Below are 45,164 nucleotides of genomic sequence, written 5' to 3' on the forward strand. Positions count from 1 at the left end.
CGACAACAAAATTCAATTGTTTAGACCCGACCGTAACGCATCACGTTTAAAGAATTCAGCTGAAAGACTACTTATGCCAGTATTCCCCGAAGATAAGTTTGTCGATGCTGTCAAAGAAGTTGTTAAAGCTAATGCTGACTTCGTTCCACCATATGGTACAGGTGGAACACTGTATATCCGTCCACTTCTTATTGGATCAGGTTCTACAATCGGCGTTCATGCAGCACCAGAATACACCTTTACAATCTTTGCAATGCCAGTTGGTAGTTACTTCAAAGGTGGCATGACACCAGTCAACTTCACTACATCACAATACGATCGTGCTGCTCACAAGGGTACTGGCCAATCCAAAGTTGGTGGTAACTACGCTGCATCTCTATTGCCAGGTGAAAAAGCTCATAAAGATGGATTCGCCGACTGTGTCTATCTTGACCCAGTCAACCATAAGAAAATTGAAGAAGTTGGATCTGCTAACTTCTTTGGTATTACTAAGGACAACGTCTTCGTAACACCTAAGTCACCATCGATCCTCCCATCAATCACTAAGTATTCATTACTATGGCTCGCTGAACATCGTCTTGGATTAGGAACAGAAGAAGGCGACGTTTATATCGATCAACTTGACCGCTTCAAAGAAGCTGGAGCTTGTGGTACAGCTGCCGTTATCTCTCCCATAGGTGGTCTGGAACACAATGGCGACCTCCACGTCTTCTATAGTGAAACAGAAGTCGGACCCGTTACTAAGAAACTTTACGATGAACTAACAGGCATTCAATTTGGTACTGTTGAGGCGCCTGAAGGTTGGATTCAAGTCGTAGAATAGAGCATGATAACTAGTTTAAGATAATATCTTTAACTTCCACAAACACATAAAATTAAATAAAAAGGAATCAATAAAATGAGAAAATTTGGAATCATCGGTGTCGGACACGTTGGTGTTACCGTCGCCTACACCCTAGTAACCAAAGGAATTGCAGACGAACTAGTTTTGATCGACAAAAAAGAAGACAAGGCCATCTCTGAGCAACTCGACTTACAAGATGCTCAAGCCCGGTTGGATACCAGCACAGTCATCAAGATTCAGGATTACTCCGAACTAAAGGACGCCGACATTCTATTCTTAACTGCTGGGAAAGTTGATGCTGCCAAAGAAACCGGCAATCGTTGGGCAGAATTTGAATATACCAACGCTATCGTCAAAGAGGTTGCTCCTAAGATCAAAGCTTCTGGTTTCAATGGTATCGTGATCGACACAACTAACCCTTGTGATGCCATCACGCAATATCTCCAGAAGTCAGCTGGTCTAACAACTACTCAAGTTATGGGTACAGGTACATTTCTTGATACAGCTAGAATGCAACGTGTTGTCGCTGAACAATTTGGTGCCAATTCTAAGAATGTTACTGGTTATACTCTTGGTGAACATGGTGATTCTCAATTCGTAGCTTGGTCAGGTGTTCGCGTCAACAACCATTCCCTAGTTGAATTTGCTAAGCAACAAGGCAAAGATCTCAACTATGATGATCTTGAAGAAGAAATCAGAAAAGGTGGCTGGGCCGTTTATCAAGGTAAAGGTTATACAAGTTTTGGTATCGCAACTTGTGCTGTTAAATTAGCTCAAGCTGTTCTATCCGATGCTCAATTTGAATGTCCCGTATCCTGTTACAACGAAGAATTCGATACATACATCGGTCAACCTGCCGTCATTGGTAAGCATGGTGTAGAATTTGTTAACGAAATCAAATTAACTGATGAAGAAAAAACTAAATTCAAGAATTCAGCTGAAACCATTAAAGAAAAATTTGCAACAATGTAATATTAGATAATTAATGAGCCAAAAAAAGCGTTGATGAAAAAAATTCATCAACGCTTTTTACTATGCAATTTTTACTTTGCTTGTAATCTTAGCTTTATTCAACAGCATCGAACTAGTTACAACCGACAATGAACTGAATGCCATTGCCAAGCCAGCTAATTCAGGGCTTAGACTCAAGCCGATACCGTAGAATATTCCGGCAGCGACTGGAATTCCTAGAACATTGTAGACGAAGGCCCAGAATAAGTTCAGCTTAATTCGATTGAATGTCTTCTTGCTCAAGGCAAGTGCACGATCAACATCCCTCAGGTCATTCTTAACCAAGACAATACCACCAGATTCAATAGCAATGTCTGTACCTGAACCCATAGCAATTCCGACATCAGCAACCGTCAAAGCTGGAGCATCATTGATTCCATCTCCAACAAAAGCAACCTTACCATCTTGTTGCAATGCCTTGACGTGATCAGCTTTGTCACTAGGCAAAACATCTGCAATAACTGAATCAATCCCAACTTGTGAAGCAATCGCTTCAGCAACAAGCTGATTATCACCAGTCAACATCACAGTCTTTAACCCACGAGCCTTGAGATCTGCAATAGCTTCTTTAGAGGTTTCCTTAGGAGCGTCTTGGATAGCAATTAATCCGATAACTTTGTTTTCAACTCCAACAAAAACTACTGTCTTAGTTTCTTGTTGAAGTTTAACAACTTGTCGCTGTAATGAATCGTCAATCTTAACGTCTGCTAATAATTTGTCATTACCAACAAAGGCGCGTTGACCGTCAATCAAGGCTTCTACACCCTTACCTTCGATAGCTTTGAATTCACTAACTTTTGGTACAGTAATATTTTCCTTGTCAGCCTTCTTAACAATAGCTGAAGCCAGAGGATGTTCAGAAGATTGTTCCAACCCTGTTGCAAATGACAATACAGTTTTTTCATCACCAACAATATCAGTAACTTCAGGTTTACCAACTGTAATCGTACCAGTCTTATCGAAGACAACTGTCTTAACGTCATTAACTGCTTCCAAAACTTCACCATTCTTAATCAAAATACCCATTCTTGCGGAACGACCAGTACCAACCATTAAAGCAGTCGGTGTTGCTAATCCTAAGGCACAAGGACAAGCAATAACCATCACCGACACTGCGAAAATCAAGGAACTAGCTATTGAAGCACCAAGGAATACGTACCAAACTATAAACGTTAAGATAGAAATAATCATAACTGCAGGAACAAAAATGTCCGAGACTTTATCAGTTAAATTTTGAATTGGAGCATGACTGTTTTGAGCTTTTTTAACTAATTCAACAATTTGTGACAACATCGTATCATCACCGACTTTTTCAGCTCTAAACATAAAAGTACCATTACTATTGATTGTCGAACCAATAACTTTGTCACCAGTTTTCTTATCAACTGGCATGCTTTCACCGGTAACCATGGATTCATCGATAGTTGATGTTCCTTCTGTAATAGTTCCATCGACTGCCACTTTTTGTCCAGGTTTTACACGAACGATATCTCCGACAACAACTTCAGATAATGGAATTTTGACAAGTTGACCGTCACGCATAACTTCAGCGTCTTTAGCTTGTAAATCAACTAACTTCTCAACAGCATTTGAAGCATTATTTCTCATTCGCTCTTCAAATACTTGTCCTAATAGAACAAATGTTGTAACAAAAGCAGCACTCTCGAAGAATACCGCTTGTCCAGTCATCATGGCGTAGATACTGTAAACATATGCTGTTACCGTTCCAATAGCGACTAGAGTATCCATATTGGAATGATGCTTAGTAAAAGATGCCCAAGCACTCTGCCAGAATGGACGTGCTGAAACTAGCATTACAACGGTTGTTAAAATCAATTGGGTCCAATTACCACCTGGAAGCATCCAACCAAATGGCATCAAAATCATATTGGCTAACATTGGAAGTGAAAAAATTAATGAGATCCAAAAACGTTTTGTGATAGTCATTAGGAAACAACCACCTTCCCAAACATCATGTCCATACCGCAGCTGAAGTCATATTCACCAGCTTTGTCAGTTGATACCTCAACTGTCTTAGTCACATTAATAGGAAGATCTTCCTCAAAACCTAATTCTTTTGAATGAACAACGTCCAAACAACCTTGTTCATTAGTTCTAGTAAATGAGATTTTAGCTGGAACGCCTTGTTTCAAATTAACAACATTTGGCTTGTATCCTCCAGCAACTTCTACTTTAACTTCTTGTGTATTTTCATTCATAATATTCATCCTCATCCTTCATAAACGAGTTAAAAAGTCAGATTTCTGTGCTTGCTAAGATTAGTGATAATAGTACTACGTGGCACTCTCTCTAATCTAGCCGATGCTCTCCCAACTTTTTTCACTCTCTCTTTTTTTATTTAACAATAACTTTTCCATGAAACATGTCCATACCACAAGCCCACTGATATTCACCGGGATTGGTGGTATCTATTTTAATTTGTTGCTCTTCATTAATTGGCAATGCTTGATTGATACCGAAATCTGAGAAGACTACTCGGTCCAAACAACTTGATTTATCTTTTCTAGTAAAGTTGAGAATTGCTGGAACACCTTGCTTCAAGACAACCGTTTCAGGTGAATAACCACCATTGACCTCTACATTAATACTTTGTGAATCATTCGCTACATCGGCTGATACTTCAGCTACTTCATGCTTGCCGAAGAACCACCAAACAATAAATCCTATAATCGCTAAACCGCCTATTAGAACTATGATCTTTGTCAAAATAATCCCCTCGTCTTTCTTGTTTACAATTGTAATCATTAGTTACATTTTATTCTTGGTGTCTACATTTGTCAACAAGAATATTCTACAAAATAAAATAGCCACATCCTATTAGGGATATGACTAAGTTTTTCTAAATTATTTGTTTCAAAATATCGTTCTTGTATTTCATATATTCAGCATCGATCTCAGCTGAATCAATATTGAAATATGGATTATCAATTACTTTGATCGGTATACCTTTGTCTGGAGTCATGATAGCGATACGATTACCCAATTTAATTGCCTCGTCGATATCATGAGTGATGATAAAGAACGTCAAATGCAATGATTTCCACAAATCCAACACAACATTATGAATATCATTGCGAGTAAACTCATCCAAAGCACCAAACGATTCATCGAACATAACCACTTGTGGTTGATTTGCCAAGGCACGAGCGATTGCCACACGTTGGCGCATCCCTCCAGATAAAGAAAAGACATACTCATTCTTCTTGTCAGCTAATTGCACCTGATCCAGTAAAGTACTTACCCGAGATTCGATCTTCAATTTATCGAAATGTCGCATCTTTAAACCAAAGCCAATATTATCCGCTACGTTTAACCACGGATAAAGTGCGTTATTTTGAAACACAACTCCAAGTTTCCAATTAGGACCAGTGACTGGTTCGTCATTTAATAGCACTTCACCAGAAGTCGGCTGGAGATACCCAGCAATTGTATTGAGCAATGTGCTTTTACCGCATCCAGATTTACCAATGACGGTCATGATTTCCCCACGATTGATGTCCAGATTGAGGGCATCCAAAGTCGATTCATCAGCCCCCGGATAAGTGAGTGTCAGATTTTTTACTTCGATTATTTTTTCCACTTATTTATCCCCCAATTCATTTACATAATTCGTAGCGACAAAATCACTGATTTCTTTTTTAGTTGGTAAATGATCGATTGTCTGCTGATCCGCCATGAACTTACCTGTGATATATAGCTGTGTCTGAAAAGTTTCAGTTAAAAAGTTCTGATCAACCATTTGTTTAGCAGTTAACCACTCTGACGTTCCAATTTGTGATTTTGCTTCACTGTATCCTAAGTCATTTTGCTTTGAAGCAGCGGTAATAACTTTTTTAGAATCAGTCTGAATCTCCTGATGAGTACGATTCAACTGTCGTAATAACCCCTTGACTAATTCCGGATGACTGCGTTCAAATCCGCCACGCACCAATGTTATATTGGCTGTAACTCGATTCTGATTACGTAGATTTTCACTAGTGATCAAGAAATGTCCATTCTTCAACATTGGTGTCAAAGTTGGTTGCCACGTGTATGCAGCAGAAATATCGCCACGATTCCATGCGGCAACAATATCCTGTGTATCCATATCTAATAAGGAAACTTTGTCCAACAAATTATACTTTTTGAGTACCATCATCAAACTATAGTGTGAAGTTGAAACAAATGGTGTCGCAATCTTTTGACCAGACAAATCTTGAAAGCTCTTGATACCACTGCCATTGCGAACTACCAAACCCTCATTATTACCTAGAACATCATTAACCCAAATCAACTTAGCGTCGATTTTTGAAGACATTGCTACAACTCCATTAGTGTCACCCATTGTCGCAAAATCAATATCACCTGAAATCAAGGCTTTGTTAGCGTCGACTCCTGAATCAAAAATAATATATTTTGTTTTAATATTTTTTTTATCGAAATAATCACTTAAATAGTTCAACTGTCGAGCGGCAGCAACGTCATTAGGAACCTGCAATATGCCAATTCTAACTTCACTAACTTTTTGGGGTTCGTTTTTGTGTTGAGCACATCCTGTCATTATCAGTAAAAGACTAAATACAACTGTCAAAACTCCGATTGTTTTTCTCATGATTTACCACTCCAAAAGACAATCTTTTTTTCGATAACTTTTAATAATTGATCTAAAGCCACGCCGGTAATTCCGAGAATAATAATGCCAACGAACATAACGTCACTCTTCAAATATTTCGAAGCATTGATGATCATCCAACCAATTCCGTACGTCGCTGCAACCATTTCAGCCGCGACAACCGTTGTATAAGCCATACCGACAGCCGTTCTTATTCCAGTAAAAATATCTGGTAACGCGGAGGGAAAAATAACATGGAAGAACACTTGTCTGGGGGTAGCACCTAGAGATTCAGCACTTTTGATATAGTCATCATTAACCTTTTGCACACCGGAAATACAGGCTAAGTAAATTGGTGCAAAAGCTGCCAAATATAAAAGAACAACTTTTGATGTTTCACCAATACCGACCCACAAAATCAGCAAAGTGTAATATGCCAGTGGTGGAATCGGTCTAATAAATTGAATTATAGAATCAAACATTGAATAAATAATTTTAATTCTGCCACTTATCAATCCCAAAGGTACAGCTGTAATGATAGCCAACAAAACTGCACTTAATAATCTGATCATAGTGATCATAAAGTGATACCATAGCGGAATGCCGTTATAACCGTATTTACTCAAGTTGACGAATGTTGAAATAACCTTCTCTGGACTTGGCAAAAGTATTTCTGGTGTGATTTTTAACGATGTCACAAGTTGCCAAATAACTAGCAAAACTAACCATGTAGCGACTGTTATACCCCAATAGTGCTTCTTTCTTGTCTTCATATTTCCCTCCGAAAAAAACTAGACGTGATACGAATACCACGTCTAGTTGTGTTTCATTCTTATACGTTTTCTACATTAGATCAAAGCGATATCCATCAATAATAGGTTCTCTATCATCAACTGTGTCGTGATAATATTCATATTCTGATAATCCTAAGAATGATCCTACAATATTATAAATATTTGTATACCCTAAGTTACCTAAAGCACGTACCATGTTATAACTACGTTGACTTGATAGACAGTGAACATAAACTGGCACATTGTGAGGAATTTCATCCAATCTATCTCTGAATTCACTCAATGGAATATTGATTGCGCCCTTGATATGACCGTCTTTATATTCTTTAGGCTCACGTGCGTCAACAATCATTGCTCCACTTTCGACCAATCCTCTAACCTCTGACATTCTAACCTGTTTGAACTCGCCATTAAGAAGATTTGTCGCAACTAAGCCAGCCATATTAACAGCATTCTTAGCGGTACTAAACATTGGTTGGTAGCACAATTCGAGATTTTGTAAATCTTCAACGTGTCCATACATCGAGATCATTGTTGCGATCACATCGACTTGTTTATCGACACCACTTTCACCAACAGCTTGGGCACCAAGGATTTCACCTGACGGTACGCCGAAGATCAGCTTAAAGTATAGTGGTTTGGCATTTGGCATCAAAGCTACTTTATCCTTAGGAATAATCATCGCAACATTATAGTCAATACCATTCTCTAGACACTGTTTCTCTGTTAATCCAGTTGAAGCTGCGTTCATCTTGAATAATTTGATTACTTGAGAACCGATGACGCCACGTTGTGTAACATTTCTGCCATACATATGGTCAGCAGCAGCACGGGCCTCCATTTGAGCTGGGAAAGCTAGATCAAGACGTTGTTTCTTTCTAGTGATCATGTTGGTAACTTCGATGGCATCCCCAACCGCATAGATGTGAGGAAGATTAGTTTGATAGCTTTGGTTGACAGCAATCGCACCTGTATCTCCTAGTTTAACACCAATTTTTTCCGCTAAAGTTACATCTGGTTTAACACCAATTGCCATCACAACAACGTCAGTAGAAATTGTTTTACCAGAAGCTAATGTAACTTTTGTATCTGAAATTTCAGATACTCCATCGTCGACAATCAAGTTAACATCATTGTCGAGAATTTCTTTATGAAGGATTTGTGCCATATCGTCATCAATCGGTGCCATAACATGATGTGCTGCCTCAACTAACGCAACATTCTTTCCACCTTCGACCAAGTTCTCCATAACTTCAAGTCCGATGAAACCTCCACCAACAACTGTAATATTCTCAGCGTTATTGCTTTCGATGTATCCAGCCAGAGCCTTGATGTCTTCAACATTACGAACCGTGAAGACGTTCTCGTTGTGAACACCTTTGATCGATTCTAGCAAAATTGGAACGGCACCCGGTGAAAGAAATAGTTCATCATAGTCTCTGGTACTTGTTTCGCCAGTAATCGTATTCTTAATAGTAACTGTCATGTCCTTGTAATCCGCATCAATAACTTCAGTATTAACTTCAGCATCAATATTATATTGCATCTTGAATTGTTGCGGAGTCATCAAGACAATGTCATCAGCATCCTCAATTGTTCCGCTCAAGTGATATGGCAAAGCACAATTTGAAAACGAAACATTTGGTCCCTTTTCAAACATTGTGATCTCAGTATTTTCATCCAAACGTCTAACTCTAGCGGCAACTGATGCACCACCAGCAACCCCACCTACTACTAATACTTTTTTACTCATTACAATTCCTCCTTAAATAGTTGCAACATTCATATTTGGTAATTCATATTTTGGTAAGATATCAACTTTGCCTTCGAACATCTTAATTCCAACCATGCCACCTAATACTAAGAAAGCCATAAATACGTATCCGTGGATTGAAAAGTTGCAGATTGAAGAATACAAGGCACCAATGTTACATCCACGTGCACATCTACTTCCGAATCCCATCAATAATCCACCAGTGGCATAAACCATGAATGATCTAGCATTAAATTTAAACTTAAATGAAAATCTACCGGCCATTAAAAATGCAATAAAAGCACCTAATACCAAACCAATATTTCTAATAGTTCCTCCGTCGACTAACAAGCTGCCTTGCATAGCCTTGGCAGTTTCATCAAAAGCTGGAGAAGTAAATTTCATTCCAAACAATCCTAAGAACTTCTGATCTAATGAAACAAATGGTGTTGTAACGCCCCATGCTTTGCCAGTTGTAACTAATACAAAAATTGCACCAATAGAAATTCCAATTGCTCCAATTAAAAAGCTCCATCTTTCAACAAAGAACTTATGATACGTTTCCCATGATGTTAAACTAAATTCTTTTTCATTTGTATTGATGGGCTTTTCATATTCTAAATAATCTGATTTTGGATCAGAATACATGCCCATTTGCTTTTTATGATTCTCATACATCTTAGCAACTACATACAATCCAAAGAAAATCAGCAAGGTAACAAAGATTGCTCCACCGTACCCAATATATTGTGGCATCCAACCTTGAATACCAATTTTTCCGATTGCTGATTGATCAAGTTGATAACCAACCCATTGGCCAGGTGCTGCAGCAAGAACAAAGAATGGTAATGCTACCCATGAGTGTCCTTCTCCTTCGCCAAAATCTGATAGTGTACCACTGGCACAACCACCAGCCATCAACATTCCCATACCGAACAGAAATCCACCAAGTGCAGTAGAAATATTTCCCATTCTGACATTTTGTGTTCCAGGAATAATTGCCTGGCTATCACTTGTCGCCAGCCAAGCTGGAATTGCTCCACCACTTGCAGCAGCCCATTGAATACCGATATTAACAATTGCAGTAAGTGAAAACATAACAAGCAATGCAACGGTCAAACTAGATTCTCCACGATAAAATACTCGTTTGATCCCGCCAGCAAAACCAAACCTGGACCTTGTTAAAACATACCCAATCATTAATCCTGCAAATAAAAACATTGGTAATTTATTAACTTGACTATATAAATAAAATGCCCAAATAACTGTAAGTATGAACAATCCCAACCCAATAACGGGTTGTTTCGGATTCAATCCATAACTTTTCATTTTCTGTGAAATCATTATATCTCCCCCTAAGTTCAATGTGATTTTATTAACAATCTATATTTGAAGTATACATCCATTGATATACCTAATGAAATTCCATTTATTGTGATTACTTATGACTAAATAGGAATAGGGGGTGATATTCAATATTTATAATTACGCGTAAACTCTCTTAGCAACCATATTTCCAAGAATTCCACCTGCAACTAAGACAACTAAGAATATCCATCCTGACAATGAGAAGGTTGCGATTGGACTGTACAAAGCACCAACGTTACAACCATTTGAAAGGCGTGTACCAAATCCCATTGAAAAACCACCAATTGCATACAACGTGCTACTTTTAACAGTCAGTGATGGAACAGAATGAATCGTTTCACTCATTAACCCTGCAGTTGAGAAGTAAACAAAAGTTCCAAGTAAGATACCAAAGTTTTGTACAGTAACGCCATTAGCTAGCCAAGGTCCTGCAAATACTGCTGCTGGTTGATTGGTAAAACTTGAAAGTGACCCAGCAGAAACACCAAATGAAGTTAGAACTTTACCAAACCAGAATCCATAAGGAGTTGAAGCTCCCCAACCTGATTTTGTTAGGCCCATTAATAATACAAATAAAAATGCTAATCCGATAGCTCCTTGTTTCAAAGTCAAGGGACGCTTAAACATAACATCGTAATTGGTTTGACTTGTTAATGAATAGTCAGCGATACCTTCGTCAGATAAAGGTTTATCCTGCATTCTTTCTGATAATACACCCGAATATGTTGATTCATTACGACGTTTCTTTTCATATAGATATGATAGATAGACACCAATTCCGGCGAAAACGGCTGTTAAAACAATGGCACCTAAATAGCCATTTAAGCCATCCCATTTGAACCAATCTGGCATGTAGACACCGTTTGAAAATTTAGATCCTGTTTCTGAAGTAAACCATGATTTTTGAACCCATGATTGAGTTGTTTGTACTGGAAATCCCATAAATACTCCAACACAGAAAAAAATCAACGTAATTCCAGCTCTTGGCAAATCAGTTACCAAGTCGGTCAATGTACCCGTGGCACAGCATGATGAAAATGACATACCAAATCCAAAAAGTAATCCACCTAGCAATAAGCCTAGATTGATTGGATTAATCCACAAGTCGTAATCTGTAATATCCTTGGCAGAGAATAAGAATGACACATTCGCAATTGCTGTTATAAGAAACATAAACATCAATGTACGCATTAACTTTGTTGAGCCCGTGTTATAGGCTCTATTAACACTCCCTGCAAACCCCGTATAAGATCTAGATAATATATAACCCATTGCCAAACCAATAAGTAATCTAATGTAATGCATATTGGTCGGCAAGATAAATGGTGCTCCAAAAATAAGCACCGCTAACAATATGAAGCCGAATATTTTATCCCAGTTTTTCATATAAACACTCCCCAGATATTTCTATGTGATGTTATTAACAATTACATTTATAGTATACAGCCCTTGATATACCTAATGAAATTCCATTTATTGTGATAAGCTATAACCATATTGGAATAGGAGTGTCTACATGAATAATTACGATGAATTACTGAATTATTTCAACGCCATTTTAAACTTTGGAAGTTTTTCTGCAGCTTCAGATCAGTTATTTATTTCACAATCATATTTAAGCAAAGTTGTACTAAAAGCCGAAAAAGAATTAGGTGCAACTCTTTTGAATCGTTCACATCATCCGATAACCTTGACATATGCTGGTGAAAAATTTATGTCGGGATTAGAAACAATTGCTTTTGAGAAACGAAACCTTTATCAAGAAGTACACGATATTGCAAATAATAAAAACGGTCATATTAGTTTAGGAATAAATCAGTCAATTGCTTCGACCTTCTTACCAAATGTTTTACCAGTATTCCACGATAAATATCCCAACATCCATATAACCTTGTCCGAAAATCCTTCGGCTGAATTAGAATCACAACTACTCCATCAAGATTTAGATTTTCAGATTCGCATGTTACCTATATATACCAATACGATTCAATTCACTCATTTAAAATACGAACCGATTTACTTGATCCTAGCTAAGAATTCGCCCTACTTCACTCCTGAAAAATCCAAAATCGATATCCTAGAAGATAAATTTGAATGTCTGAAACAACAAGATTTCATCAGCTTATACTCAGGTTCCGGTTTCTCTCGCCTATTGGAGACCTTCTTGAATCGACAAGAAATAAACTTGAATACTGTGCTAAAAGTTAAATCTATTCAAACCTCAGCTTCTCTAGCTTACAAAGGACTGGCTTCAACTTTTGTGCCAGAATCTTTTTTGGACAAGCAATTTAACTCCTCGTTATGTAACATCTACAAAGTAAGTCCTAATGTTTTAAAAATGAACGTAGTCCTAGCATCTCTCAAAGATAGAGAATTTACTCGGGAAATGGAACTATTCCAAAAAAGTGTCATCAGAAGTTTTTCTTGTTACAATTAGTCACCTATCACAAGTTAAATAATGCTAATATTAAATTACCAATATAATGAAAGAAGGATTTTTTAATGAAGATTTATTTTGCTAATGGTTTATTCTCTGAAGCTGATCGTCTATACAATGACATGGTGGTTAAAAAAATTCGTGCAATGTCCAGTGACATTGAGATCTACTTACCTCAAGAAAATGGTGACATCAATGACAAGATGAATTACGCCGACTCAATTAAGATTGCACAAGAGGATAATAAAGAACTTCTTTCATCTGACCTAGTTGTAGCTGTTCTGGACGGCGATACTATGGACGACGGTGTGGCTACTGAGATCGGTCTAGCATTTGGTAAAGAAATTCCAATCGTTGGTCTTTGGACTGACCTACGTCAACATGGTTTCAACAATCCTGCCAAACTTGAGGCCGTTAAAACTATCGGTGAAAATCCATTTGGCTACATCAATAACTACACTATCGGCTTGATTAAGATGAATGGTGTTGTTATCAGTACCGTTGACCAACTACTAGTTGAAGTTAAAAAATACCTCTAATGTTTCAGTTATGTTACACACACTTTACAGTTGGATTATACCTAATTTACGTTTAGGTTATATCCAACTTTTTTAGTTCTATACGTTATATGATATTTCTCGGTTAGAAAAATTCAATTAAACAAATATGTTTTTACTTATCTAAGGGGATATATCTTTTATGAAAATCAAAAGTTTCGCTGCTTCACTATTAACTGTTGCTTCACTTGCACTTGTAACATTAGGCTCAACATCAAATGTCCAAGCTGCTACGGTTGCTACACAAGCTACATCAGGTGTTCTTTATATCAATAATGCATCTGGTGCACAAATCTACGGAACACCTACTACAGAAAGTGGAATCGCTACTACTGGTGCCAGCCTCGTTAACGATTCTGCATGGCAATACACTAAGGCCGCTAGCGTTAACGGTGAATTGTTCTATGCTGTTGGTAAAAATCAATGGATCAAGGCTTCAGATACAAGCTCAAAGCCTGCTACACAGGCTTCAACACAAATGAACAAGATCATGTATGTTAAAGCTAACGGTAACGTAAATCTTTACAGTGCAGCTAATGGTGGTTACTTCACAGGTAACACAGTTATTGGTGGTTACGGTTATACAGTTTATGAATCAACAACTGATGACAATGGTCAAATCTGGTACAATGTTGGTCAAAACCAATGGGTGAACGGTCAATACATGTCAGATGACAACGTTACACAAACACTTACAATGAACGCTACTGCTTATGATCCAGCTGTTCTTGGTTCAAATATGGGTTATAGTGGTGTCGCTGCTAACTTATCAAAATTCCCTAAGGGCACTCACTTAAGAATTACAGACGGTAACGGTACAGTTTACGATCGTGTCGTTAATGATACAGGCCTATTCGCATACAGCAATCCTAATCAATTAGATATTGCTATGCCTAATTCACAAGCATTATCATTTGGTCGTCAAAACGTTACAGTTGAAGTTTTAGGTTAATTAGAGCATTAACTAAAAAAACAAATTACACAAAAAGGCATTTCTACAGTATTATGTTGTAGAAATGCCTTTTTGTTGTACCCTAATCTTGGAGGAAACATTTTGAAAAAAACCATACTGTTCGTTGAAGATGAAGAAAGCTTAGTTTCATACCTAGAACCTGAACTACAATTTGAAAACTATAATGTCATCACGGCTCGTGACGGTGAACAAGCTTGGAACTTATATAAAGAAAATAAAAGCATCATCAATTTAATCATCTTAGACTGGATGTTACCTAAGTTAGACGGTCTTGAAGTTCTCCGCCGTATTCGTAGACATTCCAAGGTTCCGGTCATCATGATGACTGCGAGAGATTACATTGGTGACAAAGTAGCCGGATTAGACAGTGGTGCCGATGACTACATCACTAAACCATTTGATATCGAAGAATTACTTGCAAGAATTCGAGTCATCATAAGACATCAAGATGATCAAAAAGACACCTCTGCTGTCTATCAAATTGGTGATCTATCACTTGATACTAAATCACGACAAGTAATCAAAAATGATGAAATCATCCAACTCACTCAACGCGAGTATGATTTACTTCTAATTCTCCTGCAGAATATTAATGATACCCTGACGCGTGAAGAACTATTAGATAAAGTCTGGGGTATCAATTTTGACGGTCAACCAAACATAGTCGATGTTTACATTAGATATCTAAGAAATAAAATCGACTCTCCTCATCATGAATCATTGATTCAAACAGTCCGTGGAGTCGGATATGTACTGAGGTATGAAAATCATGATTAAAAAATTCATGAATAGAAGTAACTCGAGCGCTGGTCAAATAACCAAGGCATATACTCTGATACTGTCATTGATAATCATTCTAATTGGATTGTCGTTGACGGTAACTGTTGGATATCAGCTTGTGCGATCACGGATTGAGGATTCCCATACTTTGATGGATAATCTGCAAAAATCATTTATTGATGATAAGCCTGATTGGAATCGTTGGCGAAAAATTAGTGATGTGGATGAAACTAATACTTACGTCAAAGTGTATTTTTATCGAAATGGTAAAAAACACGTCTTCTATTCTGAGGGTGCTGGTAAATTTGAAAATGAATCACCAAAACCCAAAACACTTTATAAATCATTCCAATACAAAGACGGTCAAAAATTTTTCTATCACGAGACTAGTTACAATCGTGGAATACATTATGAGATCTGGACTAGTTTCCATAATGTATTACATATTTTTCATTTGATATTTGATATTTTATTATTTGTGATGATTTTCGGCTTGATAATCGGTATCTGGTTAATTTCTATTTTAGCCAAAAAGCTTAACAAGCCACTTGAAGATTTAACCGCTGCAACTCATGAAGTTAATCAAGCCAATAAATTGTCATACAACACACAACTGCCTATTCCCAGAAGTCCTCAGGAAGTTCACGACTTAAGCAAAGAATTCAATCAATTATTGACACAATTAAATACCCAAGCTATCCGTGATCATCAATTCGTATCAGACGCCTCCCATGAATTACGAACCCCTCTAACAGCTGTCAGAGGGCATGTCCAATTCATCGAACGGCATGGAACGGACCATCCTGAGATAATTCCTAAATCACTCAAATTTATCGATAGCGAATCTCTGAGAATGCAGGATATGATTGAGAGTCTGCTGCAACTATCACGAATGGATCACGCAAAAGTCCAAAGGGACTATGTGGAACTATCAGAACTTATCAACGATACACTTGATAATTATGAAAGTGAGATCCCTCAAAAAATCCATCGAGAAACTAGTAATAAAGTAGTGGCATTTGTTAATAATGAGAATATTAAGCAAGTTATTATTGCCCTGCTAAATAATGCTAGTAAATATTCAGACAGTAGCAGTACAATATCTGTCGAATTAACTTCCGATAATAATAAAGCTGAAATAAAGATTGCAGATAATGGAATGGGAATCCCTGACAATGAAAAATCCGAAGTATTTGAACGATTCTACCGCGTGGACAAAGCTCGTTCGCAAGACATTCCCGGAACAGGATTAGGCTTATCAATCGTCAAAAAAATCGTTGAATTAAACGATGGAAAAGTTTTTATAAAAAATAATCATCCCATTGGCAGTATCTTCGTTATTGAATTACCAACTAAAAAAATATAATTCTGAGAATTTTTCAGAATTAATTTATTTTTCATAGATAGAACCTCCTTTCATTTCTGACTAAACTAGGGTCAGAAATCAAGGAGGCTCTTTTTATTATGATAACAACAATTATTGCATCAATCCTTCATATGGATACACTCATACCACAAATAATGGCACAATCTGGATTACTAGTTTACATCTTTATCTTTCTAATTATCTTCATCGAAACCGGTGTAGTAATTCTGCCATTTCTACCTGGGGACTCACTTCTATTCCTAGTCGGATCATTAGCTGCACTCTCACAAAAAACTTTGAATCCAATATTGTTAGTTGCCACTTTGGGAATTGCCGCCACTTTAGGCGATGGATTAAACTTTGAAATCGGCAAAAGATTCGGCAAACACTTAAGTACAAGTCCTCGCTGGCAAAAAATCATTAAGCCAAAACATTTAAAACAAGCAGAAGTATTTTTTAAAGAAAAAGGAAATTTCGCCATTTTTCTAGGTAGATTCATGCCTATCATTAGAACTTTAGTACCATTCACAGCTGGCGGAAGTCGGATGCCATATCGTAACTTCATGATCTATAACATTCTGGGTGGCTTCTCATGGGTTATTCTGTGCATTGGCTCTGGTTATTTCTTCGGTAATGTTCCCATTGTCAAAGCTCATTTCACTCTGATCATGTTAGCAATTGTTCTGATTTCATTAATTCCAATTGGAATTATAACTTTACGCAACTATGTAATTCAAAAGAAGGCATTATAAAATGAAAAAAATTTCGATAATCGTTCCCTGCTACAACGAACAGGAATCAATCCCACTATTCTACCCCGTAGTTGAGAACGTACTTAAAGATTTAGAAGAGAAATGGTTGGGAATAGAACAAATCAATCATGAATATTGGTTCATCAACGATGGCTCGAGTGATGGAACATTGGAACAATTAAAAATATTACAGGCTGCCGATTCAAACAAAGTTCATTACGTTTCTTTTTCTAGAAATTTTGGCAAAGAATCCGCACTATATGCTGGTTTGACTCATGCTACTGGTGATTACGTAGCAGTAATGGATGTAGATCTCCAAGATCCACCAGAATTATTACCTGAAATGCTATCAGGAATTATTGATGAAGGATACGACATTGTTGGAACCAGGAGATCTGATAGAAAAGGCGAACCGCCAATTCGTTCGTTTTTTTCTAATATGTTTTACCGTTTTATCAACAAGATTTCTCAAACTCAAATCGTAAATGGTGCCCGTGATTACCGTCTAATGACTAGACAAGTCGTAAATAGTATTTTATCGATGACGGAATATAATCGTTTTTCTAAAGGGATATTTAGTTGGATCGGATTCAATACCAAATATATCCCCTTCGAAAACAAAGATAGGGTTGCTGGCTCAACACATTGGTCATTCTGGCAATTATTCAACTATTCCTTGGAAGGTATCATAGACTTCTCTGATGCCCCGCTTTCCTTCGCTTCATTCACTGGCATTATCTCATGTATAACAGCAATAATTGCTATGATTTTCATAGTCATTAGAGCCGCTATCTTCGGAGATCCAACGACTGGATGGCCTTCACTTGTTTCCATCATTCTATTCTTAGGTGGTTTGCAATTATTCTGTATCGGAATCGTAGGTAAATACATTGGAAAAATCTATCTAGAATCTAAGCACCGTCCCATTTATATCGAAAAAGAGGAAAAATAATGGCATCGAGAACAAAAAATATTAGTTATTATTTATCCTCATTCTTATTGCCATTTATAATCGTTATTTCTGTATTCGCCTTCCTAAAAATCACTCCGTTCGGAAATCAAAATTTTTTATTGAGTGATATTGGTGCACAATACATTCCTTTTCTAACGAACTTCAGACACGATTTATTGACTGGAAACTTTTCTTTCTATTCGTTCAACCTCTCACTCGGTGATAATATTTTTCCACTGATGGCATATTATCTGCTCAGTCCATTCAATCTAATATTGTTATTATTTCCCGCAAATAGTGTTCCAACGGCCTTAACCTGGATTATCATTCTAAAAATAGCAACGATTGGACTCACAACCGCTTGGTTCTTCAAACAGACTTACAAAAACAATGATTTGATCAACCTAGTTTTTTCTACCTCGTTTGCATTATGTGGATTCGTCGCAATGTATTTTTACGATCTCATGTGGCTCGATGCATTAATATTATTACCACTTGTTACTATCGGCATTCGTAGATTGTTCTACGAACAAAAAACATTGTTGTACACTTTCAGTTTATTGGCTGCTATTATCACAAATTACTACTTAGGATATATGACTTGCCTGTATTCAGTTTTTTATTTTATCTACCTATTAATTCTGAATAAACAATTCAAATCTAAGAAACATTCAATTATTCAATTCGCAGTTTCTTCTATTCTCAGTGGTGCGATGAGTTCCGTCATTCTATTACCCACAGCTTTGGGAATGATGCAAACTGCTAAACAAACTCTGAGAGTTAAAAATTTTCTTCCACTACCTAGTTTTGGAGCATCAGTCTTTGCTCAGTTTGGTGTTATTGGAAGTAACTTCACTCAACGAATCTCACATGATCCTAGTATCTTTATGAGTTCGATTTTATTAATACTTTTCATTAGTTTCTTTCTTAATTCAAAAATATCTAAACAGAAAAAAATTGCATCGTCATTCTTAGTTGTTTCTTTAATTCTTGGTATGTATGTGACGACCTTCAATACTATCTGGCATATGTTCCAACATCCCGCTGGCTTCCCATTTAGGAATGTTTTCTTCTTTACATTCATTGCCATCAACTTAGCATACGAATCTTGGAGTAATAAACCGAGTAAATCTAACTTAATTATCTCTAGTCTAATTGCTGCAATTTTAATCACTATTGGGTATATTTTTGCCGCTAGAAACGGCGATTTTGTTAGTTCCAAATACTACCTTTATGATCTATTATTTTTAATTCTAAGTATCTGTGGATTGCTCTTAACAGAAGTAATTCCTAACGGAAAAATTTTAATTTTGGCAATTGTCTCAATGGAATTAGGATTCAACTTCATCGGTAGTCTTTCCGGAGCTCCTTTAGGAGATCAAAATTCATATGCCAAAAATTATAATATCGAAAATAAATGGTTTAAAAAGACCAATGCATCATCGAATGATTTTTATCGAGTAGATAACAGTCAGTCATTAATAAACAAAGCCTATGATCTTCCATATAATAATTACAATGATTCACTATTGTTCAATGTTCATTCAACGGATTTATACAGTTCAACTTTGAATAATAACACTAGATTAATGTTGAAAAATCTTGGTTATTACAGTAAGAATGTTCGCCGTATTGGCGCCGTTGGTAACACTGAAATAACTGATGTGCTATTCAATATGAAATACAAGTTATCCATGACCACACATGATTACGACTTGACCAAACTCAAGACAATGGGAATCGGATTCTCAGCTAATAAAGCCATTAACAATGTTAAACTTCAGAACAATCATCCCATCGTAAATCAAACTAAGATTTGGAATGCAATAACTGATCAAAAAGCAAAATACTTCGGAGATGTTTCTATGAAATCAAGTTCAATTGATTCAACGCATTACTCACTAAAGATCAATAAAAGTCGTTATCCGCTCTATATTGTTCCGACAAAAAAAGAAACTTTATCTGTCAATGACAATATAGTCACTGTTCATCCACACACGATTGTCAATCTTGGGAAAAATAAAGATTTTGAGATTGATCTAAAAAAATCTTCCAGCTTAAAAACACTGGAAGGTCAATTCAAATTCTTGAATACTGACAAGGTTAGCCAATCTATGAATGGTTTGACAGAATTTAAATTAAACAAGAATTGGAATTCGTACCACATATCTGGCATCATCGATATCAAGAATAATAGCTCGGTTGCATATATTAGCATCCCTTACGATGGTGGTTGGCAGGCAACTGTGAATGGTAAACAAGTTCATGTCAACAAAGTCGCAGGCAATATGATCAGTCTTCCGGTAACCAAAGGTACCAACAAGATAAACATGACCTATCATGTACCCGGATTAGCCAAAGGATTGCAATTGAGTCTTTTGAGCTTTGTAGTTTATGCAATGTTATTTTTCATTAATCGTTTCACTGAAAGAAGGAACCAAAAATGATATTCTCAAAAAATAGTTATAGGCATTGGCTAGCCATTGCCTATATGGCAATATTTTTAGGCCTAGAATTCTTGGTCGTCACTAGTAACTCTTGGTTACTGAATTCAGACTTTGGTATTCAAAGTACTATCGAACCTATGGTAAACAGCACTTACACCGCAATCTTTACGGTCATTTCATTTATTGGAAGTCCGCCAGTGACAATCATTATCACTTTGATATTAGCATTTTGGTTATTTTCCAAAAATAAAAAAGTCGAAAGTATTTGGACCGCTTGTACACTCATGGGTGGAAATGTCATAGCCTTTTTAGTAAAAATATCCGTTAAACGTCCACGTCCCGTCAACAAAGTAATTCCTGATTCTGGATATAGTTTTCCAAGTGGACATGTCTTTGGAACCACCCTGCTTGTTCTCTTTGTTATTTATATGGTATTACCATATTTCAAGAATCAAGAAACACAGTTTTTCCTTGGAACAGTTGCTATCAGTTGGCTTATAATTATGATTTTTGCAAGATTATATCTTCGTGGTCATTTTGCTTCTGATACTGTCGGCAGTGTTATCTTAGCTGGTGCCTGGTGGGAAGTAGCTCAATTACTATATTTGAAATTTTATGAACGAACAGCAGAACTCATTACCCACATTCCAATTTTAAGGAAAGATTTCGATAAATAATCAATATATGTTTAAACAAATCTATTGTATTTAATATAAATCTCTTTATAATTATGTTTGAAGACATCTCTGTATTTGGAAGGAGAACATTATGGATTCAAACAAATTCATCTTAAATCTAAAAAACTTGCAAGAAAAAAACGCACCCTTTCTAGAAACTATCTTTTCGATTGCCAATGGCCACTTCGGTGTTCGCGCTAGTAATCCTATTACTGATGCTGAAAACTTCGATACATTGGTCAATGGATTTTACGAAAAGTCACCGATTCATTACGGTGAATCAGCTTACGGATACGCTCAATTCAATCAAACCATCGTCAACGTAACTAATCTCCGTCATATCAAAGTAACTAATAATGACGGAATAGACTTCAATCGATCAGAATTGGTCGACATGGAATTGAATATGAAAACAGGAACCTTAACTGAGGACTATCACTTATTCAACACGATCAATGATGAAATAAGAATGGAAATCACTTCCTGTATCAGTCAACACGATCGTAATTGGTACAGTATTTCATACAAGTTCACACCTATCACATATCATGGAAAACTTACCATCAGTAAAACCGTGCTCTTCGACACCACAGCTAAGGTCCTCAATTCTAACGATCCACGTAAATCAAATGTTTCTTATCCATTATCAGTCTACGGTGAAAGACAAAAATACAATTTCTACAGTTGTATTCTTGCTACAAAACAATCTACTTTGACCGTTCCCTTCGCACTGCGGACTGCAAATAAGCAAGACCAACTGATCAATATGATTGTTGATATTAATGACTCACCAACCATACCCTATATTATTGGTATAGGTGATATTTCTAAAACTGGTGATGTCGAATCATTACCGAAGCACTCAATTGAAGATATCAATATCGACGCTCAAGAATTCTGGGCTACTGTTTGGCAGAATTCTGAAGTAACAATCGATGGTTCGCCACAACTGAACACTGCCTTACTCTACAATATTTTTCAACTTAACCAGTCAGCCGGTAAGGATGGAAAAACTAGTCTGGCTGCCAAAGGATTAAGTGGCACTGGCTATGAAGGTCATTACTTCTGGGACACTGAAACCTACGCTCTGCCTTACTTTTCATACACATCACCTAAGACTGCTAGACGTATGCTCAAATATCGCTATAGTACGCTTCCACAAGCAAAGAAACGTGCTGCTGAACTTGGAGTAAAGAACGGCGCCTTATTTGCTTGGAGAACTATCAATGGTGAAGAAGCCTCCGCATTCTTCCCTGCTGGAACGGCTCAATATCATATTGATGCCGATATTGCCTATGCCGTAGATTTGTATTGGAAATCCAGTGGTGATTTTGATTTCATTGAAAAATACGGCTTCCAAATCATTCTCGAAACTGCTAGATTCTGGGCTTCATTCGGTAACTGGAATGGTGATAAATTCGAGTTCTGGTCCGTTACTGGTCCAGATGAATATACTGCACTAGTAAATAATAATTACTACACTAATCGTATGGCCAAACATAATTTGGCATTGGCAAAGAAATATGCCGAGATGCTGGTCAAAGTTCATAATGTCGATCTGGCTGATTACGGAACCAATATTGATGAAATACTTAATCTTAATAAAATTTCGAAGGCCGTTTATCTTCCATTTAACAAAGATAAGGAAATCAATGCTCAAGATGATAGTTTCTTAAGTAAACCACTCTGGCCGTTTGACGAGGTACCAAAAGATAATTATCCACTGCTTTTGCACTATCATCCATTGACAATCTATCGTTATCAAGTTGCCAAACAAGCTGATACGATACTGGCAGAATATCTATTTCCAGATGAAATTTCTAACGAACAACTTAATCGTGAATATGATTATTACAATGCCGTCACAACCCACGATTCTTCATTGTCAAAGTCGATTTTTGGGATCATAGCTTCACGTTTGGGCAAACCAAGTGTAGCCTTCGAAGCGTTCCAAGAATCAGCCTTTACTGACTTGTTAAACAAGCACGGTAACACTGAAGATGGCTTACACATTGCCAATCTTGGTGGTAGTTGGTTGTCGATTTTGTCAGGCTTCTCTGGTCTGAAGTTGTATGATGATAAAATATCCATTGAAAATCACGTTCCTGAACAGATTCAAGGATTTACTTATCATATTATGTATAAGAACAGTTTATTGAAAATTACCTTGAATCATGATTTTTCTAAGATCAAATTAATGAATGAGATTCCGGCACAAGTTGAATTGTGCGGTACTGAAGTTGTTTTGAATAAGGATAAGCCTGAAATTAAAATTGAGAAATAAAAACAAGCGTTGGGATCTTTCCCAGCGCTTGTTTTTTGACATAACAAATACAAAAAGACCCCGTCCAACTGACGAGGTCAATTCATTTTGAAGTGGTAAGATGAAATCCACTGTAGTTTTCATCAACTTCTTATTTAACATTTTACTGTAAATCTGAATCTGAATCTTGCTACTGTAAAAACAAATCTTACTACTAACACTTGTTCGTTCAACTAAGGATCCTAGCAAAACATGTATTGAGCTTGCGCGACTACTATATTTAAGTCGATTTTATGTTAACTTTTGTTGCTAGTCCCAAAATGCCGTTGAACCGTACTACTCTAATTCTTCGTTGCTCTTTATTAATCCTACCAGCTCCTAACGGAAACAGTTAAAACTTTTTAATTAGCATCAAATTTTTTAGGGCTACAGTTCCAGGCATTTCATCTTTACCACGTCTATAATATAGCATTACCCGAAAGCGTTTGCAACAAATTTAATTAACCTTTTTATATAATCTTTCACTTTCTTTTATCTCGCTTAGATAGAACTTATCATGAACATCTTCAAGCCTTGTTATATCACCGTTTCCAAGCTCTTTAGAAAAGATATTTTCGTAATCGGAAACACTAATTTTTTGGCGATTATTTAATTCTTCTTTAATAAATTCAGTATCTAAATATTTATCAAATCCAGAAACAACTTTTGCACTATAGATCTCACCAACAGCACCTGATCCATAACTAAACAGCATCAACTTCTCGTCAGCTTGCGCATCACCATTAACCAGATATGATAATAACCCCAGATACAATGAACCTGTATACAGATTACCAACGTTACGACCAAATTCGATACTCTTCTGATAGTGTTCTACCAACTTTTCATATTGCGCATCAGACATTTGACCATCCAACGTACGTAATGCCTTCATTCCCATTTTGGTATAAGGAATATGGAATAACATTGTATCAAAATCCTCTGCTGTCACATCATATTTCTCTTGGAACTTATTCCAAAGTGTTGTAAAAAATTCTACGTAAATTTCATTTGAAAACTTTCCACGAGCAAAAGCTGTTTTTGAAAAAGTTGGACGCCAGAAATCACCGACGTTACGTGACATATAAACGGATTTATTATCAAGTTTCAAAATATGCGGGTTTTGACTAATGACCATTGCAACTGCCCCAGCACCTTGAGTAACTTCGCCGGGTGTCTTAATACCGTATCGAGCAATATCGCTGGCAATAACTAATGCCTTCTTATCAGGATTCAGCGCCACAAAGTTGGACGCCATCTGTAATCCAGCAGTTGCTCCATAGCAAGCCTCTTTAATTTCAAAGGCACGCACATCTTCTGGTAAATCTAATAGGTCCATCAAGAATGCTGAAGTGGCCTTTGATTCATCAACACTACTTTCAGTGCCTACAATAACTAGACCAATATCATCACGATTATCATCATCCAAAACCCTATCAGCTGCTTCAGCGGCCATGGTTACAGCATCTTGATATACATCAGGAACAGCTTGTTTAGATTGACCAATACCAATTGTGAATTTATCAGGATCAACATCACGTGCTTCAGCCAATTCAACAATATCGATATATTTCTTCGGTGTATAAAATCCCAGTCTATCAATACCAACATTCATTATTTATTCCTCAATTCTTTCAGAACTTTTTTTGCATTATCTAACGAATAATTCTTTTGATTATTTAATTCAGCCGCTACTAATTTAATTTCATTGCCAACTGCTCCAGCCGTGACAGCTAAAGATTTGCTTTGTAAACTCATATGTCCAGCTTGAATACCAGTTGTCACTAATGCACGTAAGGCCGACAAATTATTAGCTAAACCAACTGCACCGATCACTGCACGCAGTTCTTTGCTACCATATACCTTCATCATCGATAAACTCAATTGTGCCATGGGCATGGAACTAATGGCTCCACCAACGCTACCAATCTCGACTGGCATAGTAAGTTCTCCGTGTAATCGTCCATTAATAATCGTCCAATTACTCAAGGGACTATACCTTCCTGTTTGACTAGCAAATTCCTGAGCCGCAGCTTCCTGAGCTCGATAATCATTTCCTGTTGCCATAACCACGGCATCAACACCATTCATGATACCTTTGTTATGTGTGATAGCTCTTTTAACCGATTGTCGTGCAAACTTAGTCAGCATAACAATTCTTTGGGCAACTTCTTGCCCAGACATTGTACTCGTGCTCAACTTATCAAAATCAACATCCGCTTGAACAGTAACTACCTGACCCACTCCACTGTTTGACAAAATACTGCACAAAACATCACAGTCAGTTATGAAAGCAACTTTTTTTGCAGTTTTTTCCAAAATTGTATTAACAATATTGGCTCCCATAGCGTCGACCGTATCAACACCGATTTCTAGTTCGATCATATCGTCATATTTGTGTAACTCCAATGAACTAATGCCACCACCACGTTTGATCAAACTCGGATGTGCATCATTGGCAAATTGAATGATATCGTTGTGATTTTGGTTTAATAGATCAAAAGTATCAACCTTAACTGACTCCAAAACAATCTGACCATAAACAATGTGTTTACCAACTGAAGCTTTAAAACCACCACTATTACGAATACGTTTGGCACCATTCGATGCCGCAGCAATTACTGATGGTTCCTCAATCGACATTGGGATAATATAATCTTTACCATTAACCGTGAAATCTGTTGCAAATCCATATGGCAGACCAAAAATCCCAATTTGATTTTCACTCAAACTATCTGCCAGATCTTCTGGCAAAGACTTACGTGACTTCAAAAAATCAGCTTGTTCAGTAGTAATATAATTAGCTTCCAATAAATAATTAATACGTTCTTCATCGGTTAATTCATATAATTTCATGATAATTTAATTCCCAGTGCCATACCCATACCACCACCGATACAGATTGAAGCAATCCCAGTTTTTTTATCAGTACTTTGCAAAGCATTGATCAGTGAAACAATCAGCTTAGCACCAGTAGCTCCTAATGGATGTCCAATTGCAATTGCTCCACCGTGAATATTGACTTTGTCAGCTGGTAAATTAAGGTCACGGGTTACAGCAACTGCTTGTGAAGCGAAGGCTTCGTTGATTTCGAACAAATCAATTTTATCCAAATCAGTATTATACTTATCAGCATACTTATTAATAGCATAGTAAGGCGCATAACCCATGAAATTCGGATTAACCCCGACTTCCGTATAACCAACGATCTCTGCGACATACTTGAGACCAAGTTCTTCAGCCTTAGTCTTAGTCATCATAATCAGGGCAGCTGCACCATCATTTAATGGTGACGAATTACCGGCAGTTACCGTTCCACCTTCCTCAAAGGCAGGATTTAAGGTTGCCATCTTTTCTAATGTAGCATTAGCACGAATGGACTCATCTTTGGTGATCTGTTCACCATTAACTTCAATTGGTATAATTTCGTTCTCCAACTTATCAATTGAGGCAGCAGCTTTTTGCTGTGAAGCAAAGGCAAACTGATCTTGTTGTTGCCTAGTTACAGCATATTTTTGAGCAACGTTTTCAGCGGTGATACCCATGTGTTTGTCGTTGAAAGCATCCCACAAGCCATCACGAAATAAAGTATCACCTTGGTCATCACTTGCTTCCAATTTACCAACTCGTTTGGCGTAAAAGGCAGCGTTAGACATGCTCTCCATTCCACCAGCAACGATAATATCAGCATCACCTAATAGCAAAGCGTTTGTTGCTTCGTGAACTGCCTTCATCCCTGAACCACAAACTTGATTCAAAGTCATAGCTGTTGATTCCACTGCAGCTCCAGAATTAATAGCAATCTGTCTAGCAGGATTCTGACCTGCACCAGCTTGATAAACATTTCCAAAAATGAATTGATCGACCGATTGAGGGTCGATTTTATTCGCTTTAAGAAGTTTTTTAACTAACTGTGTACCGAGCTCAACAGCTGATACATCAGTAAATTCTCCACGAAACTTACCAATAGCGGTTCGCTTAGCATCTATAATTACAACTGAATCCATAAATTTGTATCCTCTCATTTGGTAGAATTACTCTAAGCCTTAATAATAATTTATCTGATGAAATAAAACAATGAAAACGATGGTGTTTATCTTATGAGAATCATTGATTTAATCTTATTGCTAAATGATTTCAATCGAAATAATCGTGTCTTTGTCGAAATAGACAAGCAAAAACTAGCAGTTGTTGATTTAGAAGTGACTGCTGGCGGTATCTATCTCAAGGCTTCCAGCAAATTAAAAGGTATCAAGAATTGGGAATTTCTTCTGCTTCTCAACAAAAAGGATTATTACGAATTGCCCTTATACTATGATGACAAAAAAAATCACCACCAACTCTTTGGATTCAGAGTCGCTGATGATTGTATTTTATTAGGTTAATTATTTAGTAGACTTCTTATCCTTATTATCTTCAGCTTCAAGTTTCTTGCTTAAGTCCAAAATATACTTTCTCAACTCATCCTTAACTTCTGGGTGAGTCAATCCATATTCGATATTTGTCTTAACATATCCGAATTTATTACCAACATCGAATCTTTCACCTTTAAACTCGTGTGCAAATACCCTTTGAACCTTGTTCATACGGTCAATAGCATCTGTCAATTGAATTTCATTACCAGCACCTGGTTTTTGAGTCTTCAACAGATCAAAGATTTCAGGTGTCAACAAGTAACGTCCAATGATTGCCAGATTGCTAGGTGCATCTTCAACCTTTGGCTTCTCAACAAAGTTCTTAACATTATATAAACCAGGAGCATGTTGACCTTCTGGATCAATAATGCCGTACTTAGAAACATCCTTATCGGGAACTTTCATAACGGCAATTGTTGAAGCATGTGTCTTCTCGTAGTCGTCAATAAGTTGCTTTGTCAATGGAACCTTGTCAGTCATCAAATCATCACCAAGCATAACTACGAATGGTTCGCCTGAAATAAATGATTGTGCTTGGGCAACAGCATCACCCAAACCATTTGGATGAGCCTGACGGCTGTAGTACAAATTGACTCCAAGATCAGTAGTAGCTTGGACAACTTTTAATAGATCAGTTTTATTTTTTGATTCAAGATTTTGTTCCAATTCTGGAGCAGCATCGAAGTGATCTTCGATCGAACGCTTATTTTTACCAGTGATAATCAAAATATCTTCGATACCTGAAGCCTTAGCTTCCTCAACGATAAATTGAATTGTTGGCTTATCGACGATTGGCAACATTTCCTTTGCCAATGCCTTAGTGGCTGGTAAAAATCTAGTTCCTAATCCTGCTGCTGGAATGATGGCTTTTCTTACTTTCATTACTTATCTCCTTGTCTGTTATTCTCATACATCCTCAGATATGTACTCAAGCGGCCGGTATTCTTCCGCAGATATGGGCCTTTACTTGCTTCCGCAAAACCAACATTAACGGCATTTCCAAATAGAAATATCGTCACGGACATGTTAATCCACAATAGGAAGATAATAATGGCTCCAATCGTACCGTAATTATCCCATGCTGATCCAAAATACTTCAGATAGTAAGAAAACAATTGCGATAAGATCAATATTCCTGCGGTAGTTATAATCGTGCCTAATAATACATAGTGAAGTTTTAATTGAACATTAGGTAAAAAATAAAATAAAGCAAAAACGATCAAGAACATTATAACAATAGCTAAGGGCCATTTCCATCTCATAAATTCATCTAGGGCGGTTTGTAGCCCTTTGACCTCGATTAGGCTTATCAACCAGTTAAGCACTGTCTGACCAAAGGTAAAGACGATAATTACTGCCACAGCAATAACAATCAAGAAAAAAGTCATGATAAATGCCAAGCCACGTCTGATAATATAGTTCAAAAACGTTTGATTTACGAATAAACTATTGATATCCAATCCGTATGCTTGATTCATTGAAAGCTGCGCTGTATTTAAACCTCGTGACATCGCCCATAGGGCCACAATAATACCGACTGACAAGATACCGGTGTTTGAACTAGTAATAACTTTTTCAATCACCGGTATAAATGTATCATGCAAATTCTCAGGTAAAATGAATTCAACATAAGAAACAACGGTTGGCCTATCTAAATGCAACAATGGAATTAAATTTCCTAAAATAATAAAGGCCGGAAATAAAGACAATAGTAAATAATACGTAATGGCCTTGGAGGCCATAGGTATATTAGCATCCCCCACAGCCTGCGTAATAAATTTCACTAGTTCAACGAACTTTTTATAACGTGGAATATCCTGCGCAAACACGGGTACCGTTTCATTTTTATTTTCGTCCATTTAATCCACCGTTATTTCAATCGATATTTAGCGTCAAATTCAGGGTCTTGAGATGTAAGAATCTTAGGGCCATCCTTTGTAATAGCAATTGTGTGCTCATATTGTGCTGAATCTGAACCGTCAGCAGAAACAAAGTATTCCCATCCGTCAGCTTTGACAAACTTATCCTTGATCTCCCAAGTACCTAAGTTGACCATTGGTTCGATAGTAATAGTCATTCCTTCACGCAAACGAAGTCCTTGTCCCGGTTCACCATAGTGAGGAACGTTTGGAGCTTCATGCATTGTGGGCTGGATACCATGTCCAATAAGATCACGAACATCACCCATACCTTGTTCATCTTCAACATAATGTTGAATGGCATAACCAATATCACCCAAGCGGTTGCCAACGACAGCTTGATCGATACCTAAGTATAGAGCCTTGTGAGTAACATCCATTAAGTGTTGATCTTCTGCTGAAAGAGTTCCAACAGCATATGTCCAGCAAGAATCACTTTCATAACCATTCAAATTAACAGTCATATCAACCTTTAGGACATCTCCGTCCTTTAGAATCAAACTCTTCCGGGGAATACCATGAGCAACTTCATCATTAACACAGACACAAGTTGCATATTTGTAACCTTCAAAACCCTTTTCAGATGGTCTCCCACCATGTTCAGTTATATATTTATCAGCGAACTCTTCGATTTCCATTGAAGAAATTCCTGGTTTGATGATATCTCTTAATCCTATATGAACGTTGGCGAGTAGTTCGCCAGACTTTCTCATACCTTCTATTTCACGTGCAGATTTTAATGTAATCAACTTTTGCATTTCCCTTCAAAAAAAAATAAAGTCGCTTATATTATAACATTGTCCGGTATTTTCATTTAGATAGTTGTTTATTTTTGCTATAATATCCCAAGAATGTAAATTGAGAGGCATTGATATGACAAAAGTAAAAATCGTTTATGCTAGTATCACCGGTAATGATGAAGATATGGCATACGTCCTAACAGAAAAATTTGAAGACTTGGGTATGGACGTTGATATGAGTGAAGTCTCACAGACTGATGCTTCAGATTACGAAGAAGCCGATGTCTGTGTAATGGTAAGTTATACCTACGACGATGGTGTCGTTCCTGAAGAAGCATTGGACTTTTATGATGACATGAAGGACCTTGACCTAACTGGTAAAATTTATGGTTCTTGTGGTTCTGGAGATCACTTCTATGAGGATTTTTGTCGTGCCGTCGATGAATTTTCAGATGCTTTTGAAGAAGCTGGTGCTACCAAGGGTGCCGATCCGGTCTATGTTGAGTTAGCACCTGAGCAAGCTGATATCGACGATCTAGACAAATTTGCGGAAACAATTGTGGCAAAAGCTAAAGAAATGGATGACTAAAAATGAATTTCATTAGAAAACATCGTGACTTCGCGGTGTACTGTCTATTTGGATTTCTTGCATCTATTATCAATATCATCGTTTTTGATGTATCACATAATAACTTCGGTGTTCCCTTATGGATCGCCAATACGATTGCCTGGTTTATCTCAAATGTTTTTTCGTTCTTTGTAACGAAACTATTTGTTTTCAAAACCGAAATGGGTAGCTATAAAAAGATGTTCAATGAAGGGATATATTTCATTGTTTCGAGATTGTTCTCGTTACTGTTTGACGATGTATTCATGATCGTAGCAGTCTTAATATTCCCATTGAATAATATTCTCATCAAAGCAATCGACCAACTAGTTGTTGGGTTATTCAATTACTATTCATCCAAATGGATCTTTAATTATAATAATCGAAATATTATCGAGAAGATCAAGCAATTCAGAATCTCTCAGAAAAATACCGAAAAAAAAGAGAGTGAAGCTAAGGAAATTTAACCTTAGCTTCACTCTTTTAATTTGTTTATTCAAATTCATCTGGTTTAACGTCTGTTTGTCCAAAGTGGAAACTGATCGCATCCATAATTCTATCAGATGCATTACCGTCACCATAAGGATTTTTGGCATTAGCCATACGATCATACTCAGCTTTGTCTTCAATTAGACGATTCATTTCACGTTCAACAACTTCTGAGTCGGTTCCAACTAACTTCAAAGTCCCAGCAGTAACGCCTTCTGGACGTTCCGTTGTGTCACGAAGAACTAGTACTGGCTTACCCAATGAAGGTGCCTCTTCCTGAACACCACCGGAATCAGTCATAATGAAATAACTCTTCGATGCCAAGTTATGGAAGTCCACAACGTCCAATGGATCAATCAAGTGAACTCGATCAACATCACCTAAAATATCCTTAGCTGTCTTTTGTACCACTGGATTCAAGTGGACCGGATAAATCAATTCAATGTCGTCGTGCTTTTCAACTACACGTTTCATTGCATTGAAAACCTGCTTCATTGGTTCACCTTGATTTTCACGACGATGCATCGTGATAAGGATCATTTTCTTATCTGAATCAATAATATCCAAGATATCATGGTGATAATCCTTGTGTACAGTACTGCGTAAGGCATCAATAGCAGTATTACCAGTAATGAAGACATTATCTCCATTATGATTTTCTTTGAGCAAGTTAGCCTTACTTTCACTGGTTGGAGCGAAATACAAATCCGACAAATCGTCAGTCATTTGACGATTCATTTCTTCTGGCCATGGAGAATACTTATTCCAAGTTCTAAGACCAGCTTCAACATGTCCGATGCTTGTTTGATGGTAGAAGGCTGACAAAGCAGCACTGAAAGTCGTTGTTGTATCGCCATGAACTAGAACGATGTCTGGTTCTTCCTTCTCGATAATACTATCTAACTCCTTTAATACCAATCCAGTAATACCACTGAGAGTTTGACGTTCCTTCATGATATTCAAATCATAATCCGGTTTGATCTTAAATATCTCAAGAACAGAATCTAACATTTCACGATGTTGAGCCGTCACAACTGTCACGGTTTCAAATCGATCACTATTTTGTTTTAATTTCAAAACTAATGGAGCCATTTTAATTGCCTCTGGTCGTGTTCCAAAGACTGTCATAACTTTGATTTTTTTCACATTAATCACCTCAATAACCTCTTCAAAGTATATCAGAATAAATATACTTTATATAGTCGTCAACACAATACGATATTATATGGATATTTTCTGAAAAAACTTGCTATAATAAAATTCATGATGATAAATATTCCGATGCTTATAATACTCAGTATTCTCACAACGTTACTTGCCTTTTTCCTTGTTATGGCAATTTACAATACATTTATGAAATCCGACGGCAAGAAATACTGGTGGTTTATTTTATTAGGACTTGTAATCCTTTATATAATAGCATTCATAGTCTATTTTCATATCAAAGGTACACCTTTGCTGTAAATACTTTTACAAAAAACATATGAATTCGTTAAGATTTGAGTTAAAATATCTATTGTATTCAAAGATGAATTTATTGGAGGATTATCGATGGTTTTAACAAACGGTAACGAAATTTTCAACAACGCCCGTAAAGGCAAATATGCTGTTGGTGCTTTTAACATCAACGACTTGGAATGGACTCGCGCTATTTTAGCTGCAGCCCAAGAAACAAACACACCTGTCTTGGTTCAAACATCAATGGGTGCTGCTAAGTACATGGGTGGTTATGAACTTTGCCTACACCTAGTACAAGACACAATCAAGTCAATGGGTATCACAGTTCCAGTTGTTATGCACTTGGATCATGGTAACTATGAAGCTGCTAAAGAATGTATCGAAGTTGGTTACAACTCAGTTATGTTCGATGGTCATGACTTGCCTTTCGACGAAAACCTTGAAAAGACAAAGGAAATCGTTAAATTAGCTCACGCTAAAGGTATTTCTGTTGAAGCAGAAGTTGGTTCAATCGGTGGTACAGAAGATGGTATTACTGGTCTTGGTGAATTAGCTGATGTTGAAGAAGCTAAGACACTTAACGCTACTGGTGTTGACTACCTTGCTGTTGGTATTGGTAACATTCACGGTGTTTACCCTGACAACTGGAAAGGCTTAAGCTTTGACCGTCTAGAAGAATTGGCTGCTGAAATCTCAACACCACTTGTTCTTCATGGTGGTTCAGGTATCCCTAAGGAACAAATCGTTAAGGCTATCTCAATGGGTATCTCAAAGGTTAACGTTAATACTGAATTACAACTATCATTTGCTAAAGCAACACGCGAATACATCGAAGCTGGTCACGACCAAGATATCGATGCTAAGGGTTATGACCCACGTAAGTTACTTGCACCTGGTACAAAGGCTATTACTGACACAACTAGAGAACGTATCGAATGGTTCGGTACACCTTCACTATAATAATTACTTTAAGAGAGATGTTTATCATCTCTCTTTTTTTGTTTTATTCCAAAAATTGGTATAGTTTTTTTGCCATCACTTACAGAAAAAATGTTTTGTGAAAATATTTTCGTAGATTTTTTATCACAATCTAACCGGCACATCAGCAATATCAGCCTATAATGTTGTGAAAAATAATTGTAAATATAATTTTATATTGTGAATTATGTTTAATCCTGTTATACTATACCCATAAAAGGAGAGCAATCTCCGAAGTAAGGAGGTCCTGCGATAATATTGGTATACTCAACAATTTTATCTACGCCCACTCCGCTTCCTAATCAAGCCTCCCTGGAAAAACGAAGCGTGGATAAAGATTCGTAATAGAAATATCCCCCACAGTTTTAAAAGAAACAAACCCCTAACAAAAAAGAGTCCTAAGATATTTGCCATCTTAGGACTCTTTTTTCATTCCAAATTCATTGCAATTCTTGCCATACGGCTCATCCTATCAACCGTCCACTTGGGCTCCAGAACTAATTTCACAGTACAATTGTCAATACCATCGACTGACATTGCTGCTCGATGGATCAAGACTTTCAAATAATCGCTAGCCGGACACCACACATGTGTAAGTGTCATCGTAATTTCACATGTGTTATTTACTATTTCGACATTGTAAATTATACCTAAATTAACGACATCGACTCCAAGCTCTGGATCAATTACATTTTCCAGAGCGCACATTACATCCCCTGCCCGTTGATCAACTGCATTTGCTTGTTTATTCATACTTACGACTCCCTTCGGAATATGAATCGCATTTGCTATCACTTTCACAATTTTAATATATCATCTTTTTTATAATTTTGTATAGTTAAATGCAAAAAAGGACAATTTTTTTAACAAAAATTGTCCTAAAATGATTTATATCAAGTTTTATTGGTTAACAATGCCATAATCCAATTTGTTGATTGCCAATTGAGCAACCAAGTTAAGATAATTCCATGGATTATCATAATATGGTTGGAACATCATATCTACAAATGCTAAATCATCAATTGTATTTTTATTTTGGATAGCAATTGAAACAGCATTAGCTGACTGTGTAACTTCATGCTTACTAAAGAATTGAGCTCCCAAAATCATCCTAGTATCTTTGTCATAAACTAGGAAGATACTTAGCTTTTCATTCGTTGGCATAAAGTCCGGACGATAATTAGCATAATACTCTACTCTGTCAGCATTGATTCCGGCAGCAAGTGCATTGTGCAAAGTAATTCCAGTTGAAGCAAGTGTATATCCAAACAATTGCATGGCTGTTGAACCTTGAGTACCCATATATTTTTGAATATTGCCAAAAACATTTTTACCAGCCAGTGTTCCTTGACGAACAGCATTGGAAGCTAGTGGAATGTATAGTGGCTTCTTAGTTGGATTGAAATTAACAGCACAAGCATCACCAGCTGAATAAATATCAGGATCTGAAGTTTGAACATATTCATTGATGATCAAAGCATTACGACCATCCATATCCACTTGTCCCTTCAATAATCCAGTATTGGCATCAAATCCAGTACACATAATAACCAAATCAGCTTTATGTGTATCTTTGTCAGTCTTGATAGTGATTTCTTTACCGTCTTCAAATCCTTGTACACGTTCATTCAAGTAAACATGGACATAGTGATCCTTCAACAAACCGATGATCTTGTCAGATAGTGGCTTATCAATATAATTCTTAAGAATTTGACTACCAGATTGAATCAGAGTAACTTCGTGAACTGTGTTAGCATAACTTTCAGCCAACTCAACCCCAACGTATCCACCACCAACGATAGCGATACTTTGATAATTCTTAGCTGATTCATAAATGCCCTTAGCTTGTTCATAATTTTTACAGTACAAAATACGAGGACTGTCGATACCGTCAATATTCGGCGTACTTACAACTGAACCAGTCGTCATAATTAATTTGTCATAGCTATCTTCGAATTCTTTGCCCGTATTAAGATCTTTGACAATCATAGTCTTAGACTTAGCATCGATTTTTTCAACACTATGTTTCATTTCAACTTTTGCGCCAAGATCCTCAAGTGTACTTGGATCTGCATAAAACATATCCTCAAGTCTGTCCACAATACGACCTAAGTACAAAGCAATTCCACATGACAGAAATGAGATGTTATCTTCACGCTCATATACGGTAACATCTGTATCGGGATGATCCTTCAAAATCTGTTCAACTGCAGCTGTACCAGCGTGTGTACAACCAACAATAATAACCTTCAATATGTGCCTCCCCATAGGACTTTTTAATAGATTATCTTAATTTAATTACCTAAAAGCCTTTGCTATTAAAAATAACATACTTACGACTTCTATTTTACTAAAGTGTCCTAATTTATGTGAATCTTTTCTCCAAAGAATTATAGTTTAATTCTACACCAAGCAAGTTCCAATTTTTATAAATTCATTTATCAAAAAATGAATACTCAAATGGAATATTTCAAATATTCTAATATTATGTTGTCAAATATCATATTACACTACAAACGTTCCAATTATTAGAGTAAAATAATTTAAATTCAATAATTGAAAGTGGGAATATCATGCAAGAAATTAACTACTCCAGCGATTTATCTTCAAAAACTTATCAAGATGCATTAAATATTCGTAAAGAAGTTTTTATTAGAGAACAAAATGTGGATCCTGAACTCGAAATTGATGGTGAAGATTCATGTACTCACGTAACAATATACATCGATGGAACTCCCGCAGGAACTGCTCGCTATTATCCAACTGATAACAATGGTATTCATATTCAACGTGTTGCCGTGCCTCAAGAATTCCGTCACCAAGGAATTGCATCAGCTCTGATTAAAGACATTATTACTAAGGCCACAAACGAAGGTTACCACTATGTCATCCTAGGAGCACAAGATCATGCTCAAGACTTCTATGTACAACTTGGATTTAAGGTTGTCGGTGAGCAATACCGTGAGGCGGGAATACTCCATCATGATATGGAACTCACATTGTGAGAATAAAAGTTTGTCTTATTGTATAATAGAACGATAAGAAATTAGTTTTAGGGGGAAACCTATGTACAGATATTTCATTCAACCGCAATTGAACAAGTACACCAATACATTGATTGGTTATGAATTGTTAATGAAAAAAAAGACCGCAGAAGGATGGCGTCCACCTTTACATTTTTCTGATATTCCATCACACATTATGGCGGAGGTCTTAATCGCTACAACTAAGCGCCTGTCACTAAAAATCGGCTCGGTATCTGTTAATATCAACCGAACACAATTGATGGATCCAGAAGTTAGAAAGGCCATCATTAAGTCTCAGCTTCAGTTGCGTCCATTAAAACTAGTCGTCGAACTAACTGAAGAACCTGGCGATGAAAAATGGACTAATAAAGAAATGATTCCATTAATAAAACAATTCATCGACTACGGTATGGACTTCAGCCTCGACGATGTTGGTACTGGAGAAAACAAGTTGGAACATATTAAGCCATTGATACCAATGGCTTCTGAAGTTAAGTTTGCACTACAAAACTTTAAAGAGAAGTTTCGTGATCCCAATATCGAAGATAAAGTTATCTTTTGGCGTGACTATACCAACAAGAATAACCTACGACTGATACTTGAAGGTATCGAAAACTCCGAAGATGATCAACTGGCTGATACATTGCAGATAGACTTACGCCAAGGATACTTCTATGGCAAACCTCACCTGCTCAAAATAAAAGAAGACGATGACGTTTTCAATCAAAAATAACCATTTTGGAAAATTCCAAAATGGTTATTTTTAATCTTTTTTTATTTTACGCTGAACGAATTTAACTAATTCCACAAACGGGATTACTGCAAATGAAGAACCTAATACAATTGCCCATTGATACATATCCAAGTGTGAAACTCTAAAGGCGTCGTTCAATCCTGGGATCATAATAACCGCCATCATCATTACTAGTGATAATAAAATTGCTCCATTGAAGGCTTTATTCTTAAACAAGCCAACTTTGAAGATTGATTGATGAACCGACTTCACATTGAAGGCATGGAATAACTGAATCAACCCCAAAGTTGCGAATGACATTGTTAAAGCGTCTGCATGAATTGCATTATATCCACTATGCACTGGCCACATGATAGCTGTTGCATAAACCAGCAATACCATAGCCGCTTCAAAAATCCCTTGATAGATCACACTACTCAAGACACCGCCAGAGAAAAAGTTAGAGTTTCTTCCACGCGGCTTATGATTCATCAAGTTGGACTCTGCCGGTTCCATTCCCAATGCAATTGCCGGAAACGTGTCAGTTACCAAGTTGATCCACAACAAATGAATTGGTAACATCGTATCCCACGCCAGCAATGTTGCAATAAACAACGTCAATACTTCACCTAAGTTAGCCGCTAACAAATACTGAATAGCTTTTTGAATATTCGAGAAGACCTTACGACCCTCTTCAACCGCCACAACAATCGTCGCAAAATTATCATCAGCCAGGACCATATCGGAAGCACCTTTAGAAACCTCCGTACCTGTAACTCCCATACCAATCCCAATATCAGCCTGTTTCAAAGCTGGTGCATCGTTTACACCATCCCCCGTCATAGCAACTACCTTGCCCAATTTTTGCCAAGCCTTAACGATTCTAACTTTATGCTCAGGCGACACTCGAGCATAGACTGAGTAATTCTCTACTTTCTTATCAAATTCTTCTGTCGACATCTGATCTAATTCAGCGCCTGTCAAAACAGCATTATCGTCACCAGGTTCAATAATACCAAGCCGAGCAGCAATTGCTTCGGCTGTATCTCTGTGATCTCCAGTGATCATTAATGGTCTAACCCCTGCTGACTTAGCAACACGAACAGCATCAGCGGCTTCCGCTCTTTCAGGATCGATCATTCCGACTAATCCGGCAAAAATCAAATTGCTCTCGATTTCAGTGGATTCTAATTCATTAGGCATTTCATCAATATATTTATATGCCATTTCCAATACTCGCAGTGCCTGTTTAGCCATATCTTTGTTATTTTGAAGAATGATTTTTTTATCTGCATTGGTAATATCTCTAATACCATCCGGAGTCTGAATTCTCGTGATTCGCTCTAACAAAATATCTGGAGCACCTTTGACTGCAACCAAAAATCTACTACCATCTTTGTGAATTGTGGACATCAACTTACGATCTGAATCAAACGGTAGTTCCGCCACTCGCGGTTGCTGCTGTAATTTACGATCCAAATCAAAATTGTGTTTTTCACCAAAAGTTATCAAAGCTGTCTCAGTTGGATCACCGATCATCGTTCCATCATGTGAAATCTTTGTATCGTTAGCAAAATTCATAATTTTCAATGCCATGTTGTCTATGGATAATTCTTCTTCAGCTGATTGTTGTTGATCAAAGGTATAAACTTTTTCCACAGTCATCTGATTCAATGTTAATGTTCCCGTCTTATCTGAAGCAATAATTTCCGTTGAACCCAATGTTTCTACAGCCGGCAATTTACGAATGACGGCATTACGCTTAGCCATAACCTGTGTTCCTAATGCCAAAATAATCGTTACGATTGCTGGCAATCCTTCAGGAATGGCTGCAACAGCCAATGAAATGGATGTCAGCATCATTTTGATTGGGTCCATACCGTTGAAGAACGTTCCCACGACATACATCACCACAGCAATGATTACAATAGCAATTGTCAAGAACTTGCCCAAGTGATTCAAGTTTTGTTTCAGTGGCGTAGTTGTCTCATCAGCCTTAGCCAGCATTCCCGCAATCTTACCCACTTCCGTCGACATCCCCGTATTAACAACGACACCCTTACCACGACCGTAAGTAACGTTACTATTGGAGAACGCCATATTTACACGATCACCGATACCAGCCTGTTCATCGTCGATGATTTTAGTTTCTTTTTCGACCGAGACAGATTCACCAGTCAATGCTGACTCTTCAATCTTTAGCGAATTAGATTCCAATAGTCGCAGATCGGCTGGAACTACATCTCCAGCTTCTAACAAAACAAGGTCACCAGGGACTAACTCGGTACTCTTAATAGTGATCGTATCGCCATTTCTCAAGACATTAGCGTGTGGTGTCGACATTTTTTTGAGAGCTTCAATTGCAGCTTCAGCACGCGATTCCTGAAATACACCTAAGATGGCATTAATGATCACGACCGCCAGGATTATAACTGAATCCACAACGTCATGTGAGACGACAGCTGAAATAACCGCGGCAGCTAACAAGACTAGGATCATCAAATCTTTGAACTGTTCCAAAAACTTCTGCAATAAAGACTTCTTCTTGCCGTCGTCTAGTTTGTTAGGCCCATATTTATTAACACGTTCGTTGACCTGCTCAGAATTCAGGCCTTCACTGGTTGCATCTAATTCTGTCAGTACTTCTGACTCACTTTGAGCATAGAATGCATTTGATAGTTGTTGATGTTTTTGTTCTGACAATGTAATTCCTCCCTTTCATCGCAAGGTCTCTGTCAAAACAAAAAAGAGACCTATGCGTGTTAAAAACACACATAAGTCTCACTATTTACAGCAATACCAGAAAAATCCCTTCGGGCTGGTGATATTGCTACAGCTTGCGCTGCTAGTTACTCCCTCATGAAAAACTATTATATTTTAACCAAAGTATATCTGATTGATTATCTAAGAGCAACCCTATTTATTTTTTTGCATCTCGTTCTTTGGCAACCGCCATTTGACCAACCAAATTCAAATAATTGAATGGATTGTCATAATTTGGTTGGAACAACATGTCGATGAATGCCAAGTCATCGATCGTATTATTATTTTGAATCATTACTGAGATAGTATTAGCTGATTGAGCGACTTCGTGTTTACTGAAGAATTGCGCACCTAGAATCTTATGATTGTCTTTATCATAAACCAAACGAATAGTTAGCATCTCAGTAGTTGGCATATAAGAGGGACGATAGTAGTCATGATAGACGACAGCTTCAGCGTTGAAGCCCCATTCCAATGCGTTCTTCAGTGTCAAACCTGTTGAAGCTAAAGTATAACCAAATAATTCCATTCCTGATGTAGCTTGCGTTCCCATGTACTTCTGAACATTGCCAAAGACATTCATACCTGCTAAGGCACCTTGTCTAATAGCATTCGTTGCCAGCGGCATATAAGCTGGCTTACCAGTTGGATTAAAATTAACAGTGCATGCATCACCTGCTGCATAAATATCAGGATCTGATGTTTGAACGTATTCATTGATCACGAGGGCACCACGACGATCCATATCCACTTGACCACGTAACAATTCTGTATTAGCAATGAACCCGGTACAAACGATTACTAGATCAGCTTTGTGATCATCCTTATCTGTTTCGATAACCACTTGATCGTCACCAGAGAAACCACTGACACGTTCATTCAAAAATATATTAACACCGTTTTCTTCCAACAAGTCAGTAATGTTGATCGACATCGACTTGTCGATATAGTGATTCAATACTTGGTCATTCGATTGAATCAAAGTAACTTCGTGATCAGTATTAGCATAACTTTCAGCTAACTCAACTCCGATATATCCACCACCAACGATAGCAATATGTTTGTGATCTTTAGCTGTTTCATAAATTTCACGAGCTTGAGCATAACTCTTACACATCAAGATTTTTGAATTATCGATTCCCATAATAGGTGGTACTTGAACATACGAACCTGTTGTCATAATCAACTTGTCATATGTATCTTCGAAAACATCGCCTGTTTTGATATTCTCTACCATTAACTTTTTATTCTTAGCATCGATTTTTAGAACATCATGCTTCATGTTTACCTTAGCACCAAGTTTTTCCAAGTCTGAAGGATCAGCATAAAACATGTCTTCTAGACGCTTTACCCTGTGTCCTAAATACAGAGCAATCCCGCAAGATAAAAATGAAATATTATCATCACGTTCATAAACGGTAACTTCAGTACCTGGATGATCTTGTAAAATTTGATCAACTGCCGCAGTCCCAGCATGTGTACAACCTACTACAATAACTTTCACAAAAAATTTCTCCAATTGAAAAACAATATCATATTTATGATAACAGGATATGTAACGGATATGTATAAACTTTTATTGAAAAATACTGATTTTTTGCATAAATTTATCAAATAAAATAAATATATTAATACCAAGCAAAAATTAATCTAATAGAGTTATACTTAATGTTGAAAATTTAGTAAATATACGAGAGGTTACGAAAATGAACAATTTAGCAATTGTAATTCCTTCATTGGAGCCGGGCCAGCGGTTATTACAATTGTTAGTTGAAATCCGAAAAACTTCACCTGAGATTCCCATTATTATCGTAAACGATGGTAGCGGTGAAGAGTATGATTCTATCTTTGATCATGTAAAAAATGACTATTCAGATACGTTGGTACTATCTCATGACATCAATCGTGGCAAAGGTGCAGCCTTAAAAACGGCTATGGACTATGTATTAACAAAGATGCCAAATATCGATGGAATAGTCACGATGGACTCAGACGGCCAACATTTGTATAAAGATGTATGCAAATGTATGGAACTTTTCCAAAATCACCCCAATGATCTAGTGTTGGGTGTTAGACAATTCGGTAAGGATATTCCTTTTCGAAGTCGATTGGGAAACATTTTAACTAGCAAGTTACTGGGCATCTTTACCGGTATCAATATTACTGACACTCAAACGGGGTTAAGAGTCATTCCCCGTTTATTTATGCGTCGCTTGATTCACGTATCAGGTGATCGATTTGAATTCGAAATGAAAATGCTTTTTGAAGCCAAAGAATCTAATGTTTCCATTATTGAACAGCCAATAACAACTGTCTATTTGGAAAATAACTCTGGTTCTCACTTTAGAGTTGTTTCCGATTCAGTATCAATTTATTCAATTTTTTTTAAATATGCTATCCCATCATTTTTTCGTTACACGATTTCGTCATTATTGTCATTCGTAGTCGATATTGGCGTCTTCTCACTAACGTTGGCATTCTTTCCACGTAATAACTTTTTATCGATTTCAGTTGCTTCAGTGCTCTCACGAGTACTGTCGTCGGCCTTCAATTATTTAGTCAATCGGCATGCAGTCTTCTCTGGTAATTCGCACTATAGCGCCGTCAAATACGCCACTCTGGCTATTGCTCAGATATTTGCATCAAGTATCCTAGTCTCGATGATCCATGCAGTGACCTTATTCAATCCGACCTATGTCAAAGTTGTTGTTGATTGCTTATTATTCTTCGTTAGTTATCATGTTCAAAAAAAATATATTTTCAAGGAACTAACTGTATGAAATTATTGTTATCTTAAAACTTCACTTTCAACGCTATGACTCAAAAAATCTATCATAAAAAATATGGACCAGGAATTTACTCTACTAAGCAGATTCTTGATCAAAAAACATTTGTTAAAGATACAAACAACTAATAAGTGATAATTTTTTTATATAAATCGTTTTCACTGTTGTTTGTTGCAAATATAACTAAAATATTTTTTATTTTATAATCTAACAATATATTCTACTTCATGGTAATATCTATATTAGTTGCTGTGATATTCATACCAGATTATGAATTTACCATGTTATAGCAAATTAGTTTCATAATTTAATATTTAGAGGTGAAGGATGTCAACTAGCTATAATTTTGATAGTTTCCAGTCACTTTTAAGTGTAGACGGCAATATAAATGCAATTATCATCGGTTTAATAACTGTTGGACTGATAACTATCATCACGATCATGGCGTATTCATTTGAAAACATCTTAAAGACCAACAACAACACGGCCTATCGGATAATCCTTGAATTGATCGAAGGTACCGTACTTGCCATCAGTATGTTTTTGCTACAGCATATTTTTAAGGCTCTTAACTCTGGAGATATGCGAAGTTGGTTCTATGCCACTGCTCAATTGACAATACTGTTGTACAGTCTCTATATGATGAAAAATCACGTTATTGAAATCATGAATATAATTGCGCCAATTTATATTTTTGGATACCGTGCCATAACTGGATACAATAACTATCTTTTACTCTTTACCCTTTTAATTATTCTACTTGCTGTAACGATTGTCTATATTTCAAGACACACCGATTTGATATTAAATTCTGAATGGCGTTTTGTTTTATTACAGACTATCTACGGTGGAATCTGGTGGATCATTATTTGGCCCTTTCACAAATTCACATTGTACTACACATTCAATATGTTGATAGGATTCGTTGTCTACATGTCAGTAATACGTTTCTTAGCCAAATGGATCAAGGATTCATTTAATAACTACAACAATCTATCTGAAAAGGTTAATTACGACGAGCTCACTGGCATTAGAAATCGTGCCAGCTTTGATGAAGTTTCACAAGAAGTTTTTAAAGTTTATAGTCGAGAACCCGACGTACCTTTAACAATTGCTATGTTTGACATTGACCATTTCAAAAATTTCAATGATACTTATGGTCATTTAGCAGGTGACAAAGTTTTACGTCATGTAGCTGCCCACTTTGAACATCAATTATTTCGAAAAACTACACGTGGTCAACTCTTCAGATATGGTGGTGAAGAATTCGTCATTATTTTTCGTGGTTTAACCGCGGATGAAAGTGCGAAGATCATTCGTGAAATCAGGAATGAATTGATAAATGATCCATTGGACTACAACGGTCAGGAATTGAATATACGTGTTTCCTTTGGTGTTACTGAATTACAAGAAACTGATACCTCATTCAAAGATTTCTTTGGTAGAGTTGACAGTTACCTGTATGAATCAAAAGACTCCGGAAGAAACAGAATGACTGTCGAAAATAAAATAATTAGATTCGGAAAAGGTCTCTAATATCGAAAAAAGGGCTCTTTGTCAAATAGTATTGATGAATAACTTTTAACCATAGGCATCCTCATTGAGGATGCCTATTTTCATGCACA

General features: G+C 36.9%; 40 protein-coding genes (1 of these 40 running past the window's edge). 20 read left to right on the forward strand and 20 right to left on the reverse strand.

Annotated features, from left to right (window positions below):
* A protein-coding gene (locus EKM68_RS01040) for a branched-chain amino acid aminotransferase (RefSeq protein ID WP_125587813.1) crosses the window boundary here: on the forward strand, positions 1-823 show its 3' portion. 209 nt of this gene lie to the left of the window's left edge; 823 of the gene's 1,032 nt are visible here — the last part of the coding sequence; the start codon falls outside the window, past its left edge; the stop codon is at positions 821-823.
* A 75-nt stretch (positions 824-898) separates the two neighbouring features.
* A complete protein-coding gene (locus tag EKM68_RS01045) occupies positions 899-1,816 on the forward strand; it encodes an L-lactate dehydrogenase (protein ID WP_125587814.1) in 918 nt (305 codons plus the stop codon).
* Positions 1,817-1,876: 60 nt separating this feature from the next.
* On the opposite strand, the gene EKM68_RS01050 is transcribed toward EKM68_RS01045, so the two are convergent.
* The 9 genes from EKM68_RS01050 to EKM68_RS01090 form a co-directional block, all read right to left on the reverse strand.
* Positions 1,877-3,802, reverse strand: a complete 1,926-nt coding sequence (locus EKM68_RS01050) for a copper-translocating P-type ATPase (RefSeq protein WP_125587815.1) — start codon at positions 3,800-3,802, stop codon at positions 1,877-1,879.
* A complete protein-coding gene (locus EKM68_RS01055) occupies positions 3,802-4,074 on the reverse strand; it encodes a cupredoxin domain-containing protein (RefSeq protein ID WP_125587816.1) in 273 nt (90 codons plus the stop codon). Before EKM68_RS01055 ends, EKM68_RS01050 begins: the two co-directional genes overlap by 1 nt.
* A gap of 136 nt (positions 4,075-4,210) precedes the next feature.
* Positions 4,211-4,621, reverse strand: coding sequence for a cupredoxin domain-containing protein (locus tag EKM68_RS01060; protein WP_191987364.1), 411 nt, complete (start codon positions 4,619-4,621; stop codon positions 4,211-4,213).
* A gap of 94 nt (positions 4,622-4,715) precedes the next feature.
* Positions 4,716-5,456, reverse strand: coding sequence for an ABC transporter ATP-binding protein (locus EKM68_RS01065; RefSeq protein ID WP_125587817.1), 741 nt, complete (start codon positions 5,454-5,456; stop codon positions 4,716-4,718).
* The gene (locus tag EKM68_RS01070; RefSeq protein WP_125587818.1) at positions 5,457-6,467 is read right to left on the reverse strand and encodes a taurine ABC transporter substrate-binding protein; all 1,011 of its coding nucleotides are present in this window, start codon (positions 6,465-6,467) and stop codon (positions 5,457-5,459) included.
* A complete protein-coding gene (locus tag EKM68_RS01075) occupies positions 6,464-7,240 on the reverse strand; it encodes an ABC transporter permease (RefSeq protein WP_125587819.1) in 777 nt (258 codons plus the stop codon). The genes EKM68_RS01070 and EKM68_RS01075 overlap by 4 nt, the downstream gene beginning before the upstream one ends.
* Positions 7,241-7,310: 70 nt before the next feature.
* Positions 7,311-9,014 carry an FAD-dependent oxidoreductase gene (locus EKM68_RS01080; RefSeq protein ID WP_125587820.1) on the reverse strand — a complete coding sequence of 568 codons (1,704 nt, stop codon included), beginning with the start codon at positions 9,012-9,014 and terminating at the stop codon, positions 7,311-7,313.
* Positions 9,015-9,026: 12 nt separating this feature from the next.
* Positions 9,027-10,358 carry a YeeE/YedE family protein gene (locus tag EKM68_RS01085; protein WP_125587821.1) on the reverse strand — a complete coding sequence of 444 codons (1,332 nt, stop codon included), beginning with the start codon at positions 10,356-10,358 and terminating at the stop codon, positions 9,027-9,029.
* A gap of 141 nt (positions 10,359-10,499) precedes the next feature.
* Positions 10,500-11,768, reverse strand: a complete 1,269-nt coding sequence (locus EKM68_RS01090) for a YeeE/YedE thiosulfate transporter family protein (RefSeq protein ID WP_125587822.1) — start codon at positions 11,766-11,768, stop codon at positions 10,500-10,502.
* 130 nt (positions 11,769-11,898) lie between these two features.
* On the opposite strand from EKM68_RS01090, the gene EKM68_RS01095 reads away from it, so the two are divergent.
* The 10 genes from EKM68_RS01095 to EKM68_RS01140 all read left to right on the forward strand — a co-directional run bounded on the left by EKM68_RS01095 (position 11,899) and on the right by EKM68_RS01140 (position 23,607).
* Positions 11,899-12,819, forward strand: a complete 921-nt coding sequence (locus EKM68_RS01095; RefSeq protein WP_125587823.1) for a LysR family transcriptional regulator — start codon at positions 11,899-11,901, stop codon at positions 12,817-12,819.
* Between the two features lie 65 nt (positions 12,820-12,884).
* Positions 12,885-13,358, forward strand: coding sequence for a nucleoside 2-deoxyribosyltransferase (locus tag EKM68_RS01100; RefSeq protein WP_125587824.1), 474 nt, complete (start codon positions 12,885-12,887; stop codon positions 13,356-13,358).
* A 160-nt stretch (positions 13,359-13,518) separates the two neighbouring features.
* The gene (locus tag EKM68_RS01105; protein ID WP_125587825.1) at positions 13,519-14,328 is read left to right on the forward strand and encodes an SLAP domain-containing protein; all 810 of its coding nucleotides are present in this window, start codon (positions 13,519-13,521) and stop codon (positions 14,326-14,328) included.
* A gap of 102 nt (positions 14,329-14,430) precedes the next feature.
* On the forward strand, positions 14,431-15,126 hold the full coding sequence (locus EKM68_RS01110; protein ID WP_125587826.1) for a response regulator transcription factor: 696 nt from the start codon (positions 14,431-14,433) through the stop codon (positions 15,124-15,126).
* Positions 15,119-16,495 (forward strand): sensor histidine kinase, encoded by a 1,377-nt coding sequence (locus tag EKM68_RS01115; RefSeq protein WP_164509320.1) that lies wholly within the window; start codon positions 15,119-15,121, stop codon positions 16,493-16,495. The genes EKM68_RS01110 and EKM68_RS01115 overlap by 8 nt, the downstream gene beginning before the upstream one ends.
* Positions 16,496-16,590: 95 nt before the next feature.
* Positions 16,591-17,247, forward strand: a complete 657-nt coding sequence (locus tag EKM68_RS01120) for a VTT domain-containing protein (protein ID WP_164509324.1) — start codon at positions 16,591-16,593, stop codon at positions 17,245-17,247.
* A 1-nt stretch (position 17,248) separates the two neighbouring features.
* Positions 17,249-18,199 (forward strand): glycosyltransferase family 2 protein, encoded by a 951-nt coding sequence (locus EKM68_RS01125; protein ID WP_125587829.1) that lies wholly within the window; start codon positions 17,249-17,251, stop codon positions 18,197-18,199.
* Positions 18,199-20,646, forward strand: coding sequence for a YfhO family protein (locus EKM68_RS01130; RefSeq protein WP_125587830.1), 2,448 nt, complete (start codon positions 18,199-18,201; stop codon positions 20,644-20,646). Before EKM68_RS01125 ends, EKM68_RS01130 begins: the two co-directional genes overlap by 1 nt.
* Complete coding sequence (locus EKM68_RS01135; protein ID WP_125587831.1) at positions 20,643-21,323, forward strand: phosphatase PAP2 family protein; 681 nt, start codon at positions 20,643-20,645, stop codon at positions 21,321-21,323. Before EKM68_RS01130 ends, EKM68_RS01135 begins: the two co-directional genes overlap by 4 nt.
* A gap of 91 nt (positions 21,324-21,414) precedes the next feature.
* Positions 21,415-23,607: a glycoside hydrolase family 65 protein gene (locus EKM68_RS01140; protein WP_125587832.1), complete on the forward strand. Its 2,193-nt coding sequence runs from the start codon at positions 21,415-21,417 to the stop codon at positions 23,605-23,607.
* Between the two features lie 475 nt (positions 23,608-24,082).
* On the opposite strand, the gene EKM68_RS01145 is transcribed toward EKM68_RS01140, so the two are convergent.
* The 3 genes from EKM68_RS01145 to EKM68_RS01155 are packed head-to-tail and all read right to left on the reverse strand — an operon-like array spanning position 24,083 to position 27,632.
* A complete protein-coding gene (locus EKM68_RS01145; RefSeq protein WP_125587833.1) occupies positions 24,083-25,240 on the reverse strand; it encodes a hydroxymethylglutaryl-CoA synthase in 1,158 nt (385 codons plus the stop codon).
* On the reverse strand, positions 25,240-26,481 hold the full coding sequence (locus tag EKM68_RS01150; protein ID WP_125587834.1) for a hydroxymethylglutaryl-CoA reductase, degradative: 1,242 nt from the start codon (positions 26,479-26,481) through the stop codon (positions 25,240-25,242). The genes EKM68_RS01145 and EKM68_RS01150 overlap by 1 nt, the downstream gene beginning before the upstream one ends.
* On the reverse strand, positions 26,478-27,632 hold the full coding sequence (locus EKM68_RS01155; RefSeq protein WP_125587835.1) for a thiolase family protein: 1,155 nt from the start codon (positions 27,630-27,632) through the stop codon (positions 26,478-26,480). The genes EKM68_RS01150 and EKM68_RS01155 overlap by 4 nt, the downstream gene beginning before the upstream one ends.
* A gap of 93 nt (positions 27,633-27,725) precedes the next feature.
* On the opposite strand from EKM68_RS01155, the gene EKM68_RS01160 reads away from it, so the two are divergent.
* The gene (locus EKM68_RS01160) at positions 27,726-28,010 is read left to right on the forward strand and encodes a hypothetical protein (RefSeq protein ID WP_125587836.1); all 285 of its coding nucleotides are present in this window, start codon (positions 27,726-27,728) and stop codon (positions 28,008-28,010) included.
* On the opposite strand, the gene galU is transcribed toward EKM68_RS01160, so the two are convergent.
* Genes galU through map form a run of 3 tightly spaced genes read right to left on the reverse strand, consistent with a single transcriptional unit; the run spans position 28,011 to position 30,708 of the window.
* The gene (gene galU / locus EKM68_RS01165) at positions 28,011-28,922 is read right to left on the reverse strand and encodes a UTP--glucose-1-phosphate uridylyltransferase GalU (protein ID WP_125587837.1); all 912 of its coding nucleotides are present in this window, start codon (positions 28,920-28,922) and stop codon (positions 28,011-28,013) included. It lies immediately after the preceding gene.
* Positions 28,922-29,899: a YihY/virulence factor BrkB family protein gene (locus tag EKM68_RS01170; protein WP_125587838.1), complete on the reverse strand. Its 978-nt coding sequence runs from the start codon at positions 29,897-29,899 to the stop codon at positions 28,922-28,924. The genes galU and EKM68_RS01170 overlap by 1 nt, the downstream gene beginning before the upstream one ends.
* 11 nt (positions 29,900-29,910) lie before the next feature.
* Positions 29,911-30,708 (reverse strand): type I methionyl aminopeptidase, encoded by a 798-nt coding sequence (map, locus tag EKM68_RS01175; protein ID WP_125587860.1) that lies wholly within the window; start codon positions 30,706-30,708, stop codon positions 29,911-29,913.
* A gap of 124 nt (positions 30,709-30,832) precedes the next feature.
* On the opposite strand from map, the gene EKM68_RS01180 reads away from it, so the two are divergent.
* Both EKM68_RS01180 and EKM68_RS01185 read left to right on the forward strand, forming a co-directional pair.
* Positions 30,833-31,288, forward strand: coding sequence for a flavodoxin (locus EKM68_RS01180; protein WP_125587839.1), 456 nt, complete (start codon positions 30,833-30,835; stop codon positions 31,286-31,288).
* Positions 31,289-31,290: 2 nt separating this feature from the next.
* Positions 31,291-31,773: a GtrA family protein gene (locus tag EKM68_RS01185; protein WP_125587840.1), complete on the forward strand. Its 483-nt coding sequence runs from the start codon at positions 31,291-31,293 to the stop codon at positions 31,771-31,773.
* Positions 31,774-31,798: 25 nt separating this feature from the next.
* Here EKM68_RS01185 and wecB read toward each other — a convergent pair whose 3' ends face one another.
* A complete protein-coding gene (gene wecB, locus EKM68_RS01190; RefSeq protein ID WP_125587841.1) occupies positions 31,799-32,941 on the reverse strand; it encodes a non-hydrolyzing UDP-N-acetylglucosamine 2-epimerase in 1,143 nt (380 codons plus the stop codon).
* A 405-nt stretch (positions 32,942-33,346) separates the two neighbouring features.
* Here wecB and fba point away from each other — a divergent pair, with 405 nt between their 5' ends.
* Positions 33,347-34,213, forward strand: coding sequence for a class II fructose-1,6-bisphosphate aldolase (gene fba / locus EKM68_RS01195; RefSeq protein ID WP_125587842.1), 867 nt, complete (start codon positions 33,347-33,349; stop codon positions 34,211-34,213).
* Positions 34,214-34,660: 447 nt separating this feature from the next.
* On the opposite strand, the gene EKM68_RS01200 is transcribed toward fba, so the two are convergent.
* The gene (locus tag EKM68_RS01200; protein WP_225422940.1) at positions 34,661-35,032 is read right to left on the reverse strand and encodes a metal-sulfur cluster assembly factor; all 372 of its coding nucleotides are present in this window, start codon (positions 35,030-35,032) and stop codon (positions 34,661-34,663) included.
* A gap of 99 nt (positions 35,033-35,131) precedes the next feature.
* Positions 35,132-36,484, reverse strand: a complete 1,353-nt coding sequence (locus tag EKM68_RS01205) for an FAD-dependent oxidoreductase (RefSeq protein ID WP_125587843.1) — start codon at positions 36,482-36,484, stop codon at positions 35,132-35,134.
* A 320-nt stretch (positions 36,485-36,804) separates the two neighbouring features.
* Between EKM68_RS01205 and EKM68_RS01210 the strand changes: the two genes are divergently transcribed.
* Together EKM68_RS01210 and EKM68_RS01215 are read left to right on the forward strand one after the other, a co-directional pair.
* Positions 36,805-37,236: a GNAT family N-acetyltransferase gene (locus EKM68_RS01210; protein WP_125587844.1), complete on the forward strand. Its 432-nt coding sequence runs from the start codon at positions 36,805-36,807 to the stop codon at positions 37,234-37,236.
* Positions 37,237-37,297: 61 nt separating this feature from the next.
* Positions 37,298-37,990: an EAL domain-containing protein gene (locus EKM68_RS01215; protein ID WP_125587845.1), complete on the forward strand. Its 693-nt coding sequence runs from the start codon at positions 37,298-37,300 to the stop codon at positions 37,988-37,990.
* Between the two features lie 30 nt (positions 37,991-38,020).
* On the opposite strand, the gene EKM68_RS01220 is transcribed toward EKM68_RS01215, so the two are convergent.
* The gene (locus EKM68_RS01220; protein ID WP_125587846.1) at positions 38,021-40,693 is read right to left on the reverse strand and encodes a cation-translocating P-type ATPase; all 2,673 of its coding nucleotides are present in this window, start codon (positions 40,691-40,693) and stop codon (positions 38,021-38,023) included.
* A 217-nt stretch (positions 40,694-40,910) separates the two neighbouring features.
* Entirely contained in the window at positions 40,911-42,257 is a 1,347-nt protein-coding gene (locus EKM68_RS01225) for an FAD-dependent oxidoreductase (RefSeq protein ID WP_125587847.1), read from the reverse strand.
* Between the two features lie 202 nt (positions 42,258-42,459).
* Here EKM68_RS01225 and EKM68_RS01230 point away from each other — a divergent pair, with 202 nt between their 5' ends.
* Complete coding sequence (locus EKM68_RS01230) at positions 42,460-43,533, forward strand: bifunctional glycosyltransferase family 2/GtrA family protein (RefSeq protein ID WP_125587848.1); 1,074 nt, start codon at positions 42,460-42,462, stop codon at positions 43,531-43,533.
* Between the two features lie 333 nt (positions 43,534-43,866).
* Entirely contained in the window at positions 43,867-45,075 is a 1,209-nt protein-coding gene (locus EKM68_RS01235) for a GGDEF domain-containing protein (RefSeq protein WP_125587849.1), read from the forward strand.
* Positions 45,076-45,164 lie beyond the last annotated feature (89 nt).

The sequence above is a fragment of the Companilactobacillus jidongensis genome (genome assembly GCF_003946575.1).
Lineage (GTDB): Bacteria > Bacillota > Bacilli > Lactobacillales > Lactobacillaceae > Companilactobacillus > Companilactobacillus jidongensis.

Excerpts from the sequence above, each read along its gene's own strand:
- EKM68_RS01080 (WP_125587820.1), bottom strand. The coding sequence starts at position 9,014 with ATGAGTAAAAAAGTATTAGTAGTAGGTGGGGTTGCTGGTGGTGCATCA.
- EKM68_RS01185 (WP_125587840.1), top strand. The coding sequence starts at position 31,291 with ATGAATTTCATTAGAAAACATCGTGACTTCGCGGTGTACTGTCTATTT.
- galU (WP_125587837.1), bottom strand. The coding sequence starts at position 28,922 with ATGAAAGTAAGAAAAGCCATCATTCCAGCAGCAGGATTAGGAACTAGA.
- fba (WP_125587842.1), top strand. The coding sequence starts at position 33,347 with ATGGTTTTAACAAACGGTAACGAAATTTTCAACAACGCCCGTAAAGGC.
- EKM68_RS01055 (WP_125587816.1), bottom strand. The coding sequence starts at position 4,074 with ATGAATGAAAATACACAAGAAGTTAAAGTAGAAGTTGCTGGAGGATAC.
- EKM68_RS01060 (WP_191987364.1), bottom strand. The coding sequence starts at position 4,621 with ATGATTACAATTGTAAACAAGAAAGACGAGGGGATTATTTTGACAAAG.
- EKM68_RS01090 (WP_125587822.1), bottom strand. The coding sequence starts at position 11,768 with ATGAAAAACTGGGATAAAATATTCGGCTTCATATTGTTAGCGGTGCTT.
- EKM68_RS01170 (WP_125587838.1), bottom strand. The coding sequence starts at position 29,899 with ATGGACGAAAATAAAAATGAAACGGTACCCGTGTTTGCGCAGGATATT.
- EKM68_RS01085 (WP_125587821.1), bottom strand. The coding sequence starts at position 10,358 with ATGATTTCACAGAAAATGAAAAGTTATGGATTGAATCCGAAACAACCC.
- EKM68_RS01115 (WP_164509320.1), top strand. The coding sequence starts at position 15,119 with ATGATTAAAAAATTCATGAATAGAAGTAACTCGAGCGCTGGTCAAATA.
- EKM68_RS01045 (WP_125587814.1), top strand. The coding sequence starts at position 899 with ATGAGAAAATTTGGAATCATCGGTGTCGGACACGTTGGTGTTACCGTC.
- EKM68_RS01150 (WP_125587834.1), bottom strand. The coding sequence starts at position 26,481 with ATGAAATTATATGAATTAACCGATGAAGAACGTATTAATTATTTATTG.
- EKM68_RS01180 (WP_125587839.1), top strand. The coding sequence starts at position 30,833 with ATGACAAAAGTAAAAATCGTTTATGCTAGTATCACCGGTAATGATGAA.
- EKM68_RS01140 (WP_125587832.1), top strand. The coding sequence starts at position 21,415 with ATGGATTCAAACAAATTCATCTTAAATCTAAAAAACTTGCAAGAAAAA.
- EKM68_RS01160 (WP_125587836.1), top strand. The coding sequence starts at position 27,726 with ATGAGAATCATTGATTTAATCTTATTGCTAAATGATTTCAATCGAAAT.
- EKM68_RS01145 (WP_125587833.1), bottom strand. The coding sequence starts at position 25,240 with ATGAATGTTGGTATTGATAGACTGGGATTTTATACACCGAAGAAATAT.
- EKM68_RS01130 (WP_125587830.1), top strand. The coding sequence starts at position 18,199 with ATGGCATCGAGAACAAAAAATATTAGTTATTATTTATCCTCATTCTTA.
- EKM68_RS01135 (WP_125587831.1), top strand. The coding sequence starts at position 20,643 with ATGATATTCTCAAAAAATAGTTATAGGCATTGGCTAGCCATTGCCTAT.
- EKM68_RS01100 (WP_125587824.1), top strand. The coding sequence starts at position 12,885 with ATGAAGATTTATTTTGCTAATGGTTTATTCTCTGAAGCTGATCGTCTA.
- EKM68_RS01155 (WP_125587835.1), bottom strand. The coding sequence starts at position 27,632 with ATGGATTCAGTTGTAATTATAGATGCTAAGCGAACCGCTATTGGTAAG.
- EKM68_RS01095 (WP_125587823.1), top strand. The coding sequence starts at position 11,899 with ATGAATAATTACGATGAATTACTGAATTATTTCAACGCCATTTTAAAC.
- EKM68_RS01215 (WP_125587845.1), top strand. The coding sequence starts at position 37,298 with ATGTACAGATATTTCATTCAACCGCAATTGAACAAGTACACCAATACA.
- EKM68_RS01230 (WP_125587848.1), top strand. The coding sequence starts at position 42,460 with ATGAACAATTTAGCAATTGTAATTCCTTCATTGGAGCCGGGCCAGCGG.
- EKM68_RS01210 (WP_125587844.1), top strand. The coding sequence starts at position 36,805 with ATGCAAGAAATTAACTACTCCAGCGATTTATCTTCAAAAACTTATCAA.
- EKM68_RS01070 (WP_125587818.1), bottom strand. The coding sequence starts at position 6,467 with ATGAGAAAAACAATCGGAGTTTTGACAGTTGTATTTAGTCTTTTACTG.
- EKM68_RS01105 (WP_125587825.1), top strand. The coding sequence starts at position 13,519 with ATGAAAATCAAAAGTTTCGCTGCTTCACTATTAACTGTTGCTTCACTT.
- EKM68_RS01125 (WP_125587829.1), top strand. The coding sequence starts at position 17,249 with ATGAAAAAAATTTCGATAATCGTTCCCTGCTACAACGAACAGGAATCA.
- EKM68_RS01050 (WP_125587815.1), bottom strand. The coding sequence starts at position 3,802 with ATGACTATCACAAAACGTTTTTGGATCTCATTAATTTTTTCACTTCCA.
- EKM68_RS01075 (WP_125587819.1), bottom strand. The coding sequence starts at position 7,240 with ATGAAGACAAGAAAGAAGCACTATTGGGGTATAACAGTCGCTACATGG.
- EKM68_RS01235 (WP_125587849.1), top strand. The coding sequence starts at position 43,867 with ATGTCAACTAGCTATAATTTTGATAGTTTCCAGTCACTTTTAAGTGTA.